Source organism: Methanobrevibacter intestini (genome assembly GCF_047402955.1).
Classification (GTDB): Archaea; Methanobacteriota; Methanobacteria; order Methanobacteriales; family Methanobacteriaceae; genus Methanocatella; species Methanocatella intestini.
The window spans coordinates 692,056-749,726 of the sequence record NZ_CP187956.1; the positions used below are offsets into that span (position 1 = coordinate 692,056).

General features: G+C 31.6%; 56 protein-coding genes (2 of these 56 only partly in view). 19 read left to right on the forward strand and 37 right to left on the reverse strand.

All coding sequences use genetic code 11. From position 1 onward, the window contains the following. Both ACMC9J_RS03220 and ACMC9J_RS03225 read right to left on the reverse strand, forming a co-directional pair. Nucleotides 1-333, reverse strand: the 5' end (the start) of a protein-coding gene (locus tag ACMC9J_RS03220) for a rod shape-determining protein (protein ID WP_019264875.1). It extends 741 nt beyond the left edge of the window; only the first 333 of its 1,074 coding nucleotides appear in the window; it begins with the start codon at nt 331-333; its stop codon lies beyond the left edge, outside the window. Between the two features lie 2 nt (nt 334-335). After that, nucleotides 336-971 (reverse strand): hypothetical protein, encoded by a 636-nt coding sequence (locus tag ACMC9J_RS03225; protein ID WP_427003539.1) that lies wholly within the window; start codon nt 969-971, stop codon nt 336-338. A 343-nt stretch (nt 972-1,314) separates the two neighbouring features. On the opposite strand from ACMC9J_RS03225, the gene ACMC9J_RS03230 reads away from it, so the two are divergent. From ACMC9J_RS03230 to ACMC9J_RS03245, 4 genes are read left to right on the forward strand one after another with little or no spacing between them, the layout of a single operon-like run. After that, entirely contained in the window at nt 1,315-2,013 is a 699-nt protein-coding gene (locus tag ACMC9J_RS03230; RefSeq protein ID WP_019264877.1) for an archaetidylserine synthase, read from the forward strand. Between the two features lie 43 nt (nt 2,014-2,056). Beyond that, nucleotides 2,057-3,229 (forward strand): hypothetical protein, encoded by a 1,173-nt coding sequence (locus ACMC9J_RS03235; RefSeq protein WP_427003540.1) that lies wholly within the window; start codon nt 2,057-2,059, stop codon nt 3,227-3,229. Between the two features lie 38 nt (nt 3,230-3,267). Beyond that, complete coding sequence (locus ACMC9J_RS03240; protein WP_019264879.1) at nt 3,268-3,990, forward strand: class E sortase; 723 nt, start codon at nt 3,268-3,270, stop codon at nt 3,988-3,990. A 3-nt stretch (nt 3,991-3,993) separates the two neighbouring features. Beyond that, nucleotides 3,994-4,362, forward strand: a complete 369-nt coding sequence (locus ACMC9J_RS03245) for a dihydroneopterin aldolase family protein (protein ID WP_427003541.1) — start codon at nt 3,994-3,996, stop codon at nt 4,360-4,362. Nucleotides 4,363-4,405: 43 nt separating this feature from the next. On the opposite strand, the gene bsh is transcribed toward ACMC9J_RS03245, so the two are convergent. The 6 genes from bsh to ACMC9J_RS03275 all read right to left on the reverse strand — a co-directional run bounded on the left by bsh (nt 4,406) and on the right by ACMC9J_RS03275 (nt 12,099). Continuing rightward, nucleotides 4,406-5,356, reverse strand: coding sequence for a choloylglycine hydrolase (bsh, locus tag ACMC9J_RS03250; protein ID WP_019264881.1), 951 nt, complete (start codon nt 5,354-5,356; stop codon nt 4,406-4,408). Between the two features lie 88 nt (nt 5,357-5,444). Beyond that, nucleotides 5,445-6,602: a tyrosine decarboxylase MfnA gene (mfnA, locus tag ACMC9J_RS03255; protein WP_019264882.1), complete on the reverse strand. Its 1,158-nt coding sequence runs from the start codon at nt 6,600-6,602 to the stop codon at nt 5,445-5,447. A 53-nt stretch (nt 6,603-6,655) separates the two neighbouring features. After that, entirely contained in the window at nt 6,656-8,935 is a 2,280-nt protein-coding gene (ppsA, locus tag ACMC9J_RS03260; RefSeq protein WP_304160052.1) for a phosphoenolpyruvate synthase, read from the reverse strand. Between the two features lie 190 nt (nt 8,936-9,125). Continuing rightward, nucleotides 9,126-9,608 (reverse strand): 50S ribosomal protein L16, encoded by a 483-nt coding sequence (gene rplJ, locus ACMC9J_RS03265; protein WP_004032946.1) that lies wholly within the window; start codon nt 9,606-9,608, stop codon nt 9,126-9,128. A gap of 187 nt (nt 9,609-9,795) precedes the next feature. Further along, nucleotides 9,796-10,545, reverse strand: coding sequence for an ABC transporter ATP-binding protein (locus ACMC9J_RS03270; protein WP_004032945.1), 750 nt, complete (start codon nt 10,543-10,545; stop codon nt 9,796-9,798). A gap of 9 nt (nt 10,546-10,554) precedes the next feature. Then, entirely contained in the window at nt 10,555-12,099 is a 1,545-nt protein-coding gene (locus tag ACMC9J_RS03275) for a glycine betaine ABC transporter substrate-binding protein (protein ID WP_427003542.1), read from the reverse strand. A gap of 246 nt (nt 12,100-12,345) precedes the next feature. Here ACMC9J_RS03275 and ACMC9J_RS03280 point away from each other — a divergent pair, with 246 nt between their 5' ends. After that, entirely contained in the window at nt 12,346-12,579 is a 234-nt protein-coding gene (locus ACMC9J_RS03280) for a KEOPS complex subunit Pcc1 (RefSeq protein WP_004032943.1), read from the forward strand. Nucleotides 12,580-12,731: 152 nt separating this feature from the next. Then, nucleotides 12,732-14,066 carry a hypothetical protein gene (locus tag ACMC9J_RS03285; RefSeq protein WP_004032942.1) on the forward strand — a complete coding sequence of 445 codons (1,335 nt, stop codon included), beginning with the start codon at nt 12,732-12,734 and terminating at the stop codon, nt 14,064-14,066. On the opposite strand, the gene ACMC9J_RS03290 is transcribed toward ACMC9J_RS03285, so the two are convergent. The 3 genes from ACMC9J_RS03290 to ACMC9J_RS03300 all read right to left on the reverse strand — a co-directional run bounded on the left by ACMC9J_RS03290 (nt 14,055) and on the right by ACMC9J_RS03300 (nt 22,797). Further along, nucleotides 14,055-15,137, reverse strand: coding sequence for a nucleotidyltransferase family protein (locus ACMC9J_RS03290; protein ID WP_427003543.1), 1,083 nt, complete (start codon nt 15,135-15,137; stop codon nt 14,055-14,057). The genes ACMC9J_RS03285 and ACMC9J_RS03290 overlap by 12 nt on opposite strands. 76 nt (nt 15,138-15,213) lie before the next feature. Further along, complete coding sequence (locus ACMC9J_RS03295; RefSeq protein ID WP_427003544.1) at nt 15,214-19,932, reverse strand: Ig-like domain repeat protein; 4,719 nt, start codon at nt 19,930-19,932, stop codon at nt 15,214-15,216. Between the two features lie 234 nt (nt 19,933-20,166). Next, a complete protein-coding gene (locus ACMC9J_RS03300; RefSeq protein ID WP_427003545.1) occupies nt 20,167-22,797 on the reverse strand; it encodes an adhesin in 2,631 nt (876 codons plus the stop codon). A gap of 166 nt (nt 22,798-22,963) precedes the next feature. On the opposite strand from ACMC9J_RS03300, the gene ACMC9J_RS03305 reads away from it, so the two are divergent. Next, on the forward strand, nt 22,964-24,208 hold the full coding sequence (locus tag ACMC9J_RS03305) for a dihydroorotase (protein WP_019266688.1): 1,245 nt from the start codon (nt 22,964-22,966) through the stop codon (nt 24,206-24,208). Between the two features lie 37 nt (nt 24,209-24,245). Here the strand turns inward: ACMC9J_RS03305 and ACMC9J_RS03310 are convergent, their stop codons facing one another. From ACMC9J_RS03310 to mcrB, 22 genes are all read right to left on the reverse strand, one after another. Continuing rightward, entirely contained in the window at nt 24,246-25,487 is a 1,242-nt protein-coding gene (locus ACMC9J_RS03310; protein WP_019264890.1) for a 4Fe-4S binding protein, read from the reverse strand. A 16-nt stretch (nt 25,488-25,503) separates the two neighbouring features. Further along, entirely contained in the window at nt 25,504-26,928 is a 1,425-nt protein-coding gene (locus ACMC9J_RS03315) for a Ni/Fe hydrogenase subunit alpha (RefSeq protein ID WP_019264891.1), read from the reverse strand. Between the two features lies 1 nt (nt 26,929). Further along, nucleotides 26,930-27,856, reverse strand: a complete 927-nt coding sequence (locus ACMC9J_RS03320; RefSeq protein ID WP_019264892.1) for a F420-non-reducing hydrogenase subunit G — start codon at nt 27,854-27,856, stop codon at nt 26,930-26,932. A 15-nt stretch (nt 27,857-27,871) separates the two neighbouring features. Then, nucleotides 27,872-28,297, reverse strand: a complete 426-nt coding sequence (locus ACMC9J_RS03325; RefSeq protein WP_004032932.1) for a hydrogenase iron-sulfur subunit — start codon at nt 28,295-28,297, stop codon at nt 27,872-27,874. A gap of 318 nt (nt 28,298-28,615) precedes the next feature. Next, on the reverse strand, nt 28,616-29,866 hold the full coding sequence (locus ACMC9J_RS03330) for a SufB/SufD family protein (protein ID WP_019264893.1): 1,251 nt from the start codon (nt 29,864-29,866) through the stop codon (nt 28,616-28,618). Beyond that, nucleotides 29,832-30,590: a Fe-S cluster assembly ATPase SufC gene (gene sufC, locus ACMC9J_RS03335; RefSeq protein ID WP_019266689.1), complete on the reverse strand. Its 759-nt coding sequence runs from the start codon at nt 30,588-30,590 to the stop codon at nt 29,832-29,834. The genes ACMC9J_RS03330 and sufC overlap by 35 nt, the downstream gene beginning before the upstream one ends. Before the next feature lie 177 nt (nt 30,591-30,767). Further along, complete coding sequence (locus tag ACMC9J_RS03340; RefSeq protein ID WP_011954228.1) at nt 30,768-31,034, reverse strand: PRC-barrel domain-containing protein; 267 nt, start codon at nt 31,032-31,034, stop codon at nt 30,768-30,770. Nucleotides 31,035-31,095: 61 nt separating this feature from the next. Beyond that, nucleotides 31,096-31,713 carry a GTP--adenosylcobinamide-phosphate guanylyltransferase CobY gene (locus ACMC9J_RS03345; RefSeq protein ID WP_019264895.1) on the reverse strand — a complete coding sequence of 206 codons (618 nt, stop codon included), beginning with the start codon at nt 31,711-31,713 and terminating at the stop codon, nt 31,096-31,098. A 21-nt stretch (nt 31,714-31,734) separates the two neighbouring features. Continuing rightward, a complete protein-coding gene (locus ACMC9J_RS03350; protein ID WP_019264896.1) occupies nt 31,735-33,204 on the reverse strand; it encodes a methanogenesis marker 14 protein in 1,470 nt (489 codons plus the stop codon). 116 nt (nt 33,205-33,320) lie between these two features. Next, the gene (mtrH, locus tag ACMC9J_RS03355; protein WP_019264897.1) at nt 33,321-34,259 is read right to left on the reverse strand and encodes a tetrahydromethanopterin S-methyltransferase subunit H; all 939 of its coding nucleotides are present in this window, start codon (nt 34,257-34,259) and stop codon (nt 33,321-33,323) included. Nucleotides 34,260-34,271: 12 nt separating this feature from the next. Further along, nucleotides 34,272-34,514, reverse strand: coding sequence for a tetrahydromethanopterin S-methyltransferase subunit MtrG (mtrG, locus tag ACMC9J_RS03360; RefSeq protein ID WP_019264898.1), 243 nt, complete (start codon nt 34,512-34,514; stop codon nt 34,272-34,274). A gap of 12 nt (nt 34,515-34,526) precedes the next feature. Next, entirely contained in the window at nt 34,527-34,733 is a 207-nt protein-coding gene (locus ACMC9J_RS03365) for a tetrahydromethanopterin S-methyltransferase subunit F (RefSeq protein WP_019264899.1), read from the reverse strand. 13 nt (nt 34,734-34,746) lie between these two features. After that, the gene (mtrA, locus tag ACMC9J_RS03370) at nt 34,747-35,466 is read right to left on the reverse strand and encodes a tetrahydromethanopterin S-methyltransferase subunit A (protein ID WP_019264900.1); all 720 of its coding nucleotides are present in this window, start codon (nt 35,464-35,466) and stop codon (nt 34,747-34,749) included. Beyond that, nucleotides 35,467-35,796 (reverse strand): tetrahydromethanopterin S-methyltransferase subunit B, encoded by a 330-nt coding sequence (locus tag ACMC9J_RS03375; RefSeq protein ID WP_019266690.1) that lies wholly within the window; start codon nt 35,794-35,796, stop codon nt 35,467-35,469. A gap of 15 nt (nt 35,797-35,811) precedes the next feature. After that, a complete protein-coding gene (gene mtrC, locus ACMC9J_RS03380; RefSeq protein ID WP_019266691.1) occupies nt 35,812-36,636 on the reverse strand; it encodes a tetrahydromethanopterin S-methyltransferase subunit MtrC in 825 nt (274 codons plus the stop codon). A gap of 1 nt (nt 36,637) precedes the next feature. Then, complete coding sequence (gene mtrD / locus ACMC9J_RS03385; protein ID WP_019264903.1) at nt 36,638-37,339, reverse strand: tetrahydromethanopterin S-methyltransferase subunit D; 702 nt, start codon at nt 37,337-37,339, stop codon at nt 36,638-36,640. 13 nt (nt 37,340-37,352) lie between these two features. Then, nucleotides 37,353-38,270 carry a tetrahydromethanopterin S-methyltransferase subunit E gene (gene mtrE, locus ACMC9J_RS03390; protein ID WP_019264904.1) on the reverse strand — a complete coding sequence of 306 codons (918 nt, stop codon included), beginning with the start codon at nt 38,268-38,270 and terminating at the stop codon, nt 37,353-37,355. 221 nt (nt 38,271-38,491) lie between these two features. After that, on the reverse strand, nt 38,492-40,147 hold the full coding sequence (gene mcrA, locus ACMC9J_RS03395) for a coenzyme-B sulfoethylthiotransferase subunit alpha (protein WP_049780206.1): 1,656 nt from the start codon (nt 40,145-40,147) through the stop codon (nt 38,492-38,494). 2 nt (nt 40,148-40,149) lie between these two features. Continuing rightward, complete coding sequence (gene mcrG, locus ACMC9J_RS03400) at nt 40,150-40,911, reverse strand: coenzyme-B sulfoethylthiotransferase subunit gamma (RefSeq protein ID WP_019264906.1); 762 nt, start codon at nt 40,909-40,911, stop codon at nt 40,150-40,152. A 2-nt stretch (nt 40,912-40,913) separates the two neighbouring features. Then, nucleotides 40,914-41,525, reverse strand: a complete 612-nt coding sequence (mcrC, locus tag ACMC9J_RS03405; RefSeq protein ID WP_004035805.1) for a methyl-coenzyme M reductase I operon protein C — start codon at nt 41,523-41,525, stop codon at nt 40,914-40,916. Further along, nucleotides 41,515-41,982, reverse strand: coding sequence for a methyl-coenzyme M reductase operon protein D (gene mcrD / locus ACMC9J_RS03410; RefSeq protein ID WP_004032915.1), 468 nt, complete (start codon nt 41,980-41,982; stop codon nt 41,515-41,517). Before mcrD ends, mcrC begins: the two co-directional genes overlap by 11 nt. Nucleotides 41,983-42,010: 28 nt before the next feature. After that, on the reverse strand, nt 42,011-43,342 hold the full coding sequence (gene mcrB, locus ACMC9J_RS03415; protein ID WP_004035807.1) for a coenzyme-B sulfoethylthiotransferase subunit beta: 1,332 nt from the start codon (nt 43,340-43,342) through the stop codon (nt 42,011-42,013). Between the two features lie 591 nt (nt 43,343-43,933). Between mcrB and mmp10 the strand changes: the two genes are divergently transcribed. Next, a complete protein-coding gene (mmp10, locus tag ACMC9J_RS03420) occupies nt 43,934-45,181 on the forward strand; it encodes a methyl coenzyme M reductase-arginine methyltransferase Mmp10 (RefSeq protein WP_019264908.1) in 1,248 nt (415 codons plus the stop codon). A 14-nt stretch (nt 45,182-45,195) separates the two neighbouring features. Here the strand turns inward: mmp10 and ACMC9J_RS03425 are convergent, their stop codons facing one another. Beyond that, on the reverse strand, nt 45,196-46,116 hold the full coding sequence (locus tag ACMC9J_RS03425; RefSeq protein ID WP_427003546.1) for a methanogenesis marker 7 protein: 921 nt from the start codon (nt 46,114-46,116) through the stop codon (nt 45,196-45,198). Between the two features lie 50 nt (nt 46,117-46,166). Further along, a complete protein-coding gene (locus tag ACMC9J_RS03430) occupies nt 46,167-46,682 on the reverse strand; it encodes a hypothetical protein (protein ID WP_019264910.1) in 516 nt (171 codons plus the stop codon). Between the two features lie 59 nt (nt 46,683-46,741). Here ACMC9J_RS03430 and comB point away from each other — a divergent pair, with 59 nt between their 5' ends. The 5 genes from comB to ACMC9J_RS03455 all read left to right on the forward strand — a co-directional run bounded on the left by comB (nt 46,742) and on the right by ACMC9J_RS03455 (nt 51,248). After that, complete coding sequence (gene comB / locus ACMC9J_RS03435; protein ID WP_427003547.1) at nt 46,742-47,434, forward strand: 2-phosphosulfolactate phosphatase; 693 nt, start codon at nt 46,742-46,744, stop codon at nt 47,432-47,434. Nucleotides 47,435-47,484: 50 nt separating this feature from the next. Next, nucleotides 47,485-48,663, forward strand: coding sequence for a TraB/GumN family protein (locus ACMC9J_RS03440; protein WP_250415745.1), 1,179 nt, complete (start codon nt 47,485-47,487; stop codon nt 48,661-48,663). Between the two features lie 70 nt (nt 48,664-48,733). After that, nucleotides 48,734-48,946 carry a DUF1922 domain-containing protein gene (locus ACMC9J_RS03445; RefSeq protein WP_019264913.1) on the forward strand — a complete coding sequence of 71 codons (213 nt, stop codon included), beginning with the start codon at nt 48,734-48,736 and terminating at the stop codon, nt 48,944-48,946. A 30-nt stretch (nt 48,947-48,976) separates the two neighbouring features. Beyond that, entirely contained in the window at nt 48,977-50,314 is a 1,338-nt protein-coding gene (locus tag ACMC9J_RS03450; protein WP_019266695.1) for a hemolysin family protein, read from the forward strand. After that, nucleotides 50,307-51,248, forward strand: a complete 942-nt coding sequence (locus ACMC9J_RS03455; RefSeq protein ID WP_019264915.1) for a calcium/sodium antiporter — start codon at nt 50,307-50,309, stop codon at nt 51,246-51,248. Before ACMC9J_RS03450 ends, ACMC9J_RS03455 begins: the two co-directional genes overlap by 8 nt. Here the strand turns inward: ACMC9J_RS03455 and ACMC9J_RS03460 are convergent. Beyond that, on the reverse strand, nt 51,216-52,082 hold the full coding sequence (locus ACMC9J_RS03460) for a TIGR00269 family protein (RefSeq protein ID WP_250415744.1): 867 nt from the start codon (nt 52,080-52,082) through the stop codon (nt 51,216-51,218). The genes ACMC9J_RS03455 and ACMC9J_RS03460 overlap by 33 nt on opposite strands. A 54-nt stretch (nt 52,083-52,136) precedes the next feature. Here ACMC9J_RS03460 and ACMC9J_RS03465 point away from each other — a divergent pair, with 54 nt between their 5' ends. Further along, entirely contained in the window at nt 52,137-52,442 is a 306-nt protein-coding gene (locus ACMC9J_RS03465; protein WP_427003548.1) for an MTH1187 family thiamine-binding protein, read from the forward strand. Between the two features lie 15 nt (nt 52,443-52,457). On the opposite strand, the gene ACMC9J_RS03470 is transcribed toward ACMC9J_RS03465, so the two are convergent. Beyond that, complete coding sequence (locus ACMC9J_RS03470) at nt 52,458-53,564, reverse strand: DegT/DnrJ/EryC1/StrS family aminotransferase (RefSeq protein WP_427003549.1); 1,107 nt, start codon at nt 53,562-53,564, stop codon at nt 52,458-52,460. A gap of 103 nt (nt 53,565-53,667) precedes the next feature. Between ACMC9J_RS03470 and ACMC9J_RS03475 the strand changes: the two genes are divergently transcribed. The 5 genes from ACMC9J_RS03475 to cofG form a co-directional block, all read left to right on the forward strand. Then, the gene (locus tag ACMC9J_RS03475; RefSeq protein ID WP_427003550.1) at nt 53,668-54,834 is read left to right on the forward strand and encodes a tRNA (guanine(10)-N(2))-dimethyltransferase; all 1,167 of its coding nucleotides are present in this window, start codon (nt 53,668-53,670) and stop codon (nt 54,832-54,834) included. Between the two features lie 446 nt (nt 54,835-55,280). After that, entirely contained in the window at nt 55,281-55,757 is a 477-nt protein-coding gene (locus ACMC9J_RS03480) for an Lrp/AsnC family transcriptional regulator (RefSeq protein WP_019264920.1), read from the forward strand. Between the two features lie 164 nt (nt 55,758-55,921). Next, complete coding sequence (gene mptA / locus ACMC9J_RS03485) at nt 55,922-56,857, forward strand: GTP cyclohydrolase MptA (RefSeq protein WP_019264921.1); 936 nt, start codon at nt 55,922-55,924, stop codon at nt 56,855-56,857. Between the two features lie 4 nt (nt 56,858-56,861). Beyond that, nucleotides 56,862-57,302, forward strand: a complete 441-nt coding sequence (locus ACMC9J_RS03490; protein WP_427003551.1) for a DUF2120 family protein — start codon at nt 56,862-56,864, stop codon at nt 57,300-57,302. Nucleotides 57,303-57,305: 3 nt separating this feature from the next. Then, on the forward strand, nt 57,306-57,671 hold the start of the coding sequence (gene cofG, locus ACMC9J_RS03495) for a 7,8-didemethyl-8-hydroxy-5-deazariboflavin synthase subunit CofG (RefSeq protein ID WP_427003552.1). The gene runs 717 nt beyond the window's last position; 366 of the gene's 1,083 nt are visible here — the first part of the coding sequence; the start codon lies at nt 57,306-57,308; its stop codon lies beyond the right edge, outside the window.

The following is a 57,671-nucleotide window of genomic DNA, read 5'->3' on the forward strand; positions in this document are numbered from 1 at the left end:
TCCTTCTTCTATACCAATTTGCATAGCTTTAATAAGTAAAGCTTGTGCTTGAGCTACGTTTTCAATAACTCCTTTTTTCAAAGGCCTTACAGCAAGAATATCTTCAGGAGTCCTACCAAGCATTTTTTTAGCTTCTTCCCCAACTGCTAAAACTTCAGACGGATCATCCTTTTTAACAGCGACAACTGATGGAATTTGATATAAATCAAATTTGTCTCCAGATGGTTTTGCAATTACCGTGTTTAAAGTTCCTAAATCTATTCCCAAACTGTTACTAATGATTCTGGTATCATTAGCTTGTGGTTCCTCTTCTTCATTTCCAAAAATATTCATGACTAATCCTCCGTTACAATATCTTTAAAATCAATGACAAATATCCTATTAGATGTAGCTATACTCTGGACTTTTTCAACATCTTCATCTTTTTCAACTGAAATCAAAACTGTTGATAATACAACATCGCTTATATTATATAATGGCTTTAAAGCAGATTTAATAAAATTTGGTAGTTTAACATTGGAATTTATATCAACATCAATGAAACCTGTAGTTTGAGATTCCTGTAAAATCGCAAATGAAACCTTTGATTTCTCAAGAACATAAACAAGATTTTTAATCATATCATCAGGAGCGACTAAAACCATCAAGTTAGGTTCTTCAGTTAAATAATGGCGAGTTACTTGTATAAAAGCCCCACCCTTCTGATTACAAAGTCTTTTAAATTGATTAATTTTGCCTGAATTACCATACAACATGATAAAATCAAATTTTTTATTTAATCTTTTATCTGTTAATATAACATGTTCTCTAAATAGAATTTTTACAGAATGCTTAGAAGCAATCGCTTTATAGGCTATGTCATCTATCAAATTAACATTTCCTGCAGCTATACACCAAACTTTTTCATCTTGGTTTTCATTATCCTGTGTTAACCGTGCAGCTTGTCTAAGTGCTTGTATATCTTCTATCATTTAACTACTCGCATTATATTAATATTTTACTTCAACTTTAAATAAATTACAACAAAGTAATTGAATTTATTAAAGTTTAACAATTAATAATTACCCATTATTATTATATATATTTTATCTTTAAAAATATAACTTTAACCACAACAATTAGCATAAAGCATAACAATAATTAAAATCAAAAATTAATTCAAGAAATAAATAAATTTTTAAAACTCATATAAATTAGTTTATTTCACTAAAAATACCATTATTCAATCATTAAATAAAGATACAAGAAAAAATAATGAGTAAAACAAGAAAAAATTAATAATAAATGAGTTAAAAAGTATCAATGGAGTTTTACATGAAATTAGAAAGTACAAAGATTCAAAGTTTTTTTGCAATATCCGATGGAATATCACTAATGAACATGATATGTGGATTTATCTCAATCCTTTTTGCGATAAATCATAATTTTGAGTCATCAGCTATTTTAATGATAATAGCCATCATGTTTGACTCTGTAGATGGCTGGGTAGCTAGGAAAATTAATAGAAATGATGCATTAAAATTTGGACAAAATATAGACTCCCTTTCAGACGCCATATCATTTGGTGCAGCACCTGCAGTATTTCTCTATACAATTAGCAGCACAATACCCCATAATCTTTCAATAATTCCAACAATCATTAGCTTATTAATTGTAGCTTGTGGTATCTTAAGATTAACCAGATACAATGCAATAGCAGACCACATTCAAACACATGACTTTATAGGATTTCCAATCCCTGGAATAGCCATTATATTAGCTACATTCTATTTAAGCGGATTATTCAATATTTATCTTGCTTTAATATTAATGATTATAGTGTCTTTATTGATGATTAGTAATGTTACATATCCCAAATTTGATAATTTAATTATTATTGGAGTTTCTGTAGTGTTAATTGTGTTAATTATACTTCCAATAAGTCTAACACTCTTTGGCATAAACATACCTGCATTAATACTATTGATATTTTCCTTATATTACCTGTTAATTAATTTAATTAAAATTAATTAAATTACCCATCTACTTTTTTAAATAAAAGTAGAGGTATAAATTAATGATTGACCAAAAACCAAGAGATCCATTATATCCCCAAGGATTTGAGGATATAGATAACCTTAAAAACCGTCAGATTCCACGACCAAAACCCAAAAAAACAGAAGACAATGATTTAAAAATATTAAAATCATTTAATCAGAAATTAGGAAAATATATTGGTCCAAAACCGGAAAATATAATTGAAAATGAAGAAAAGAAAAAAATAGGTATGATAATTACAACTTTAATTATCTTAACTTTGGTAATATCTGCTTATTATTTCTTAATTTATGAACCCTCCCAAGAAGAACTGAATTTAGCAAAAACAACAAAGCTTAATGAACTTCATAATCTGTATACTGGTGCTCTAACAAGTTCAAGTGAAGCTATGATATTGGAAAATGAAATTAACAATGCAAAAAGCAAAAATGAGGTAGAATCCATAAATATATTGTTACCTGCTACTAAAGACTGGAAAACATTTCATAAAAAGTCCATAAATGCAAATTTAGACCCATATAATAGAACTATGGTGACCTATACTGACAACAATACCAAAAATGCCATAATACCTGCCAGTGAAGCTTTAACTATTGTTGATGAGAATAATGCAGAAGTTCTCTCTAAAATTAAATTTAAAAAACCGAACACGGTATCAGTGCCTATTTTAGTTTCAAGACTTCAGGCAGGAGCCGGACTTGTAAATGTAGGAAGTATTGTTGATATTTATACTAGTTCAAACTATACAGACAATGGAACACCAAATAACCAAACCAGTCCAGATATAAAAGGATGTACTGTGGTTTCAATAATGAGATGTGAAGAAAATGGAGAGATTGACAGCGAATACTCAAAAGCAGGTACAATTGTCCAAGGAAATAACACAAATCCAAATGAAAACACACAAACTTTTAAATCAAATGTTTTGGAACTTTTAAAAGGTTCAATAATAAACGGGTACAATGAAAAACAGACTGCAGAGCTATTGCAGAATTATGGTATAAAATTATCTAATTATGAAAGACAAATTAATCTTGGAGATTTAGATGCTCAATATATGCTGCTTGTTGAAACACCACAAGACAAAGTTAATTTCTTATTAGATAATATGGATCAAATCATATTAACAATTCCAACAACAAGTGCTCCTGCATGGATGGTTAATGAAATAAATTCAACTTATAAAAAATAGGTAAAATATTTTAAACTAAAAAATAAAAAGTTGATAACATGAATAAACCAAAAATTACAACTTTAGTTGTTATAATTTGTATAATCATATTAGGATTATATGCTGCGGGAGAAGTTAACTATTTCTCATCAAAAATAGCTGTTGAGAAAAATATAGATTCACCTGTTATAAATATACCAACTATTGGAATTGAAGAGAAAATAAATAATGTATCTCTTTCACAAGGTGTTATGCACGATACAAAATCATTTACGCCAACATATGGAGATGTTATACTATCTGGGCACAGAACTCTTCAGGGATCACCATTCTTAAGACTTAATGAATTAAATAACGGAGACATAATTACTTTAGAATGGCCGGGAATAGGGGAAGTAAACTATACCGTCATAAACAAGACTATAGTTGAACCAACTGCACGCATCAATGCTCAAAGTAATGGAACTCACATATATCTGATTACCTGTGACCCAATTGGATCTACTGCCCACAGATTAATTATTGAAGGTGAGTTAAGCAAAGTCGGTCCGATAAATGATGAAATAATTCAAAACAATCCTCATGAATCATATGCATTAATAATAGCTACTGCATTTTTAGTTATAGGATTAATATTTAGTTATTTCTATCCTAAAGACAATAGAATTTATATATTAGCTGCAGTGTTAATTATATCAGCAATATTATTCTATTTCTATGTTTTCCCAATAGATTCCAATATAATTTATGAAAAAATATTATGGCTAAACGGAGGAATGTAAAAGATGGATGTTGATGAAAAATACTTTTCAAATATAACCTCAAGAGAAAGAGCAATATTTGAAGGTGCAATAAGTATGGGAGCATTATTTCACCAATTTGTTGGAACTCCTGTAAATAAAAGTTCTAAAAAAAGCTTAGAAACAAGTATGGAAGAATCATTAAAATTACAGCCAGCTATTGAAGATGTTGATGTTAAAATTAGATTTGACAAACTGGAAGAATCAATGAGCGATTTTGACTACACCTCTTTAACTGGAGATATGCTTGATGTTAAAGTATATACAAAAGTAAAGGATGTACAGGCTACAATAAGAATAGAGTTTATTGAGGAGTTGAATTATCCTTTAATGTATGTAGAGGACATCCATTAAATTATTGCAGGTGTTGTATCTACAACACCCACAAACTATTTTTTTAATCAATTAACTCAAAATTAATCAATTGATCAGTTTCCAAATTCTCATCATGCATATTAACAGATGTCTGAGGACCATCATATGTTTTATAATACAATATTCCTTTATCTGTATTATAACAATCTGAATAAATGGTATATTCAAATTTATCAGGTTCTTCCACCAATGTGCATCCTTTCTGCTGTTCTACAGATGCAAGGATATGGAAAAACTGAGACACACTTTCTTTTTCAGAGTCTCCGGAAACAGAATTCTCCTTAACAAAAGAAGCTTTTACAAAACGGGACTGTGAAGAAACATCACCCGGAAGACCAATTGAACCCATTCCCCTACTATAAATAGCCAAATCCAAATTTCCGCCAAATGTATTTTCAGGTGCCTTATTGGATAATGCCATATAATTATTTAAATTAAACAGCTGTTTATCAAAAGGAGGATTGTTTGTTAAAACCCCTACAGGATTATCATAAACATTCAATCCTTCCTTTACAACCTCTACAACAATTGAAGCATTTCTATCTGAAATAATCCAATGAAGTGGAGATGGAGGCAATTGAGTTGAAAATTTCTCATTTGAAATATTTAAATCAACCAATAATCTTTTGGCATCATTTATTGTTTTTGATTGGGATAATATATATGGAATAATTTCAAAAGAAGCTATGTTAACTTTAGACTCATTTAATGGCTTGTAGTCACAATAATCTGGAAAGTTTAATCCACCCATAGCCAATCCTTTCTCATTACATGCATCATAATACAAAGGATATTCATCAATACCTGCAGCTATGCCAATAATCCCATAATGATTTTCAATGTCTTCAGTATCCCGAAATATTAAAGGATAGTTTCTTGGAGTTATAGTTACTCTTTCATTATATGAAATTTCATAGTCAAAATTACGGCCAAAATAATGGCATTTTGTTAAATAATTTGCAGCAGTACACATAATTAACAAACCTCCGTTGTTAACTAATTATGCATAATATATATTTATAGTTAATTGAATTGTAAAAAAAGAGTGAAAATAAAATAAATTAATAAATTTCTGCCAAATCATTTAATAAATCAGTTAAATGCTGCTTAGTAATATGATTCATTAAAACCACACGAATAGCTACAGGACATTTAGCTACTGAAACTCTCCATCCTAAATTTTCCAATTTATCTGCCAAATCATGCGCTTCCATATTCGGATGGTTAAATGCTACAATATTTAATTCAGGTTCTACAACAACATCATAACCTATCTTTTCCAATCCTTCTTTAAAATAATGAGTATTATCCATCAGGTTTCCGGCCAGTTTTTCATAGCCTTCATTTCCAAGATATTTCATAATAGCATAAGTAGCTGCAGAAGCTGCTCCAGAACGAGTTCCGACAATTGTTGATTGTGTTTTAACAGTCAGATATGGGGAATCAACAGCCATTACTTCCAAATACTCTTTTTTTCTAAATAAAATTCCGCCTGCAGGAATTGGTGCTAAACCCATTTTATGAGGATCAACAGTAATAGAACAGACCCCAGGTAATGAAAAATCAAAAGGCGGAAATTCATAACCTATTTTTTTTAAAAAAGGTATTGAAAAACCTCCAAATGCAGCATCAACATGGAAATAAATATTATTTTCATAAGCTATTTTAGACAATTCCTCAATAGGATCAACCAAACCTAATTCGGTTGTTCCTGCAATAGCTACAATAGCTACAGTTTTATCAGAAATATTTTCCTTAACTGATTCAACATCTATCTTGTAGTTTTCATCTAATTTAGCTTCAATAATTTTTAAATTCATCATATCGGCAGCTTTTTTAAATGAAAAATGAGCAGAATCCGGAATTATAATTTCTCCATTTTTAATTCCTTTATATTTCCTAGCATGATTTCTTGCTGCTCTCATAGCCATTATATTAGCTTCAGTTCCACCAGTTACAATATTACCATAAGGTTTACTAATCGACAATAATTCACCAATAGAGTTTATAACTTCATCTTCAATGTATTTTGTTCCTTTGAAAAGACCCGGATCTCCCAAATTAGAGTCTAAAAATTTACAATAAACTTCTTTAGCAAATGGATGTGCTTCTGTGCACATAGAACCTAATATTCTACCGTCACTATATTTATGATCTTTTGATTGAATTTCATCCAATTCTTCAAGTATGTCTTTTTTGGATATTGGTTTATCTTCCATAGTACAACCTTATAAGGTGATATTTTAAAAAAAAATAAAAAAAGAAATAAAATTTATTCTTGAGATTTACGGGCAGCATCAAGAATAATTTTTTTCTCAGCCCTAGCTACAGTTTTTCTAACTTCAGCTACAGCATCTGCATTTGAGGATACACTGGTAATTCCATATCCTACAAGTTTTTCAACAATATGAGGTACACTGCCTGCCTGACCACAGATACTGCAAGTAACACCCGCTTCAACACATTTTTTAATTGTTCTTTCAATTAATTTCATTACAGCAGGGTGTTCTTCAGTATAATGTTTTGCAACAAATTCATTGTTTCGGTCTACTGCAAGAGTATATTGTGTTAAATCATTAGTTCCTAAACTTACGAAATCAACACCAATTTCAAGGTAATCTTCAATAGTTAAAGCTGCTGCAGGTATTTCCACCATCATACCAAAGTCAATGTCTTTATGAGGGATTAAACCTACACTAGCACAAAGTTCTTTTGCCTGTTTAAGTTCAGCAGGACTTTGTGATAATGGAATCATAATTCCTAAATTAGTATAACCTTTATCATAAAGTTTTTTAATAGCTTTGAATTCGCATTTAAGAATTTCAGGTTGGTCAAGTTCCCTTCTGATTCCCCTCCAACCTAACATCGGATTGTGTTCTTCAGGTTCGTTTTCTCCACCTTCTAAAGTGATGAATTCATCAGTTGGTGCATCTAAAGTTCTGTACCATACTGGTTTTGGATAAAATGCATCTGCTACAACCATTACATTTTCTGCAATAGTGTCAATTAATTCATTTTCCCTTCCATCAGCAATGAATTTTCCAGGATGAATACCTGCAGTTAACATTAAATGTTCAGTTCTAAGTAATCCTACACCATCTGCACCAGTAGCTGCTGCTCTTTGAGCTGCTTCAGGCATACTCACATTAGCTTTTACTTCAGTAACCGTTATAATTGGAGCTGCTTCAACATTAGCTGCTGTTGGAGCTGCTTCTTCTTTACTTTCATGGATTCCTTCATAAACTAAACCTTTTTTACCATCTAAAGTAACTCCAACATTTTCTTCTAAAGTAGTTGTAGCTGAACCGGTTCCTACAACACAAGGAATTCCAAGTTCACGGGAAATAATAGATGCATGGCAGGTTACTCCACCTTCATCAGTAATAATTCCGCTAGCTCTTCTCATAGCCGGAACCATATCAGGAGTAGTCATAGTTGTAACCATAATGTCGCCGTCTTTAATTTTATCCAGTTCATCAATGTCTAAAATGATTTTAACTTTACCGGAAGCTGTACCTGGACTTGCTCCAAGACCTTTAACAATGACATTTTTATCACCAACAGCAGAATCTTCACTAGCTGCACCATTGTCATCACCTAAAGTAGTAATTGGTCTTGCCTGTAATAAGAATAAATTACCTTTTTCAAAAGCCCATTCAGTATCCATTGGTTCACCATAATGAGCCTGAATCCTTTTACCCATTTCAGTTAACTCAACAAGCTCTTCATCAGATAAAACTCTTTCGTTTCTTTTATCCTCTGGAACATCTACCCTTACACTAGTTCCGTCTTCGTCTTTTACATACATTAATTTTTTATCACTTATAGTAACACCAATAACTTCGTCATTGCTTTTGTCTACAACATAATTATCAGGAGTTACATCGCCGGATACAACAGCTTCACCAAGACCCCATGATCCTTCAATTAAAGCTATTTCTTCACCGGTAGATGGGTTTACAGTAAACATTACGCCCGCCTTATCTGCAATAGCCATTTTTTGAACAACAACAGCAATGTACACTTTTGAGTGATCAAAACCGTTTTCTTCCCTGTAAAAAATAGCTCTTGCTTCAAATAAAGATGCCCAACATTTCCTTATGTAATCAATTACATCCTCACTACCAGAAACATGTAAAAAAGTATCTTGCTGACCTGCAAATGAAGCATCAGGTAAATCTTCTGCAGTAGCTGAAGAACGAATAGCTACATCAGTATCTTCTTCACCAACTCTCTGACAAAGTTGATTATAAGCTTCAATAATTAAAGTAGACATGTCTTCTGGAACCGGAGTTTCAATGATAATAGATTTAATCTCTTCAGCAGCAGCTTGAAGTTCTTTAGTATTGTTGATATCTGTTTTAGCAAGAATATCCAATACTTTACCGTTAATTCCAGCATCTTCCATGAATTTTCCATAAGTTTCGGCAGTTACTACAAAACCAGGTGGAACAGGAATACCTGCTTGAGTCAATTCTCCCAAGTTAGCTCCTTTTCCCCCTGCAATTCCAATATCAGATTTGCCTAAATCCTCAAATTTTACAACATACATGAATTATAACCTCTTTGGTTTTAAAATGAATTAATATCAATACATTGACAATATGTTCTCAATAAATAAAAAACATATCCAATATTATATTTAATGTATAAATTTCAACACTTAAATATTTAATCAAAAGAAACTGTAAAAAAATGATTGAAAAAAATTAAAAAAAAGAGTAAGTAAAAATTAGTTAAATTTATAAAACTAATTCTTCACCTTTGTCAACAACAATTCTGCAGGAAACTGGCAATTTCATTCCTGCTCTTTTTAATGCTAATTTAGCATCTTCAAAGTTTTTCTTGTTGGTGTCAATAGTAATAATTCTTTGACCCGCTTTAACAATAGCTTCAACACTGATTGGTTTACCAAATGCATTTCTCATACCACTTTGAACCCTATCTGCTCCTGCACCAGTAGCCATAGGATTTTCCCTTACAATTTGGTGAGGGTAAGTTCTTAATTTTAAGTGGTAACCTAATCTTCCTGCTTTTCTTTGCATAAGTCTGTTAGAAGCAATCCTTGCTGCTTCTAAAGAGTTGTGTCTAATTTGAGCAGGTTTTTTTACAGCTAAACTTACTGAAACTGGAAACTCGTCAGTTAAATTACCCATATCATATTGAACAATTCTTGAATTTGGGGTTTTTCTAATATAATCTCTTCTTGTATAAGCACGAACCATTATAATTCCTCCGAAAATAATACAAACATCTGAAAATATGTTTGATTAAAAAATAGCTATCTATAATAAAATTTATAGTGTATCTCTAAATAGCTATGTAAAAATTATATATAATAAATATATAGAATACTTAAATATTTAAACTTAGTTATTAATAAATGTTATCCTATTTGAAAAATTAGAAAAATTATTTATTTAAAATAAATTTTGTTCTTTCCAATAATTTTTCAACAAAAGGAGTTGCAGGATGATTTAACACCTCATCTGGAGTATCAAACTGATGAATAATTCCATCCTGCATAACCAACACTTTATCTGCCAAATATAATGCTTCCCGAATATCATGAGTAACAAACATTACTGTAATTTTGGTTTTTTCATGGATTTCTTTCATTTCCTTTTGTAATTGTGTTCTTGTTATCTCATCAACAGCACTAAATGGCTCATCCATCAATAAAATAGCTGGTGATGCTGCAAGTGCTCTTGCAATACCTACTCTTTGCTGCTGACCTCCAGAGAGTTCATGAGGATATCTGTTTAAAATAGATGAATCCAGTCCAACAATATCCAACCATTTATAAATAGCTTCGTCGATTTTTTCACTATCTTTTTCATGAATCAAATTAGGAACATAAGCAATGTTTTCCTTAACATTTAAATGGGGAAACAGCATTGTTCCCTGAATTGCATATCCAATTTTTCTCCTTAACTTAACACGGTCTGATTTAGAAACATCCATTCCATTTACAATTATACTACCTTCATCAGGGGTGATTAATCCATTAATCATTTTTAAAACAGTAGTCTTTCCACATCCTGAACTACCAATCATTGTAACAAAATCCCCTTTTTCAACATTTAAATTGAAATTGTCTATTGAAAAATCACTATCGCGATAATGTTTACCTATATTTTTAAATTCAATGATTGAACTCATATAATCACCTCATATCAAATGTTTACTTACTAAAAAGTCATGAGCTACATCTGAAGGGTCTTTTCCTTCAACATCAACTTCATAATTCATATGTTTCATATCCTCTGTTGAAACATTACCAGTTAAATAATCAAGTGCATCAGCTACTTCCGGATGATCTATTAAAGTTTGCTGATTTATTACTGTTCCTCCATAGTATGAAGGATAGAAATTCTTATCATCTTCCAAAACTACAATATTGGAGTTTTCCAAACGCCCGTCAGTTGTATAAATGTCAATTACATCAACCTGACCCTGTTTAACTGCATCATATTTAAGACTTACATCCAAATCCATTGTATCTTTAAAGTTCATCCCATAAGCATCACAGATTACATCATAACCGTCTTCACGTGCATAAAAATCAGATTCCGCTCCAAAAGATAATTGATTAGAAACTTTAGCCAAATCAGAGTAAGTTGTTAAGTTATATTTATCTGCAACTTCTTTTGTAACTCCTATTCCATAAGTATCTTCAAAACCGTACTTATTATACCATGTCATATTATAATTATCTTCATAATATGAATTCAACTCATTAAATTGAGTTTCATTATATGTGCTGTTTTTATGTAAAATACTTAACCAAGCTACTCCAGTATATTCCGGATATAAATCAAAATCCCCGGATTCCATACCACTATGAATTGTACCTGATCCTCCAGCTACTCCAGAAGTAAGTTCTACATTTAAATCCGTGTGTGCTTCAATAACTTGTTTTAAAAGCTCTCCAGTAATGTATTCTTCAGTATATGCCTTACTTGCAATATGAATTGTGTTTGCAGGATTTTCCTCATGTGCAATATATCCTCCAAGAAGAATGCAGATAATAACTATGCAAGCAAGCACTTTTTTATTTTTGAAATATTTGAAGAATTTAGGTCTTTTTGCACCAGGTGCAGATATTTTTTCAAAGTATCCCAATATCAAATCAATACCTATTGCTAAAACAGAAATCAGTACACTTCCTGCAACAATCAAAGGCATGTTATTTGTAGTGATACCTCTGTAAATAGCTACCCCCAAACCTCCGGCACCAATAAATGATGCAATACCTGCTAAAGCAATTGTCATAACAGACATGTTACGAATTGCAGACATAATATGTGGCAAAGCCAATGGCAATTTAATTTTTAATAAGATTTGAAGATCGGTACTGCCCATTCCTTTTGCAGCTTCAATAATCTTACTATCAATAGTTCGAATCCCAGTATATGTATTTCTAACCATAGGCAATAATCCATAAATAGTTAAAGCTATAACTGCACTGGTATTACCTACTCCTGAAACTGGAATTAAAAATCCGAATAATGCTATTGACGGAATTGTATAAATAAGATTAACAATTGCTAAAATCCATTTATTTTTCGGATACTCACTTATAAAAATACCCAAACCCAATCCAAGTATTATTGCTAAAATAACCGAAATTAAAGAAATTTCCAAATGCTGAATCATTAAATTAGTAAAAAAATCACTTTGATTAGCAATCAATGACCATGTTTCAGACAACATTTATTTCACCTGCCAATATAACCACTGTTGAATAAAAAGCAATTTATTTCGTTATATAATCCAAACTATTACAAAAGAAATATTAAACATTAAATAATATTCAACAAAAAGTATTAAAATAATACAGTAATTATAGAAATTAATAAATTAAATATAATTATTTATAATAGCAAAGTACATAAATGTTACGATTAAGTAAAAAATACTTAAAAATATTAAATAGTTTAAAAAACATAAATTTTAAAGATGAAAATAAAAGGAAAACTGCAACTTAAATACAAAAATTCAAAGATTGCTGAAACTGTTTATGAATCTTTAGAAGTTGACAATATTGGATTTTTAGATTCAAAGTTGAAAAATGACACAATTGAATACAACTTAGACAATAATTCACTTGAAAGTTTTTTATCAACAGCTGATGATTTAATAGCATCTGAAATTGTTGTAGAAAAAATTCTTGAAACAACAAAAAAAGAATAAAAAAACCAATCACTTATTTAAAAACTCAATTTATAATGGCCTATTAAACATTTTAACTATATAATAGGAACTTTTATATAAACAAAAAATATAAATATATTTTATAAATAATTTCTTGATTTATTAAATACAAAATTAGAGAGTGTATATTTATGGAATGTTACTATCATCCAAACAAAGAAGGTGTTAATACTTGTGCCATCTGTGGAAAATCTGTATGTGAAGAATGCAGTTTAGAAATTGCCGGCAAAATGTATTGTAAAGAATGTTTGGAAAAAATTGTAGGAATTGGATTAAATAATAAAACTAATGAACAAAAAGAAACACAAAATATAGCTAGCCAAAATGTTGAAAAAAAATCAGAACCTGTAAGGCTTGGTAAAAAAGAAGAACCTCCAGTTTATGATGAGTCTATTTACCAGCCTCCAAAAGAAGAAAAAGCTATTTTTGCTAGTGATTTAAGCAGTAATTTAGATCAAAGTAATGAAAATATTTATGCAGGAGATTTGCAAGAAGAATCTTCTGTTTATAATACTTCACCGCAACAAGATTCTTATCCTAAAGAAGAAGTATTTAATAAACCTATTGCAGATGATTCCCCATATAATATAAAAGGAATGAGCTATTCTAAAGAAGTTAATGAAACACCAGAATCATACTTTAGAAAAGAAAGCGCACCTTACTTAGAACCATCTAATAATATAAATCAAGATCAAAGTATGGGTCAAAACATTATTGAAAATCAACAACAAACATTAAGACAACAACCACAAAGTGCTCAAAACGAATTTGATTACTATCCGCAAGAACAAATAGCACCACAACAACAAGCACCTCAAGATTACATTTATCCGGACCATACTTACGAACCTGAAGAAACAAGCGCAAGACAAGCTTTAGAGGAAAAATACGAAAGATATTTGGATGACTTGTACTTTGATGAAACAGAAGTTCCTTTAGAAGAACAATTAGCTAAAGATGAAGAAGAATACGGTTCATTAACTAAAAAACCATATGTTCCACAAACACCACAACCAACAGAAAAAGAATATAATCAGCAAATAATTGAAGAACCTGCTTATGTTCCTCAACAAATGGAAAGACAAGCATACAATCCGCAAGCTAATGAAAACCAAATGTATGCACAACAACAAAATTACTACCAACAAGAACCTCAAATAAGACAACCACATAGAAGTTATGAAGAAGAACAAGAATTAGACAGACAAATACGTGATCAATTAAACATCCGCAGAGAACAACCTAAAAAATCCAAAAAACCTATTCATAACATCAGATATGAAGATGAAAAAGAACCCTTCGGAATTGTAGATATTATATTAACTATCATATTAATAATAGCTATTATAATTGTATTATTCTACATTGTATACTTATTCTTCTTAACTAATAGCTATCCTACATTTTTAGATGCTGTATTTGGTCTTCAAGACCCTGGAGAATTAATAGGTAATTTAATGAAATAATTCAATTTCATTATTTACTTTTTTTCTAAATTTTTCTAAAACTTCACCATTCTTATAATCCAGCACCCTAATTTTTGCAGGATAATTTTCAATATATTCTGAAATTACTTTTTTGGAAATGGGAACTTCCAGAATACTGAGTATTCTTTCACTAAAATGTGTTGAAAAACCTCTTCCAATAACTTTTTGAACCTCTTCAACATTATCAAAAGGAGAATTATTAAAAATAGTATTAGCCAATCTTTCATTAAACATGTTTAAACTAACTAAATCATCAAAATCAAAAGTATTTACAGTATTTAAAATAGCTTCTTCATCCCTAACATTATAAATCAGATTATCATTAGCTATTTCATGTTTTAAAACTTCAATGGTTTTATCAGGCATCATGTCCTTAACCTTATCAAAATTATTTTCAGCAATAGAACGCCTGATTAAAGTTCCGCTTACTCCTTCAATCCGTTTTACAAAAATAAACTTATTTTCATAATCAAAGTTGATTTTACTTAAAGAATTTGAAAATGAAGCTATGACATAATTATCTTCTTCAAGCTTATCTCTTAGGAGAACTTCGTTAACTGTTTTATCAATTATTTTATAAGGTTTTGGAGCTATCCAATGACCTTCAGATATTCTGTCCATTATTAAATCAAAATTTGGAACTTCCTTATAACCTCTTGGAATATAATCTGTGTTTAAAGCTTTAAACATTTTAGCCAATGACAGAGAATACTGGCCGGAACCCATAATTCCCATAGGCGGGCCTTCAACAACAACATCTGCACCTACTGAAATAGCTATTTTTGCTCTAATTTCACGTGGCAATATATATGGAATACCTCGTCCACTCCGCTCAAATAGTCCTGGAACAATAGCTACAAATAATGCATCTGGAACTTGTGACTTTGCAACTTTCATGCAATGAAAATGACCATTATGTAAAGGATTATACTCAGTAAAGTCAGCGATTAATTTCGTTTCAGAATTATTATCTGAACTTTTAGAAGTTATATCCAAATCACTGAAAAACAATTCCTCATCACGCATAAGAATATCTTCAGTTAATGACATGAATTATAATATGAAATTTAAACTAAATAAGGATATATGTAAAAAAAGAAAAAGTTAAGAGAATTGTGAATTCTCTTTAAGAACTGATTTTTATTGTGTTTCCTGTTTGGAAGTCATTCCAGTAGGAAGTTATGATGTATTCACCAGCCATTAATCTGATTCCTAAGCTTGCAATACCATCTTTATTAGTAACTTTGTGATAAAATACACCATTTACGTTAAATGATACATTTTGGTTAGCTAATGGCTTACCTTGACCATCTAAAGTTAAAGCAGTAAAATTGCTGCCGTCTAAGTATTTCATATCTAAATCTTTAGTTACTAAAGTTGGCATGACAGTTATGTTGTTAGCTCTTTCTTCACCGGTTGCCGGGTTGTAAGCTGTTATAACATATGATTTTGGATTTAATCTGATGCCTAAACTAGCTGTACCGTTTTCATCAGTTACGCGGGTGTAGAACACACCGTTAATGTTGAATTTAACAGTTGTGTTTGCTAATGCTTTTCCGTTGCTGTCTAAGAATTTAGCTACATATTTTGTTCCGTTACAGAAGTATAATGTAGTGTCGTTTCCTAATACAGTGTTTTTAACTGTTACTGTTGCATTAGCTGTTGCTTTATCATAATCTTTGGTTCCGTTAAATACAGCATTTACTTTGTATTCGTTAGGAACTAATCCGATACCCATGGAAGCTGTACCGTTTTTATCAGTTGTTTTAGCATAAACTTTGCCGTTTACTGTGAAGTAAACAGTTGCGTTAGCTATTGGGTTTCCAAATGCGTCAACAAGTTTAGCTGTGAGATTTTGAGCACCTTTGAAGTATTTTACAATATCGTCCATTGTTAAGGTGGTTTTAGTGTTTTTATTAACTGTTATTGTTCCGTTAACTATCATGGAGTCGTATTTAGCGTCTCCTGTGTAGAAGGTTACTACTTTGTAGGTTCCTTCATCTAAACCAGGAATAATAACTTTAGCAGTGCCGTTAGTGACTGTTCCTTTGTAATCTGTACCGTTTATTGTTACAACTACACTACCGGTTCCGTCTTTAGGAGTAGTAACAGTAATTGTAGCATTTTCACCTTTAATAATATCTGCAATATCAACAGTCATATTATAATCAGACACTTTAGAAACAGTGAAATTAGTAGAATTCTCCATAGGCATGTATATGTCATTACCATTGTAGAATACACTTACATTATAAGTACCATTAGCTAAATTAGAGATAGTTACACTAGCTACACCATATTTAGCTACAGCAGTGTAATTTTTACCATTAACGTTTACAGTTACATTTCCAGTAGCATCTTCAGGTAATGCAATACTAATTACAGCATCTTCACCAACAACAATATCTTTAACATTAACAAGAACAGAAGAAGGTAATTTAGATATGGTAAATTTAGTAGAATTACTGCTTGCTACATATTTATTATCCCCAACATAATTCACATTAACATCATAATCACCAGCAACTAAATTAGAAATAGTTAAAACACCTTTACCATCAACAATAGCAACATTATAAGACCTACCATTAACAGTAACATTAACTACACCAAAAGAAATACCAGGAACAGACACACCAATAACAGCATCCTCACCAACAACAATATCATCAACACTAACAATCACACTAGATGAAACTTTTGACACTGTGAAATTAGCAGAATTACTACTTGGTAAATATTTGTCATCTCCACCATATTTTACATTAACATTATAGTTTCCAGCAGCCAAATTAGAAATAGTTAAAACACCTTTACCATCAACAATAGCAACATTATAAGACCTACCATTAACAGTAACATTAACTACACCAGAAACAATATCCGGAACAGACACACCAATAACAGCATCCTCACCAACAACAATATCACCAACATCAATAATAATAGTCACATTATATTCAGATGCTTTTACAACATCAAAGTGAGTAGCATTTTCACTAGGTAAATATTTGCCATCACCAGAGTATTTTACAGAAACATTGTAGTTTCCTTTAGCTAAATCAGAAATAGCAATATTAGCAACACCATATTTAACATCAACTACATAATCTTTACCATTAACAGTTATAGTAACACTACCAGTAGCATCATCAGGTAAAACCACATTAACAACTGCATCTTCACCAACAACAATATCATCAACATCAACTGCAACAGAAGAAGCTAATTTAGATATACTGAATTTAGTAGAATTACTGCTTGCTACATATTTATTATCTCCCGCATAATTCACATTAACATCATAATCACCAGCAGCTAAATTAGAAATAGTTAAAATTCCTTTACCATCAACAATAGCAACATTATAAGACCTACCATTAACAGTAACATTAACTACACCAGAAACAATACCTGGAACAGACACACCAATAACAGCATCCTCACCAACAACAATATCATCAACATCAACTGCAACAGAAGAAGCTAATTTAGATATGGTAAATTTAGTAGAATTACTGCTTGATAAATATTTGTCATCTCCTAAGTAGCTTGCACTAATATTATAGTCACCAGCAACTAAATTAGAAATAGTTAAAGTTCCTTTACCATCAACAATAGCTACATCATAAGATTCATCATTAACAGTAACATTAACTACACCAGAAACAATACCTGGAACAGACACACCAATAACAGCATCCTCACCAACAACAATATCTTTAACATCAACTGCAACAGAAGAAGCTAATTTGGATACTGTGAAACGAACTGTAGTTTGTGCTCTATTATTTTTAGTGTCTTCCGGTGCAATAAATTGAACCAAATAACTTCCTGCAGGCAAATCAGATATTTTTCTTGATTCTTGACCATATATATAGAAAGAATCATATCTATAATAATTTGAATTGTCTAAACGAATAACTAATTCAACTTCTATAGAAGATACAGATGAAGACACATTAATAATAACATCTTCGCCACAGTTAATAGAACTAGCATTAATACTAAGGACTGGGTTTAATTTATTCACACTAAATGATGCTGAAGCAAATGAGTCTTTATAATAATTTTGACCTGTGAAATAAGCAGATACATCATATTTACCTGCTTTTAACCATTTTACTTCTAAAGTTCCTATACCATTTTTAATAACTACATTATAAGTTTGACCGTTTACAACAACTTTTACTGTTCCATTTATTCCAGGAGTAAGTGTTACATTAATTACTGCAGTTTCATCAACATTAACATTACCTACAACAAGTTTAATTCCAGTATTGATTTTATCAACAAAGAAAGTTTTAGTAACAGTAGTGCCATTAAAATTATTATTACCATTATAAGTTACAGTAATATTATGTTCTCCAAATTCTAATAATCCTAAATCATAAACAAGAGATCCTGAACCATTAAAATCAATAGTTTCTATTTTTCCATTGAAGCTAATAGTTATAGTACCATTAACCATAGGTGAAAGTTTAATAGTAGCTGTAGCATTTTTAGTTATGTCTGCATCTATAGCAACATTAATATCCAAAGGTCCATTGCCAGATACTTTACTTTTATCTTTAGCTTTAACAGCATTATCTCCTTTAAATGAACTAGAAACAAGATAATTACCCATAACAGTTACATTATTACTCCTACTATCAGACCATACAGCATATTGTCCTCTAGCAACAACATGATTATTTAAAATTAATAAATCAGAAGAAAATGGTTTTAAAAATATTCCCCTATTTCCAGCATTAATTACATTATCTTCAATTGTTGCAGATCCTCTTGTAATTACAATAGCATCAGTAGTTGCAGTTATATTATTACCGTAAATATATGCTTTTTCAACAACTGCTCTTTGATGAACCATTTCTATACCTGTTCTTACATTAATAAAAGTATTGTTTATTATAGTTGTACCATTTACATCATCTTGAATATAAATACCATCATATGCATTAGATATAGTATTTCCTATAAATGTATTTTGACCAATAGTTTTACCAACATTTGAATTACCTTGTAATTTAATAGCATAACACATTGCACTACTTATACCATTTCCATCAAGAATATTATTTTTAAATAAGTTACCTTCACTAACACCAGCTACAGCAAGAGATGAAAAACCTAATCCAACAAAAATAACATTTGCAGATTTAGAATACATCTTATTATCAGTTATATTATTATAGCTTGATGAAACAATATTCACAGGCACTTTACCTGAAGATTGAGAAATAGTATTATTTCTAATATTACAATAAGATGCATTTACCATATAAACAACATTATTTGGAGCTGGTACAGTACTTGCTGATGAATAAAGATTGGAATTAATAACTGTGATATTTTTAGTATGCTGAATTAAAATAGGTATTAAAAATACAGCATCATTATTACTCCATTTACCAACAGTATTATTAATAGTTACTCCATTTACAATAGAACCTTCACTTCCAGGAACAAAATTAAATCCTACATTTGTAAAAGTAGTATTAGCCCCAGCAGGCAAAATAGTTAAATTTTTACTTATTACGAAACATTTATCTGATACATTATCAATTTTTAAAACATCCCCATTATTAAAAGGAGCAGTATCTAATATATCACCAGTTTCATTATCAAAATAGTTTTCATAATTATCATTTGTTATTGTATATTCCTTAGCATTATTTGCATAAATAGGACTATCCATAATAACTGAATCAACTGATACACTATTTATTGCTGTATCTGCATCAACTGTATTATCTACAGTATTATTTACATCATCTGCAGCACTTACAGCACCAATTGAAACAATGAACATTAAACATAAGAATATTAAATATTTAAAATTCATTAATACAAATCCTCCATTTTATATATAATCAAAAATATTTGTAGAAAAATAAAATAATTTTGACATATTTCAATATAGTTATTAAATTATTTAAATATATATTTTCAAAAAAAGAGAAGTAAAATTAAACAAAAATAAGTTATTTACAATAGATATACTTAAATTGTATTATAAAAAAACAAACTATTTAAAAAAAAAAGAGGAAATAAAAACCTCATTGAAAAATTTTAAAAATTATTTTTTCTTATATCCGACAACTAACAATGCAAATATAACCACAATAACCACAATAAAAAATATCAAATAATTATTATCATTAATATTTTTAGAAACATTGGATTTTTCAATTTCATAAGCTTCTGATGAAGAAGAAGCACCAGGTGAATGTGGACTAGATTGACCTGCACCAACATTTGATTTTGCAGGTTTGGATTCGCTAGGATTTTCATTATTAGTTTTATCACTGTGACTATATGAAGGCAACATATTTAAACTATCACCAACATCAGAACCACTATCTGAGTCTGTAGCATTATTATCAAATTCAGTATTTTTACTATTATCTTCAGATGTAGAATCATCTTTTTTAGTATTATCTTCAGAAGTATTATTATCTGGAATGGTTGTGTTATTATTGACATCAGATGTGGAATTATCTGTATTTGTAGTATTATCAATAATTTCTGTGTTGTTAGATGTAGAATTACTTACATTTGTATTATTAATTTCAGTATTATTCGTAATGTTAGTTGTAGAATTATCAACATCAGTATTATTAGTAATTTCAGATGTAGAATTACTTATATTCTTATTATCATCAACTTTAGTTGGATCTTTAATAGAATCTTTACCTTTGAAAAAGTCATCCCATAAATCTTTAATAAAATCAAATATTTTATCTATAAATGAGCTACTTTCTCCTGTGTATTTTTTATTATCAGATCCGTTGAAATTTTTGGAATTATAAAGATAAATATAATCCTCAATATTTCCAGTGAAATCTTTAATTTCATTATCCGTGAAATTCATATATTGAATTTGGTAATATGTGTCATTAGCTAAAATTATTAAACCATCATTATTTTCAATAATATTTCGGACAATGTTAATTTTTGAAGCTACAGAATCAAATAACGCTCCATCATTAAGAGAATTATTTGCAAAATAATTATTATTAACTTCAACATTACCTAAAGGACCATCAACATCAGTTATACCATCAATATAATAAAATCCACCGAATAATGAATGAATAATTCCATTACCATGTGCAACAGTATTTTCAATAAAAGCATTACCAGTAATTGTAATATTATCCCTTACTTTAATAGAAATTATAGGACCTAAACTATCATTATTACCTACTTTTCTAAAGACATTTCCTGAAATAACAGTGAAATGAGAATTTATATCAACATACCCCTGATGAGAATTACCATCAGGACCTCCACCATAGAAATAGTTATTTTTAATATTAACATACCTTCCAGTGTAAGTATCAATTGCATAATTTGAATTTATAAATATATTTGAAGTTATATCCACATTATTTCCATGTTCTACAGAAATAGATTTCCTGGAATTATTAAATATATTATTACTAATAGTTAAATTCGCAGTTTTATCTTCACCAGTAGGATTAAGATAATGAATACCATTAGAATTTTCGAAATAATTAAAGGCAATTGTATTATTTACTCCATCAAGAATTAAAATCTCATAAACTTCCCAATAATTAGGATCTTCAAAATAACCTTTATCAGTAGCATTCCCATCTCTATAAAAAGTATTTCCACTAATAAGCATATTATTTCCACTAAGCCACATGGATTGTGCAAGGGAACGTGCATTATTATTAATAAAAGTATTATTTAAAATAAGACAACCTTCACCATCATCAATATCTATAGGAGCAACAGCAGCAGAGTTATTTGAAAATGTATTATTAATTATGAATACTTTATTATATGCTGAAATAGCACTAGCTATACCTTTATTACTTAAATTTATTTTTTTAGTAACATAAGAAGATAACATAGCATATATTTCATTTGAATCAAATTCATTATTTATAAAAGTTGAAACAGTTGCATTTGAGTAAACAGCACCGCCATATTTATCAGATAAATCCACATTTTTATTCATATTGTCTGTGTACCCATAAATATAGTTTTTAATAAATTTAGAATTTCTAACTAATAAATTATCTCCACAGTTATAAATAGCTCCACCATACATTTTTCCGTTTTTATACCAGTTAGTATTAAATAGATGATTTTTTACAAAAGAACAGTTGTCAACAGTTAAATTATTGGCATAATTAGCTATTGCTCCTCCCTGTAAAATACCATTTTTAATTTTTGCATAATTTCCAATGAAAGTGGAATCTTGAATAGTTAAATCATCCTGAAGATTATATATAGCCCCACCACTGACTGAAGCAACATTGGCTTTAAAAGTACAGTTATTTAAAATAATCGTTCCATTATTGTAAATAGCACCACCAAAAGTTGCTTTATTATTTATAAAACTACAATTATTTAATATTAAAGTACCTTCATTGTAAATAGCACCACCATTTACTCCTTTAGCATCAGTTAAATTCAAGTTAGATAAAGTTAACTTAGAATTACCTGAAACATTAAAAATACTATTTTCATTATTAGCTGAAATAACAGCACCATTTTCAGAACTGATTGAAACATCACCATCAATTAAAATGGTTTCATCAACAACATAATCAGAATCCTCCAAGATAACATTATCATCTAAAGTCATATTATTCAAAGAATCAACTGCAGAAACTGAATTAACACATAAAACAAATAACAATCCTAAAAGCAAAATCTTTAATTTAAAGTTCATCTTTTTTCACCTCCATTTAATTCCATGATAGTCAAATGAAAATTAAAGAAAAATTGACTATTAATTAAATTATTAAAATGTAATATATTTAAAACTTTTTAATAAAATATAAACAACTAAACAAATATTAACTTAAAACACCAAACTAAACTAAAGGAGGGATAAAATGGATACAATAATTGAAAACTGTAAATTAATAAATAAAATTGGAAATTTTTATGTTGGAATTAAAAATGGAAAAATAGCTAAAATATCCAAAATTCCATTTGAAGGTGGTAAAAAAATTGACATTAATGGAAAACTACTTCTCCCAGGATTTATTGACCCCCATGTTCATTTTAGAGATCCCGGATTAACACAAAAAGAAGATTTCAAAACAGGCAGTGAAAGTGCAGCTAATGGAGGATTTACAACAGTTATAGATATGCCAAATACTATCCCTAAAACAAACACATACAAAGCCCTAAAAGAAAAAATAGCCATTGCTGATAAAAAAAGCATTGTAAATTATGAGCTTCAGGCAGGTTGGAATACTTTAGAAGAAATGGAAAAAATGATTAGCTTAAATCCAATATCCTTTAAAATATTTATGGATTTGGAAAATGATGAAACTTTGGAAGGGATATTTGAAGATTTAGGAACTTTAAAAAAAACTACTTCATATAACGGCCTTGTAGCAGTACATTGTGAAAATAAAGCTATTATAAAAAAGGAAATCAGTAGATTAAAACAAAAAGAAGAAAATATTCCAATTGATTACAGTTATGCCAGACCTGCTAAAGCAGAAGATGAATCTGTAAAACAGGCTATTGAACTAGCTAGTGCAAATAATTTAAATTTACATATTTGTCATTTAAGCTCTAAAAAATCCTTAAATTTAGCTAAATCCAATAATGTAAGCTATGAATTTACACCACATCATTTATTATTAGACAACAGTACATACAATACTTACGGCACAATGATAAAAACAAACCCTCCATTAAGAGAGGCAAAAGATAAAATAAACATAAGTGACATTGATGAAAACACAATTATTGGAACAGACCATGCTCCACATACACTTGAAGATAAAAATCAGGGAGTTTGGAGTTCTTCACCAGGAATTCCCGGATTAGAAACCGTAGTATCTCTTTTGCTAACACAGGTAAACAAAGGAAATCTTGATTTAAAATTAATTCCAAAAATATTATCCAAAAATGCTGCTAAAGTTTACAATTTAAAAAATAAAGGATCAATATCAATCGGGAAAGATGCTGATTTTACAGTTATCGATTTGAAAAAAGAAGGCAAATTCAATATTGAAAATTTCAAAACAAAAGCCAAATATTCACCATTTGACGGTCAGGAATATACTGGCGAAGCAGTAATGACCATAAAAAACGGTAAAACAATAATGAATAAGTTATAATTAAAAAAAGAAAAATGATGAAAAGGTGTTGATACACCTATGCATCATATAATGCGTTTTTAGGACATGCTTCGATACATTGACCACATAAGGTACAGAATCCCATAATTGGGAATTTTTCATTACCTGTTGCATGGAGCATATTGTATGGACATGCTTCGATACAGTCACCACATTCGTCACATTTATATGGGTTAAATTCTATCCTGTCTCTAGTTACAGTTTCACCATCAATAACTTTTTCTATTGAACCAACAGATAAAGCATTATTGGAACAGACTGCAGCACATGCTCCACATCTAATACAACTTGCAAAAGATGGTTCAGCATCTGTTTCTTCTAATGCAGGACATAACATACCAGTTTTAGTTACTACACGAATTGCTTCAGTAGGACATTTATTAGCACATGCACCAACAAAGTCACATTTTTCAGCATCATAACCTAATCCTTCAGTATCTGCAGGAACTCCGTCAGCCCATTCAACATCCATACTTAATGCATCAGTAGGACAGAGTTTTATACATAATTGGCATGCAGCACATGCATCTGGAATTAATACAGACAAGTTTGCAGCATTAGCTTTAATAAAGTCACCAGGACATGCTTCAACACAAGTATTACATCCAATACATTTAGATAATTCTAAATCGAAAGAATTAATGGTTTTAGCACGTTTTGCAGGTTTTTTCTCAGAAATAAATACTGCATTCCAAGGACAGGTTTGTGAACATAAACCACATTTAATACAAACATCATCAGCTATTGAAATGGTTCCACCAATTTCATCAAGAGTAATTGCACTAACAGGACATGGATCTACACAAGTTCCACAACCTACACAATCATTAATGTAAATAGGTCCTTTACCTTCAAGGTCAATAACTTCGCCTTTAGGTTCTACAATACCTGGAATACCAATTACATCAACAGGACAGATGTTTACACATTTTTGACACATTACACAGAAACCTTCAACTTCCATTAAATCGTTTCCAGTAAGTTTAATAGTGTCTTGCGGACAAGCTTCGGCACATTTACCACAGGAATTACATAAAGTAGAGTTAAATACTAATCTTACTTGATCTTCAGCCCCTTCTGCAATAGAATATGTTTCTACTTTTAATGCGCCTTCAGGACAAACATCAGCACATTTTGGTTCTCCTCCACAAGTATCACAGTGAATAATGGAAGTAGGTGTTACATCAATAGCTGAGGTTGGGCAGGTACCTTCACAAGCACCACACCTAATACAGCCATCTTCATTAAATACTATCATTATTAAAACCCCTCAATTAGAATTTTTTAATGATGTTTCCTTCACTGTCTACAATATCTACTTCAGCTAATCTCATTTGGCTATCCATAGTGTGAGTTGCACAGGATAAACATGGGTCGTATGCTCTGATAACCATTTCCATTAAGTTGAATATTTTATCGTCTACTTCTACACCAGGTTTGATGTAATCTTTAGCTACTTGTTGAATACCCATTTCCATAGCTGGGTTGTTTTGGATAGTAGCTACAACAATGTTAGCTTCAGTTACTAAACCATTGTCATCACATGCATAGTTGTGTATTAAAGTACCACGAGCAGCTTCTACAATACCTGCACCTTCACCAGCAGTTCTTTCTAATTCTTCTGGGAATTTTGGACCAGATAAATCTTGATCTAATGCATCAGCAGCACATTCAGCAGATGCTAATAATTCAATAAGTCTTGCCCAGTGGAATAATAATGGTGCTTGTGCATATCCAAATTTGTCATGGAATTCTTCAAATGCAGCTTGTGCAAGAGGTGCTGCATCTGGCATTTTATCAGCAACGTTAATCCTGGATAATGGTGCTACTCTGTAAATACCTTCAGGATATCCTAATTCTTTAATGTAAGGGAATTTTAACCAAGAGTAAGGTTTTACATGTTCAGCAACAACATCTTTGTATTCTAAGTTTTTGTATTCAGTGTAGATACTACCATCAACATCTTTTATTCTTACATCACCATTGTAAACATCCCATACACCATCATTTACAAGACCACAGTGTCTGGTGTCACCAAAGTAACCTAAAGATTTGACTAAATCCATTTTTTCTTCAAAAATAGGTTTAGCTAAGTCGAGAGTAGCTTGTGCTAATTCTACGTTCCTTTGAGCTCTTTGTAATAAATCTTTTTGAGTTTCATCATCTAATTCAGTAGAAATACCTCCAGGAGTAGAGGAAGTTGGGTGAATTGGACGACCACCGATTTTTCTTACAATTTCTAAACCATTTCTCCTAAGTTCAATTGCTTGAAGTGCAATTTCAGGTTGATCTTTAATAATTTGGAAAACATTTCTGGTTTTTCTGGTTCCATCAGGGATGATTAAATCAGGAGCAGCTAAGAAGTAGAAATGAAGTGCGTGGGAGTGCATAAATGAACCCCAGTTCATAATTTCTCTCATTTTATATGCTGTTGGTAGGATTTTTTCATCTTCGAAACCGAAAATTTGGTCAACTGCTTTTGCAGCTGCTAAGTGGTGTTGAACATCACAAATACCACAGATTCTTGGTACAATCCTAGCTAATTCTTCAACTGGACGACCTTGTAAGAATTTTTCGAAACCTCTGAATTCCATAACATGTAATCTTGTATCGACTACATTTCCATCATCATCGAGCTGTACAGTAATTTTAGCGTGACCTTCAATACGTGTTACAGGCTCCATAGTAAGTTTTACCATATTATTCTCCTCCTTTCTGCATTTTCATAGGGACTAAAGCAGCAGGTAATGTGTAAGTGTAGAAAGTACCTACAATATCATCTAATTGATCTGCTACAGCTTCAGGGTCAACAGTTTTATCTTCGTCGACACCGTAATCAGATGCAATAGCACTAATCATTTTTGCTCCTTGGTCTAATACTTTAGAAGTAGGGCCGTAACATCCTCTACATTGGATTCCAATAGAAGGACATTCTGCTCCACATAAGGAAACAGTTGCAGGACCCATACAAACTAAACCTTGGGAAATTAAACATAAATCTTTTTCAGGAGCTCCAACTTCAAATTGTCTTTTAATGAAGTCCATAGCTAAACCAGCAGGTGGTTTTTCTCTAGGACATACTTCACAAAGGTTAGTTGCAGGTAATTCGATAGTTTCTCCACGTAATAATGTTAAAACAGCTTCAGCTACAACATCAGAACGAGGTGGGCAACCAGGAATAATTAAATCAATATCCATTGCTGCACTTAATGGTCTTACTCTGCTTTCAAGAGCTGGTACTTCTTCATTAGGAATAATTCCTTCCGGATTAACAGTAGAACATGAATTAATGTAAGCTTCTTCTTCTAATTCTTCTACAGTCCATAAGTTACCAAGTCCTGGAATTCCTCCATAACATGAACAAGTTCCATAAGCAATAACAAATTTTGCTTTTTCATTTAACATTTCAGCTAATTCCCTGTTTTCATCATTCCTAATTCCACCTTCTACGATGAGAACATCTAATTCTGGTACTTCATCATATTTGGTATCCATAAGTACAGGGGAGAATTCAAAATCAGCTAATTCCATAACATCTAATAAAGATTCGTGGAAATCAGCAATTGATAAGTGGCAACCGGAACATCCGCCTAACCACATAGTTCCTATTTTTACTTTATCAGCCATAATAACTCCTCCAATCTAGTTTTCAGCATCTAATTGTTCTTTTAATGGTGCAGGACCTAATTCTTTGATTCTGTTAACCATCATTTTAACAGCTTCAGAGAATTTTTCACCTTCGGATGCGGAAATCCAATCGTGGTGAACTCTTTCTTTTCCAATTCCCATATCTTCAACAAGTTTGTAGATTAATCTCATTCTACGATCTAACTTATAATTTCCAGCATCATAGTGGCAGTCACCCATGTGACATCCAGCTACAAATACACCATCTGCCCCTTCTTTAAATGCTTTTAACACAAATTGTGGGTCAATTCTTCCAGAACACATTACACGAATAACTCTAATATTCGGTGGGTATTGCATCCTTGCAGTACCTGCTGTGTCTGCTCCTCCATAGGAACACCAGTTGCAACAAAACATTACAATTTTTACATCATCAGCCATAGAGTTTATCCTCCTCTATCATATTTTTACTAATTTGAAATTATTTTCAAACCAGATTATTCAAATTTAAAAAATTTTTTAAATTCTTCTTTAAGACAAAAAATTTAGTCATACCTTAATTTTTTACCTTAATTCACAATTTTATGTACTTAATGAGCTAGCTCAGCATAACATTAACGTACTGATTAATATATTACTATAATAATTAATATAAAGGTTACTTAGAACTTAAAGCCAAAAAGTTTATATAGTATAAAACAAGATTTTAAGAAGCTAATAAAAAAAGTTAAAATTTAAAAAAAAGAAAAATAAGATGAATTACATCCCATCTACACTCATATCAATCATTTTTTGAGTATCTGCAGCTAATTCATCAGGAAGTCCTGTAATATCCATACTTAAGAAACCTCTTACAATCATGGAAGCTGCTTCTTCTTCAGTTATTCCTCTTGAAGTCAGATAATTGATTTCGTCTTCATCAATTTTTCCAACTGCTGCTTCGTGAGACATTTCAAGATTTGCAGAACTTGCCTCAAGTTCAGGAACAGCATAAATCATACTGTCATCAGACAATACCAACCCATGACATTCCAAATGACCTTTAACTTCAGGAACAGTTCCGGCTAAATGTCCTCTAGCAAATATTTGAGATTCATCCTGAGATACTGCACGAGAAATAACTTCTCCTCTTGCACCGGGAGCATTAAGATAAGCTCTTGAACCTACATCAATAACAGAATCTTTTTTACCTCCCTGAATACTTTGGAAAATTGCTCTGGAATTTGCACCATCACAATAAGCAGTAGGATAAGACTGTAAAGTATTGACCGGACTGGTTAAAATATAATTATTTAAGTATGTACCGTTTTCTTCAACCTTAATTCCTGTTCTTGGACGTACTTCCACCTGTTCTGCCCAATTATGAACCATGGTAAAAGTTATTTTAGCACCTGGTTTTACATAGAGTTCAGATACTCCAACATGCATTGCAGATGAAATATCCTCACCAGTTGCACATCCTGTAATTAAATGCAGTTCAGAGTTTTCTTCAGCGATAATGACATTATGAGCTGTTTGCATAATATCTTCATCACTAATAAACATACATGCCTGTACAGGGAAAACCTCTTTAGTTCCAGGCAATGACCTTACAAAATATCCGCTTTTAATTCCGTCTTTTTCTTCACGTAAAGCTGTTTTAGCAGTATATTTATCTGCATCAGGTTTTACAACATTCCACATGTAATCTTTAACCCAATGATATTTATCTAAAGCAACACCAATATTCATGACTTCAACTGAATCAGACATTGAATTATTTGTAAATACATTAGACTGATCAACTTGTAAAAATGAACCTGACCTTCCCTTTTCTTCTGTATCTACTCCAACTTTTAAAAGAGTATTCTTAGTCTTTTTAGATACATCATCCAAATCATCTAAAAGATCAATTCCATCTATAATTTCATCTGAAAAATTTTCAATTGTAACATCTACACCAAGTGGAGCTTTTTTATCTTTAGCTCTTTCAGCATCATTTAATACATTGCGCACATTCAACACATCCATTGAAACCTTCTTTCCTAATATCCTCAATAATCTCAGCAGGATTACCTGAACAAGCTATTTTACCATCCATTAAAACATGAGCTTTATCAGCACTTACAAAATTCAAAATATAACCTAAATGAGTAATTAAAAGACCGCTTCTTTTTCTAGAATCATGTTTTAAATCCTTATCAAGTAAAGTACCAATTTCACTAGCTATCAATTCAACATTTTCAATATCCACACCGGAATCCGGCTCATCAAACATAGTGAAATCAGGCATTTGAGCAAGTAACTGTAAAATTTCAGAACGTTTAACTTCCCCTCCGGAAAATCCGAAATTAACATCCCTGTCTAAAAATTCATCATTAAATTTAAGTTTTTGAGCCAATTCCAACATTCTGGCATTTAACGGTTCATTAATTTCTTGATGAGATTCAATTTTAAGCAAATCACGAACTGACACTCCACGAATAGATGGTGGAGATTGGAAACTTACCCCAATTCCTAATTGGACACGTTCAGCTGTAGTTAAATTAGTAATATCTTTACCTTTGAATTTAATTGTTCCATTAACTACATTATATTGTGGAAAACCAAGAATTGTTAAAAACAATGTACTTTTACCAGCACCATTCGGGCCTAAAAGAACATGAGTCTCCCCCTCATCAATTGAAAGATTAATATCCTTCAAAACTCTTTTGCCGGCCACTTCCACAGCCAAATTTTCAATTTCGAGTAACATCTTATCACCTTATTTAAAAAGACATAAATTATACAACACTATTACATTTAAATTAAGATATATAAATATGTTATAATTATAAATCTTACATACAAATGTTTTAAAAAAAAAGTTAATGCTCAACCAAAAAGAAGCAATTTAAATAAAAAAAATAGTCATGGTAACTGAAAAATAATATTATTCAGTTACAATAATGAATTCACCGACTTTTTCTACTTTAGCAAAAGGAACTAATAATATATCCCCATTTCTTTTAGCACCTTTAACATGAATATTACGGCCGCTTTCTACCCTAATAGCTATATCAACGATTTTCCCAGTTTTTTCATTGATAATTAATTCATCTAAGACACCAAGAATACGAGCATTATTAGTAGCTACCTGATAATTTTTAATTTCACTCCATAACTTTTCTTCTCTTTTAGGAATTTGTTTATTTTCCATCACATCACCTGACAAATTTTCATTAATTATATAAAATATTTTAATTTCATCATATTTAAATTTAAATAGTTTTATTAATGAAAGCCTGATAAAATTTTTCAGCAACTATACTGTCTTTAAGGGTATTGATATTTAATGCCAATTCAATTTTAGGCAAAATAAGTTGCTCCTCCTCCTGAATTTCATTAACACTTCTTAAAACATTCAAACCAGAAGGTACACTGCCATTAAATTCATAGGAATATTCCAAATCTAATTTTTTAAAAATTTCAACAGGAACCTGAGTAGACAAAGAATCTTTAGCAGATTCCAAATATTTAGTCAATACAAAATCAATAGTTTCACCACTAATAAACGGTAAATCTGCATTAATAAATAATAAGATATCATTTTTTGATTCAGACTCAAAAAGAGTTAGAATATAAGACAAATCATTTAAATAATCAATTCCACTAGTGTCTAAAATTTGAAAATTTCCATTTAATGATTCCAAATATTTGGTTGTTTCTTGAGTATGAGAACTTACAGCAATAACAACATCTTCAACTAATTTAGATGAAGAAATATTATCAAGAACATATTTAATTAAAGGTTTGCCATGTAATTTAAATAGAGGTTTTTCAACATCAACTTTCAGACGAGTTCCCCTACCTCCAGCCATAACAATAGCATAAATCATGACAAAAACCTTTAGAATCAATTATGCATATTTGCTGCCCTGTAATTTCATCCTCTTACCGAGAATACATTTTTGACCTTGGCAGCCCCCAATAGGTGATTTTTGAGTTCCCATAGAATTCATACAGCGAGCCATGATAGCTGAACCTAAAGCCAAACCGTCTTCAACAAATACGACCTTATCAAACTTATCCTGAACCGCTTCTAAAATAAGCTGTGGTTTACGTCCAGTAATACCTGCTCTTCCAGTAATACCTAATGCAGAACCTGGAGTAACAACATTTTCCTCAAATGCAACATCCAAAACACGTGTAACAATTTTAGTACTTACATAATCCATAGTAGACAATAATGTTGGAAGACCATCCCTGTCATAGAATTTAGCTCCAAGATCCATTAAATCTTCTAATTTATCACCATTAACACCTACATCACAACCAATTAAAGTTGTACCTGCATTTTCAGAAGCAACAGGATCTAATGGAACAGTACCGAATCTATCTACATCCATAGGAACTTTACGAATATCAATTAATTTATGAGCTTCTTCAGCATTAGCTTGAGCTTTTTTAGTATTGGCTTTCTTAATCAATTTATCAGAATACAAATCTAAAGCAGCTCCATTATTCTTATCAATTTCACCGGAACCTCTAGCTAAAGAATCACTAACTACACCAGCCAAACCTAAAAAATTACCTACAGTATTTGCATAAGGCTGATTATCATTAACAATACGGCCAGCTAATGTGGATCCGAAATCTAGAGAAATACATGGATTTCTATAATCAACATCAGTCCATTTAGCTCCTAATTTAATACCTGCAGTAACAAGTTCGCCTTCCATCTCATTTGCAACAGTTTCCTTACCTTTAGGCGGAACAACACTAACTACAGCACCATCAAACATTACATTATTTAAAAGAGAATGTTTTTGCAATCTTTCAGGAAGTTGGGAAACACTCATAGCAGGAGACATTTTTCTTGGTGGGATGCCTGCATCTAAACAGCCGTCAGCTAATGCAATAACTAATTGGCCTGCTTCTTCAGCAGTAGCAAAACCTGCGGTTACACCAGTAGATCTAACTACAAAATCCAAATCATTATCTTTATCAACATGAGCTTTTTTTAAAGATTCCAAAACCGTATCTTTAATTAAATCAGCAACAGCTTCTTTTGAAAGTTCAATACCCCAAACAGTTTTACCAAAAACTTCTTCATTAGGTTTAGGTGGACGAATATCTCTAGTCATTTTCACTGTTTTATTGAGCAGATAACATTCACTAGTGTTTAAATTAGTAGCCATAACAATACATTTGGTTGTAGTGTTACCTAACTCTACAGAAGCAGTTACATAAAAAACATCTGGTTTTTTAACAGCACCAGGACTTTGCGGTCCAGCCCTATTAGCTCTCAAAGAATCTAAATTTCCTTCATGAGACTTAGCTATTATAGGTTTAGGACCTTTATTAAAAATTTTACCTAAAAAAGACATTATTCAAACCTCAATAAACTGTATTAAAAGTTAGTTAATAATATCTTTTTATAATAATATAAATCTTATTAAATGAATTTGAAAAAAAGTAAGAGAATAGATTAGAATAAACTAATCTATACTAATTTGTTGATTGGGTGATCTTCAACAGCTTCAGTACCGAAGTCAGCAGCTGCTTCTGCAATGAACATATCAGTTTGTGCTACAGCAGGGAATGCTATTTTAGCGTTATCGATAGGTCCAAAGAGAACGAAGTCTCCACCAGTCATAACTTGAACAATGTTTGCACCAATATCACAAACAGTGTAAGCAGTTTTGTTTCCAGCTTTTTTGTAGTCTCTTAACCAATCCCAAGCAGAAGGTACATTGTGAATACCAGAACCTACTGGATATCCCCATTTAGCTTTTTCTGCAAAAGTAGTTTTTGCAGCAATACCTGCACCTTGTCCTAATGGAGTAACTGCAGTATCCATCATGAACTTGTCGATACCACAATCAGCAGCTACTTCAAGTAAACCTTTTTCGTAAGCTCCATCATCTCCGTTTTCCCACATTGCCATTTTACCGTCAACGGTAGCATTCATTGGGTTGAAACCTAAGATAATGGAAGCAGAGATATCAGTTTCTGCAAGAGCATCCAATTCTGATTTATCTGCAGCCATGTTGATGGAGTTGTAAATAGCTCTTTCAGTTAAACCAACTTCATCAGCATATTGTGCACCAGCAACTCTAGCATCACCGGAAGTAGAATCTATAAGGAATGGTTTATCACAGATATCACCAATGTACTCAATGTATTTTACAATAGCTTCTTCAGTTTGACCGAAAACTTGTACAATACATGGGTTACCTGTTACATCAGACATTTCAACCATGTCATTAACTAAAGATTCTGCTCTACTTTTATCAAAATCACCTGTTAATTCATCACTAATAATATTGTGTCCACCGTAGAAAATAGTACCTGCTAATACAGTAGGATATTCCCCTGGTTGACCTCCCATTTTTACACCAGCAAAGTCAAATACAACTTGCTCTTTATCAAATCTAAACATTACGCAATCCTCCTATAATATAGCAGCTATTAATGTAAGTAAATTGAATTTCATAACTACTACTAAAATTAATAAACCGATTATTAAACCGTATAAAATACCAACATCTCTACCTGTTTGTTGACCTAAACGTTGATAATATTCCCCCACAGTAAAATCCACTTTTTCTTCAGCATCATCTAATTTAGCGATGATATCTTTTAAATCATCTGATGAAACCATTACTTGAGGTATTGATTTTTCTTCATCACTCATATATAAACACCTCTACATTCCACATAATTTTACAATAGCAGGAATAAGAACTAGTAAAATAACAGCTAAAAGAATACCAATAGCGAAACCTTGAGTCCTAGTTGCTAATAACCCTGCGAAAAGTTTTCCTTCCCTTGCAATGAGTTTTGAACTGTAATCAGCATCTTCAGAAGCATTTTTAATGCCGTTTATATTAGGTTTATTAGAAATTTGTACCATATTTCATGCCTCCTTAAATTAGACCTAAGAATAAAGCTCCAATTACTAAAGAGAATGCTAAACCAATCATAATACCTTGAACTTTACCAGCATAATTACCTGCAAGGTTTCTTTGAATTGATCCTACCATATCTATTTTAGTATTGATATTTCTCATTCTTGCTTCAATGAGAGCAGTTTCAGCTGAAACAACTTTAATTTCTTCTCCTTCATCTTCATCTCCATCGTCACCTTCGACAGAAATAACCATTGCTTCTTCTTCAAAAGCACCAGGGTCTTTTTCAACACATTCATTAATTTTAGCTTGGATTGCTCCAACATCTTCAGTGTCAATTAAATCAACAATTTCTAATTGTTGTTGGAATCTTTCAACACCATCTAAAGGAACATTTTCAACAAAAGGAATTGCACCAGTTGCTCCAATAATTTTCTTTTTATCAGGGTCTGCACCATTTTCATGTAATGCTTTGAAAGATTGACCTGTAATATGACCTTGTACTTCAGCACCAGCTAAAATTAAAAAACGGATATTAGGATTAGATATAATGTTTGCAACAACTTTTTCTACACCTAAATTTTCTGTTTTACATGGACCTGCGATTGCTGCTCCGGAAAGTTCTGCTTCAATATGTGAAGCTAATGTTGTTACTGCAACAGGACTTTCAGGATCTCCTACAATGTAGTCCCCACTAATAACCGGCCAGCCAGCTGCTGGTTCTTTTTTATCAGCCATCTATAAAACCCCCCATCTCATTAAAAGTGGTAATGCAGCAAATATAATAAATGATGCTAATAAAAATCCATAAACAACATTAGTTAACATACCAGCAGTAAGATAAGAACCATCCCTTCCAGGATAAGCACCAACAGGACTAGTATGAGGATCTAAAGAGCTTACTAACTCATCAGCAGCACCTTGAATTTTTGCTACTTCTTCGTTTACTTCATCCATAGATAAAAGGATAACTCCCCCACCTAAAGATGCACCAATAACACCTGAAACTGGATCTAAAGCAAGATTCATATCAGGTACAATTTGAATCATAGGTAACATTTGAGCCATATATAAAACCTCCTATCATTCCTCTACTTTTGGCCATAAACCAGCCCATTTAACTGAAGCTGCAGCATCATATGAAGCTTTAACAAATGCTCTGAAAGAGATAATCCATCCTATTAAACCAACAATGAATACAGCTAACCAACCGAATACGTCACCTGCAACAGATGATACTAAACCAGTAATCATCATAGATAAAAATGCAGTTGAAGTAGCACATTTAAGAGTCCTGGATTGATCTTCATTTGGACCTAAACATGCATTGAAAGGATGTTGAATTGCCATAGTACACATTATAAAGAATAATGCAATGAACCCGTTAGCTACAACATGGTTGAAAATATCAGTAGCATCGTAAGATCCAGTTACAGCAGCAGATAAACCTAAAACAGCTAAAGCACCTGCACCTGCAATTTCAGCAGTACATCTTACCATAATTGGGATTTTCATTCCAACAATTTTAGTAGCAATTAAACCTACAATAGTTGCAATAATCATAGCAAATATTAAACCTATAACAGGTCCTAAAGTACTCATCATAGGGATATCTGGGAATATGAAACCTAAAGCAAGACCAGCTAAAACACCAATAATACTAATGGATAAACACATGTAACCAATAGAAGGAACACCAGTACCTAAACCATAACTTGCTACACTACGAATAGCATTTGCTCCCCATACAGTAGCACATACAGTACCAAGACCTGCAAGAACAGGGCCTATAATACCATTAATATTACATAAGTAAATACCTACTAATCCACCAATAATACCTAAAAGTAATAAATGATTACCATTAATTGAACTATGTGCACCATCAGCACTTCCACCAGCAGACATTTTAAATACCTCCAGTTAATAATACACAGAATATTCCGACTACAACTGATGCTATAGCACAAGCTAATGCTCCAGTACCAATCCTTTTAAATTTAGGATCATGCATACCTTCAATGGTACCACCAATATTATAAGAAGCAATAACAGAGTTAATAAAGAAAACACCAGTACCTAACATAGCAGCTAAACCAATACTTACAGCAGCACTAGAGAAATAAGAAGCAGATTGTACAGCATCATAAATAGCATAGTAGATTAAACCTCCACCAAAACCACCGAAAGCAGCACCTATAAGACCACTAATGAAACATACACATGGAACACCGTGTCCTTCAGTACCGGGAGTTTTATATTTCTCTTGATTACGTTTAGTAATAGGGTCAACTACGGTTTTAGATGCTGCAGGTACAATACCTACACCATATACATAAATATAATTAGCAATAAGCATGGTGATAGCTAACATAATCATAGCACCTACTGCACCACCAATACCAACTATAATCCAAGGTTGACCTGTCATAGTAGCTGCACCAATAAGACCTGTTAAACCTGCACCAGCAGCTAACATAGCAGTACCAGTACCTACACCAGTAGCTGTTGCCATAGCTGCAGGAGCTCCTCCTACAGGAATAAAGTGCACACCTGCACCAATCATAACACCGCCTATAGCGACAAATAAAATAATTGAAATTGGATCCATAATCGAAACCTCCTTATTCTTCCTCATATGGTCCGTATTGTTTTCTTGCGAATCTTTCTAATTTGTCGTTCATTAATATTAAAATAAGAACAATAATGAAACCAACAACTAATCCGCCGTATAATCCAAATACAACTGAATTCCAGAAACTAAAGAATACTACAAGACCGAAACATAAACCTGTTAAAGGTCCACCAAATTTAACACAGAAATTACCTACATCAAGGGAATTTTTTGCTCCCATTGGTGCTTTAGTAACTATATCTCCTTGAATAGCTACAGGAGTTCCTCCACCAAATTCGAATTTTTGATATTCACTTTCAGCACCGTAGTGAACATCCCCAGTTGAAGAACCGATAGCTCCAAGAGTAATACCCCAAAGCACTGCTAAAAGTGGTAATGGGAATGCGTGTAACGGAGTACCATTTAATGGAATAGTCATTAAATATGAAACTCCAACAAGACAAAATGTAGTTATAAATCCATGTCCAGCAATAGGTCCTAAAGATTGAGTCAATACATCCATAAATAATGGTTGTTCAAATTGAGATTGACCAACAATCCTACCCATGTGAGCAGTAATAGTATAAATACTGTGAACAAAAGCAGCGACACAAGAACCTGCTGCAATAGCAAATAAATCATTAGTAATTCCTAAAGTCATTAATACATATGCAATAGATCCAGCAACACCACACCAAACACCATAAGCGACTGGTTCACCAGAAGCCGCTTTGTTTATCATACGATGTAAATGTCCCATTTGAGGAGCAAGTTGAACTTGAGAGTTAGGGTTACTTTGAGAACCAATATCAGACTCAATATCCTCAGCAGCACCACCAATAGTTGCAACTGCACCCATTAATGCGACAACACCTAATGTTATAGGGTCCATAATTTTTTCCTCCATATTTTTTATTAAATTGATCATTTAATAAACGTGATATATATCCCATAATGAATATATGTAGTAAATTATGATTTTTATTCCATATAAAAATCAATTAAATGATACCAACAGAATTTTTTTTCTATTGATACTTAACTTTCTTTCAATATTAATATAAATGTTTTACTAAAAAATTTTAAGGTATACTTAAATTTAAGGAATAAATAGGTGAAAAATCACCTATTTAACCTATTTGTTTAAATTTATTTTGCTGGGGTGATGACAGTTCTTTCACCAGATGGTTCGAACTCTCTTAATGCACCTTTAGCAAATTCTTCACGAACTTTTGAGAAGTCAAATACTAAGTTTTTATCAGCAAATGCGATTTTAATTAATGGGTTGAAAGCCCATGCGTCTCCACGAGCTGCGTGAGGAGCTTGAGCGATACCAGCGTATTCACCTTGGTGACCTACGTTCATTGCGTAGTTAGGATAGTTTGGTCCTCTCATTTCGAGTGGTAAACCTTCATCATTTCTGATGGAGAATACGTTAGCTGCACCACATTGATCTTGTAAATCGTAACCGTAGAATCCTAATCTGGAATGTTGTTCTTTGTGTAAGTACATAGCTAAGTACCATGCGCTTAAACCAGTTTGAGCATTACCAGTAGCGAATGCAGTAGATGCACCAGCTGCTGCGGAAATTACGGAAGCTCTTTGAGATCCACCGAAGTGAGTTTCAAGTAATGCTGGGTATTCTTCGTATTGTTCTAATGCGTAGAATGCAACTTCAGAACCTACATCAAGAACAGTGTCCATGTTGTTAGGTGCTTCAGTTAATCCACCATATTTGTCTTCTACATAGTCTTTACCATAGTAAGTAAAGTCATCTAATACATCATCAGTATATGCTGCAGTAGCATATTGGGTGAATCCTACACCACCAGACATGTAAGAACCTAACCAGATTTGGTCGTAAAGTGCAGCACCTAATGCTACTACTTCTAAAGTGGAACGTACAGGGTCATCAGGGTAAACTCTGGAACCTTGACAGATATCTGCCATGAAACCAAATGGAACTCCACCTAACTCGTTTTCTGCTCTTGCTCTTCTTACAGGTAAGTAAGTACCCATGTGAATAACTTCTGCGTGTTTAGATGCGTATGCGAAGTCACCAGTAGCTCCTTCACCAGCACATTGGTTGTATGCAGAAATCATTGACATACCAATTTGCATTGCAGACCATCTTGAGGTAGTACCTCCGTCACAAACTCTTCCTACGATAGCAGGAATTCTTACAGCTTGCCATACACTTCCACCAACTTCTTCTTTTAAAGCTGCTGCTTGTTCATCATTGAACTCTTTGTTGATGTCTAAAACGAATGCTGAATCAATTTCATCAGCTAATTCATCGTCACCAGTAAATACTTTAACATAACTGTCTTGTACTACTAATGGGTCAGTTTCTACCATGTGTTCTTGAACTACTGCTGCACCAGGCATTGCGTGGTTTACAGTTTCCAAGTATTCAGTAATAGTTTCAGGAGTTACTTCAATACCTAACCTTTTTTCAAGAACGTTGTGAGCAGTGTTTAAACCTACAATTACAGTTCTTCTAATATCGTCCCAAGCTTGTTGGATAGCTGCGTTGTTAATGAAGTGTAAATCATCACCTTCTACATAAGTATCAGTAGTAGATAATTGGTAAGACATTAAAGCCCTTTGACCTAAAGGAGTACCAATGTCTGGGTTGTACATTGGAATTCCTCTTTTTTCAGCGATTTCTTTACCTTCTTTTACGAATGCGCTTTTTCTTTCAGATTGTTTCCAACCGCCCATGTTATAGAAAGTGGTTCTTTTATCAGTTGGATCTTCACTGAATTTGTTTTTCATTGCATCTAAGAATTTTTTATCTGCCATACTTAATCCCATCCTTCAACTGGATTGAATGCACCAAATGATCTGGATACGTGAATGTTTTTTAACACTTCAACAGCTTCAGTATCATCTTTGTATGCTTCACCATCAATTCTGTAAATTGTGGTTTTTGATTTTAAGGTTTCTTCATCTAATGGTTCACCTAATACTACTGGTTCGTCTAAGTCTACACCGATTTGGTCTCTTACCATTTCAACGTTACCAGTTTCTTTGTTGAATACTTGTCTTCTAAGCATATCAAACATTAAACCATTTTCGTCTAACCTTAAAGAGTGACCGTGTACACCTGCACCTCTAATACCAGTTCTTGCAGTATCGAAGTATTCGGTTTCTAAGAGGTATTTGGAAATACGTTCAATATCTCTTTCCCTAGCTTCGATAACTTGTCTTCCGGATAAAGTACCAGTATCAATTCCTCTGAATCTGTTTAAATAAGACCTTGCTCTTAAGTAAGGTTGAGCTGGTGCGAAGTACATTGAGTCTACAAATTGGATGTATCTAATCCTGTCCCCTGCTTTTGCACCTGCAATAGGGGTAACTAATTCTCTTACAATGTCATCAGGCTCATCCATTTCATCTAATGGTGGGTGAACACTTTTGTATTCTTCACCTGGAGCTCTGTGACCTAATATTTTTACTACGTCTTCATCAGAGATTTCTCTTAACTTTTCTAACTCGTAATCTGGATTACAAAAGTTTCTTCTGTTTTGAGCAACCTGAGAAGTACCTGGATAAATTTGTGCCATAATTATGCATCTCCTAATGCTAATTTAACTTTTCTAATAATTTCATCTAATTTTTCCTGTGAGATTGTTTCTCCACGAATAACTCCACTAACAATATCAACAATGTGTCCTTCTGTTTTAACATCCTCTTCAGATGGCATGACTTTAGAAGTTTTTACACCAATTTTGGCAAAATCTTCACAGTCAACTGGAGATTCACAAATGATAATACAAGGCTTATTTACATTCCTTAAAATCAATCTAGCCTTGTAGATTAAATGATTTTTGACTCCACCTAAATGAATAACAAGTAATTTAAAATTACTCATTTGTTCCACTTCCTTATCAGTGAGACCAAATAAGGTACCGCCAGAAGCCGGAGCATCATGAGGAACACCTGCACCTGCATTTAATACCATTGTACTAGTCAAAACATTGGATTCACGTAATCCGAAAGTGATTTCACAAACAGGTTTAGTAATATGTCTACGTCCTGGAGACATAGCAACAGCTAAAACTTCAGCTCCACATTCAGCAAATGTGCCTCTTTGTGCAAGACCTCCGCCTTTACCCATACCACCTGTTGCTCTGCAATCAACTACGTGAGTACATCTTCCAATCATTTTAAAAGTCATCCTTTCTAACAATATTTACGTGATCTTCAAAACTTGAATATTGATCAGTCATTCCAATTAATTCATCAGGTAAATCTGCATCACCATATTTAATTCTATCAGAAACTGTTCTTTCCTTTCTGATGTAATTTGTTTTGTCCTGATTGATATCAAATCCAAAAGGAATATGCTTTTTGCAGATTTCTTCAATTTTTTTAACTGTAGACTCCATTGTCAGTTCAACAAAAATTCTGCCAGTTTTAACTTTAAGAACAACATCTTCGCCATTAATGTTAATCACTCTACGTTCCCTATATTGTGGAGGTAAAGTTTCTTCAGTTTTTGGAAATCTCGGACCATGAATTACAGTCCTTTTAACATCTTCAAGTGATTCAATGTCATTTAACAACTTTTCTGTTGTGTCACTTCCAAGCACTCTATATGGGAATATTTCAATATCCATTTTTTTGCCGTCCATGAAAAATTAGATTTAAATATTAAATTAATTAGATGTCACCTTTAATATCATCAGCTGCTAAAGCAACATATTTGAGAGGTTCTCTAAATTCATCAACTTGACTGTATACTTCTTTAATTAAACCAGAAGTTGCTTCTGGTGAAAAGAGTTGTGTTCCTGCATCTAAGGACATAGCAGCAGCTACACAAGGGATACAGAATCCTTTACTGTGTCTGGTTACAACGTGGTTACCGTTAAAGAGACCAGGGCCTCCTCCACCATAGATAGAGTGACTGAAGAAAGAGAATCCTACAGCTACACCTTCTGCTCTACCGTAGTCAATACTTGGTAAACCAGTAGCAAATTCAATGTTATCATTGAAGTATAATAAAGTGGATGGAATACCTTGAGCAGCACGAGCAGCACCAATGTTTACCATAACAGCAGCAGTAGCACCAGCAGCAGCATATGCGTTCCATAAAGCTGCGTCATCAGTGTTATAAATTGAGAAATCGGTTAAGTCTTTTTGAGGAGCAATAACTCCGTCAGCTTCAGCTCTAGCGATAGTTCCGTTTACAACACTACCAACAGTACCTTCTTTTGCATTATCTTTTACTAAATCTAAAACCATATTGTCAGCATTCATACCTTGGTAAGCTAAACCTAATAAGTGTAATCTTTCGTATGCACCAATAGCATCACCCATTTCAAACATAGCAGTTTGTTCGAAAATAGATGCTAAAGCAGTAGCTTGGAAAGTGTTTTTTAAGGTAGCAGCAGCAAAATCATTTGCTTTAACACCTCTTAATGCATAACCTGCACCTTCGAGTTTTTGTGGAATGTCTAACATAGTAGCAATGTTGGATCCTTTGTAATCTACGGATTGTGGGTATCTACCTAATACTGCAGCTTTTACGAAGTTTGCATCATAGATACTTACGTCACATACATCAATAATAGCTTGTACTAATGAAGTTGCAGTAGATAATGGAGCAACAGAGTATTCTGCAGCAACATCAATTCTTTTAGATGGAACTTGTACTAATAATCTTTTACCTCCGGAAATAGGTTCAACTTTAGTATCATCATCTTCAGAAATTTGTATCATTTCTTTCATTTTTTCTGCAATTGCACCTGCATTTGCTACAATATCAATATCCAATTCCCTTCCTAATATTTTGGATTTGTCTCCACCGACTGAACCGGTTTTGACAGATTTTTCAAGTCCTTCTAAGTTTACTGCAACAGTTCTTTTTACACCTTTAACAATGTTTTGAATAGCAGTGTTCCTGAGTGGACTTAAAGCTTCGATTGGGACATCAGATACAACTAATGAGCCTCTATCGTCGTATAAATCGACTTTATCATCAAACTTTGCCATTTTTTCCCTCCTAATTAAATAGAGTATTTAATATACCACCTGCATTTGAGTGAAATTTTTCACACAAATTTGGATAAAGCTATACACAATAATTAATTGTAAGATAGCTAACCATATGGTATACAAGTCTTATTTTAATTAAGATATAATATAAACATTACCAATGGGATAATTTAGAAAACTTTATTAACAATAAGCGTTCCTAAAAACTTAGGAAAAATGAAGTCAAAAGTAATACTTTAAAAATAACATATCCCATATTTATTTCAGAGATAATAAAATTAAAAATAATATTTAGAAAAATAAGATATTAATTACTATCTAAAATTATCATATAACAATTATTAGACAATTATTATTTTAAAAAACCAGTTAAATTAATATTTACTAAAATATATCCAACAAAATTTACAATAATACAAAAATGAATAAAATTAATACAATAAATGATAAATTTTTTAAACAAAAAACTATTATTAATTAAAAATACTGTAAAATAATCAAGATTTAGGAAAAACAAAATTATTATAAAAAATAGGCAAAGTAATACTAAATTACTTTATATAATACTAAAAACATAATAAAAATATTATGCAAGTTGTAGCAGATGTTGGAGGAATTCCTGGAAAAGATTGTAATGGTTTTTGTAAATACTGTTACTTTAGAAAGGTAAAAGAAGTTAAAGCATTTGGCTGTGCTCACTGTTTACCTAATAAAATTGGCTGTGACAGATGTAGTAAAGGAATAACCGACTCACAAAGTGAATTTAAATCTCCCTTTGAAGTAATTACAGAAGTTCAAAATGCTTTGATGATGCAACCTAATTTTAGAGAAAAAACTATTAAAGCAAATATAAGCGGAGGAGGAGACGTTAGCTGCTATCCTTATCTTGAAAATTTAACTGCTAATTTAAATCAGTTTTCACTTAATTCCCACTTAGGATATACATGTGGAAAAGGCATTACTGACAGTGCCATAGCTTCCAGATTGATTAATAACGGTGTTGATGAAGTTACATTTACTGTTTTTTCAACAGACCCCAAACTCAGAAAAGAATGGGTAAAAGATCAAAAACCTGAAGAAGCTCTGAAAGCATGTAAAATTTTTTGTGAAAATGTTGATTTAACAGGAGCGGGAGTAATAATTCCCGGAGTTAATGATGGTGATGTACTTAGACAAACATGCAATACCTTAGAAGAATGGGGAGCTAAAGGATTTATCCTAATGCGATTTGCAAATACATTTAATGAAGGATTGATTTTAGGAAACGAACCTATTCTTAAAGGAATTGAATCGCAACCTGTTGAAGAATTTGGGCATTTAGTCGAAGAAATCAATAAAGAATATAACTTCAGAGTAACAGGAACACCATTATGTGATCCTGAAACAGGCGGACCATTTGCAATAGCTAAAGATGAAAATGAAATATTTTTACAGTTTATTAAAAAAGTAACTGGAGAAGCTACCATAATTACATCTAAAATAGCTGCACCATTCATAAGTAAAATATTTGATAAAATAGATGCAGAGGATGTAAATGTAATAGCTGTTCCAAAAGAGATAGCCTGTTTAATTACAAAAGAAGATTTGGAACAAATTGATTTAAGTGAAGTAAAACAGGCAGTTATCATTCCAGGACGTGCTTTTGTTCATCAATTAGATGCTGAGAGAATTTTAAGTGCTGACGGCATAGAACGTATTGTTGGGCGTGGACCAGATACTTTAACAATAGATGGAGAGCTTAGTTTTGATAAAACCGATGAAAATGTTATTGAAGAAGAATTAACTCAATTTAATGATTTGGTAGATGCTATTAACTTCTTTGGGATGAAAATATAAAAAAAGCAGATGATTTAAGAATCATCAATAATAGAACTTTCAGTATGGATTTTTACTAAAATATAATCATACATGAAAGATTTTTTAATTTCAGCCAAATCAGATAATTTTTTACCTTCTATAACTACATTTTCAATTAATTCATGATATTTATCATAATTTAATTTTACTCTAACTCCGTCAAGTTGAACAGTAATCGGTGCAGGAGATATGACCTCTTCAATAGCCGGAACCTGATTTTCAATAGCATTTTTAACTACAATAGAAGGAACAAGTGGTGGATCCAATGCCATTTCTCTTTTTTTATTATTTAAAATTATTTCAATAGTATCCACTAAATCATTAAGAGCTCTTATATCAGGACCTCTTTTAAGCCTTCTTGGAATCCTGCCAAGTCCGCCAACATATGCATCAGCACCTGGAAGTTCTTCAATTGGGATTTCAGGAGCACCAGTTACAATAACTGGAACATTAATATCATCATATAAAAAGGATTTTTCTTGAATACAATTTTTAAAACTGCCTAATGCGAAAACAGCCACATCATGTTCTTCAATTAAGCTTTTTTCTTCTTCAGTAATTCCGGAAGTTCCTTTTCCGTCTCCTCTGGCCAGACCAATCATATTGTCTTTAGCACCGAATTCACGCAAATATTCAGAAATATCACATGCTGCATGAGGCAAATGATGTCTTGCAAGTGTTGGAGATACAATAGCTATTTCAGAACCTGCCATTGGAGCTACTGTTACCTTAGCTAGCAATTCTTTAGCCTTGTTTTTAATAATATCAACATCTTCCAAAGGAATAGCTAAATTCAAAACCAATTCCATTTGCAAAATGTTTTCTTGAAGAATGAAACCACCTAAATCTTCAATAAGCTCCTTGACTTCTTCACTTTTATGAACTCCACCAGTATATGTTAATGTTTCATACATACTAAAAAATCCCTCATATAATTTTATTAAGTAAGTTTTTTACATTATTTCTATATTAACTTTTCCAAAATTTCATATCTTTTTTCAAGTCTTGCAAATGGATTTTTAGATACAAAACTGTGTGAAGAAATCTCAATTAATGGTTTAGTTTCATTTTGAACTTCATTAGCCAAATAATCGGGATATATTACATAATCATAGTTTTTATCATCAATGACAAATCCCATACTTTCAGCAGTGTCCTTTAAAAAGTTAGAATAAACTTTAACGTGAATGCTGTTTTTGATATCATTATTAAGATATTTTTTAGCTAACGGATAATCATCAAAAAATGAAAGTATTTCCTCATCAGTTAACCTGCTGTCAAAATCTATTTTTTTAATACTTTCAAAAATTTGGGCTGATGAATTGACTTTGACTGGAATAGAGTCTATTTCAACCTTACTTTCAGATAATAAAATAGCCAGATTACCATCATCCTTAGTGGGGTGTTTATTAACATTGTAATTTTTTATTCCAACCAATTTTACAAGCTCTTCACACATAGGTGTTGTGACAATTTTCATACTAATAATTATTATAAAAAGTAAAATTTAAAATTAATTAATTTTTATAAATATGAACCATGAAAATTACATTAAGCTTTGAAAAAACACAAACAAAAGATACATCAATAATGGTCGATGCACTTAGGGCAAGTACCACAATTACACTTGCTTTGAATAACTTCAATAAAATCATCCCATGTTTCACACCAGAAGAAGCATTTGAGTTAAAAAAAGAAGTTAATGGAGTGATAGCTGGTGAAAGAAGTGGAAAACGTGTTGAAGGCTTTGATATTGGAAATTCGCCAAGAGATGTTGAAAATTATAAGACTGATATTGAAACACTTATATTAACTACCAGCAATGGAACCCGAATTCTCAAGGATATGGAATCAACAGTTCTTGTAGGATCTATGGTAAATGCAAAAGCATCAGCTTATAAAAGCGTGAAAATAGCTGAAAATGAAATTGATGTTGTGATGGCAGGCTATAAAGGAAATTTTGCTCTGGAAGACTTTTTAGCAGCTGGTGAAATTCTTTACTGGATTTGTAATAAGCTAAATAATAACTGTGAAATAAGCGATTATGCAAAAGCAGCTATACTGGCCAGTAGAGATTATAATGCTCTGAAAGAAGGATTTTATACTTGCAATTCCGGGAAAAAACTAACAAGACTTAAATCTAAAAAAGATATTGATTGCTGCGTGTTAAAAAATATAAGTGAAAATGTGGCAGTCTATGAAAACAATATATTAAAATTAATTAAAGATTAGATTTATATACAAATTGTAAAATATATATTATAACATTAATATTAACAGATGTGTTTTTTTTGAAAAGAGAATGTTTAACCATAATAGGAACTGCTCATGTATCTGCAAACAGTGTAGATGAAGTTAAAAATGCAATTTATGAGCAACATCCAGAAATAGTAGCTATTGAATTAGACAAAGGAAGATATACTCGATTGAAAAATGAAATGATGGGTATTAAAGAGGATGACACTATTTCTGTTTCAAAAATTATTAAAGAAGAAAAAGTCGGACTATTTTTAGCTACAACAATTCTTTCATATTTCCAGTCAAAAATCGGAGAAGATGTTGATGTAAAACCCGGATCAGAAATGATTGGAGCTATTGAAGCTGCCCAGGATTTGGAAATTCCAATAGCATTAATTGACAGAGAAATAAATACAACATTACAAAGAGCTCTTAATAAGATGGGATTTGTAGAAAAATTCAAATTTGCATTTAGTTTACTTACTTCAATTTTTTCAGATGATGAAGAAGATGAAATTGATATTGAAGAGCTAAAAAATCCTGATAATCTTGATGAGTTAATGGAATTCTTTAAAGATGAATCTCCAAAAGTATATGAAGTTCTTGTACAGGAAAGAGATGCTTATCTTGCAGGAAATCTTTTAAGAATCCCTCAAGACCATGTGATAGCTGTTGTAGGTGCAGGACATAAACCAGGAATTAACAGATATCTGGACAATCCTGAAACAATTCCTCCTTTAAGTCAATTAGAAATTATTAAAGAAAAAAAAGGAATTCCATGGTTTAAAGTTATTTTAGCTTTAATTCCAATATTATTTATTGTGATATTTTTTCTGGCCTACATTAGCGGGATTAATATAACCTGGAACATTTATGAGTTCATAGTCATAAGTATGATAATGGGATTTGTCGGTTCCATTCTTTCCGGATCAAAAATTCAGTCTGCTGTTGTTGGTGGAATAGTGGCTCCTTTAACTATTATTCACCCATTACTTGCAGCAGGATGGTTTTCAGGACTGGTTGAAGCTAAATATAGGAAAGTTAGAAAAAGAGACATTGGCAATCTTACTAAAGTTGAAAGCTTAAAAGATTTATGGCACAATAATATAGTAAGAATTTTACTTGTTGTAGTTGGAACTAATCTGGGAGTCAGTTTAGCTACACTTGTTATATTGCCTTCACAAGTCTTTATACCATTATTTATGAAAATATTTGGCGGATAAAAAATAATAATTTTTATAAAGTATACTTACATAATTATTAAATAAAAAATTTTAATGGAATTTAATTACTATGTATTTCATATTTCGATGTGACTGTGGAAGAGTATTGTATGCAAAAGAAGGGGTAGCCACCCGCAAGTGTGTTTGTGGAAAAACCCTCAAAGTAAAACAGCGCAGAATATTTAAAAAAGTAGAAACTCGTGAAGAAGCTTCATTAGCAGTTCAGGAAATGCAGGATGAAATATATGGAAACACTGACTTTCAAAGAGCCAGTGATTTATAATCTATAATTTTAACAAAGGTCTGTTTAAAAATGGCTAACGTAATATTTGAAATAGTATTAATAATAATTTTAATTATCCTTACCGGGATTTTATCAATGGCTGAATTAGCTGTTGTTTCGACAAAGAAAGCAAAATTAGAAAAATTATTGAATGAAGGACATAAAAGTGCCCAAATAATCATTGACTTTGCAGAAGATCCAAATCAATTTTTATCTACTGTACAAATAGGAATTACACTTATTGGTATATTAACTGGTGCATACGGTGGAGCTACTTTAGCTGAACCATTATCCCAATTAATTGGACCATATATCCCCTATAGTGGAACAATAAGTATTTTAGTAGTTGTTATTGTTACAACTTATCTAACTTTAGTAATTGGAGAAATTGTACCAAAAGTTATTGCTCTAAATAACCCTGAAAAAGTTTCTTTAAAATTAGCTAAAAGTATGGCCATACTTTCAAAAGTCTGTAGACCAATTAGTGTAGTTCTTGCTAAATCAACTGATTTCGTTTTATGGACAGTAGGTATGAAAAGTACATCTGAATCAATAGTTACAGAAGAAGAAATCGAGTTATTAATTGAAGAAGGAAGAGAAGACGGAACTATTGAAAAAGAAGAAGAAGATATCATTAAAAGAGTCTTTAAATTGGATGATAAAAAAGTTGAATCCATAATGACTCCTAGAAATGAAATTATCTGGGTTAATCTGGAAGATGACAAAAGAGTAAATGAAATCAAAATCATGGAAAGTAAAAGGTCCATTTTTCCAATAGCTAGTGGAGAATTAGATGATTTCATCGGTGTTGTTCAAGCAAAAGATATTTTGGCACTTTTATTTAGTGAAGAAAAATTTGATATCAATTCAATTATTAAAAAACCTTTAGTTGTTTCTGAAAATCTTGAAACATTAGAATTGTTAAAAGAATTTAAAGAAAACAAAGAATATGTCCATATGGCTCTTGCTGTTGATGAATTTGGTAGTGTTGAAGGTTTAATAACATTAAACGATTTACTTGAAGGAATTGTTGGAGATATTCCAGGTATTGATGAAACTGATGACCCGATGGCTACTCAAAGAATAGATGGTACATGGTTAATTGACGGAAGATTCCAAATTGACAAATTTAAAGAACTTTTTGATTATGAAAAAGAGTTCCCTGATGAAAAAGAAGATCAATACACTACAATAGCAGGATTTATCTTAAGTTTAAGTGGTAAAATTCCTAATGAAAATGAAGTATACGAATGGGACAGATTCCGCTTTGAAATTATAGATATTGATGGACATCAAATTGATAAAATTCTTGTAACTGATTTAGGTCCTCAAGAAGAAGAAACAGCAGAAGATGTGGAAAATGATTGAATTATTAATACAAATCATATTGCTTGTTGTCGGATTTGCAATTTTAATAAAAGGATCTGACATTTTTGTAAGCGGATCAAGTAATATAGCTACTATTCTAAAAATTCCGACACTTGTAGTAGGATTAACTATTGTAGCTTTTGGTACAAGTGCTCCTGAAGCTGCAGTATCCATATCTGCATCCATTCAAGGAAGTAATGCACTAGCTGTAAGTAATATTGTTGGAAGTAATATCTTCAATATTTTAGGAATTATTGGTATTTGTGCCCTACTTAAAGAGTTAAAGCTTGGAGAAAATGTACTTGACAAAGACATTCCATTCCTTTTAATTGTTACTTTACTTGTTGTCGGATTTATATTGCTTAGCTGGAATATAACAAGAATTGAAGGAATTATATTACTGCTCCTTATAATTGGATACACTGCTCATTTAGTATATACCTCTAAAAAATCAAAAGGGGCAGATTTTGTTGAAAAACCAAAATTTGGCCTTCCAAAAAGTATTGTTTATGTAATTATAGGTCTTGTTGCAATTATTCTTGGTGCACAACTTGTTGTAAACTCCTCATCATATATTGCAATGGCCTGTGGAATGAGTGAAACATTAGTTGGTTTAACAATTGTAGCTATTGGTACATCTTTACCGGAACTTGTAACTTCCCTAACAGCTCTAAAAAGAGATGAAAACCAACTGGTTATAGGAAATGTGATCGGATCAAATATATTCAATATTTTATTTGTACTGGGTTTAAGCAGTGCCATAACTCCAATTTCAGTAAGTTCAAATATGATTATAGACTTAGGTTTAATGATATTTGTTACAATTTTATGTTTTATATTTGGTAAAACACATAACAAATTTGATAGAAAAGAAGGAATAATCTTATTAGGATTATTCATATTATATATGGCATTCGTGATTCTCAGAAATTAATTTCTTTAGCTCACAGGCCTTACAAATATCAGAAGATGTAGGTTCACCACATAACCTGCATTCATTTAAATTAGATGGAATATCACTTTCAAAGGTTAAAATCTTCTGGAAGGATTCCATAATATTATTTTTTATTCCAGGATATTTATCCTCATTATTATTTAAAAAATCCTTAATTTTAGCTCTTAAAGATAAATGAGAATATGGACATTCATCTAAATGAATATTAATATCATTTAAAATTGCCCAGGTTCCAACTTCTTTTTCAGGAGTGTTCCACAATGGTTTAATACGTGGAATCAACTTTGGATGAATAACATCAAGTTGAGGGCCGAATTTTGAGAATTTAATTAAATCACCACGGGCAAAACTCATTAAAAAAGACTGAATTTCATCATCAAGATTATGACCAGTAGCTATTTTATCTGCCCCAAGTTCATATGCAGTTTTATTTAAAATATTTCTTCTGAAAACTCCACAGGGAATACATGCACTTTTAAATCCTGAGTAAATATCATCCAGTGTAAATCCCTCTTCTGTTTTAAATGATTTTTGAATTAATTCAACATCTAACTTTTCTGCATTATCAATAGCTGAATCAATACCATGCTGACGGTATCCTTCAATACCTTCATCAACACTAATAGCCACTAAATCAAAATCCAAATAATTTTGATAATTTTTTAAAGCATATAAAGTTAAAACACTGTCTTTACCTCCAGACAATGCAACAGCTATCATTTCATGTTCATTTATTAAATTATAATCATGAATTAAATTATTAATTCTTGTAAATATTTTTTCATTAAATTCATTTTTGTTTAATTGAACCATTACTAAATAAATTTATAATAAGATAAATAAATAATTTTACTAGGTGAATTAAAAATGATAACTGCAGATTTCGCAATATTGCCTGTTGGAACTGAAGATACTGAATGTAAAGAATATGTAACTGCTGCTGTTCAAGCTATTAAAGATTCAGGACTTAACTATCAGTTAACAGGTATGGGAACTCAAATAGAAGCTGAAAATCTTAAAGAATTATATGAAGCAATAGCCAATGCTCAGGAAGCAGTATTTAAAACTGGAATTGGAAGAGTTTATACAGTAATCAAAGTTGATGACAGACGTGATTTGGAAAACAGAACTTTAGATGCCAAAGTTGACACAGTAAATAAAATGTTAAAATAAAAAAAAGAAAGAAAATTAGTTAAAGCTGTCACTAGCTTGTTTAACAGCATCAATAACTAAATCCAAATTTTCCTGTGTTAATGAAGGATGCACAGGTAAAGAAATTACATGATTTGCAGCAAGTTCTGCATTCTGTGCATTGCCTTCAATACCTAATTTTTTATAAATTGGCTGATTATATAATGGAATAGGATAATGAACACCTGTTCCAATACCTTTTTCAGTTAAGAAATTAACCCAATCATCTCTTTTTCCTTTTTCAACAAGAATAGTATATTGGTGGTAAACATGTTTAAAATCATCAGCAGAATAAGGAGTTACTACCCCATCAACATCTTTTAAACCTTCGTTTAAATATTCTGCATTAGCTATTCTTTTATCATTGAATTCATCAATTGAATTTAATTGTGCAAGGCCAATAGCTGCAGAAATATCAGTCATTCTAAAATTATAACCAATTTCATCATGAGTATACTTTATGCTGGAACCGTGAGCTCTGAACATACGTGCTCTTTTAGCTAATTCCTCATCATCAGTAGTTATAATTCCACCTTCACTGGTAGTCATGTTTTTAGTAGGATAAAAACTGAAACAACCTGCATCCCCAAGTGCACCTACATTTTTACCTTTGTACATTGCACCATGAGCCTGTGCTGCATCTTCAATAACTTTTAAGTCGTGTTTATCAGCAATTTCATTAATTCTATCCATATCTGCAGATTGTCCATATAATTGAACTGGTAAAATAGCTTTTGTTTTATCACTAATCAATGCTTCAATACTATCCGGATCAATAGTGTATGTTTTTAAGTCAATGTCTGCAAAAACAGGAGTTGCTCCAGTGTAAACAATTGAATTTCCAGTAGCTATAAATGTAAATGGAGTTGTTATTACTTCATCACCTTTACCTATTCCTGCGGCAAGTAGCGCTACATGTAGAGCAGATGTTCCTGAATTAGTTGCAATTGCATATTTTGTTCCAATCCAAGCAGCAAATTTTTCTTCAAATTCAGCCACCTTAGGACCTTGAGCAATCATTCCTGATTTTAAAACTTCTACAACATTTTTAATTTCTTCTTCTCCAATTATTGGTTTTGCAATTGGAACTTTAATATCCGCCATTTATATCACCAAATCTTAAAAATAGATTAATCTAAACTTACAATAATATTTAAATCTAATAATATTTAAAATATTACTTGATTATTTAAAAAAGTGATAAACTATGGACGAATATAACATTAAAACAGTTGAAGAGGGATTAACAAAAATCCAATTTCCCGAATTCGATAAAATTTCATCTGAGGCACCTGTTTTTTACAATCCACATATGGAATTAAATAGAGACATTTCTATTTTAGCTCTTCAAACTTTTCAAAAACAAGAAAATCAAGACATAAACATTTGTGATTTGTTTGGAGGTAGTGGAATACGTGGTGTTCGTTATAAAAATGAAATTAATGGGGTGGACCATGTTTTTATAAATGACATTAGTGAAACTGCAAATGAATATGAAAGACATAATGTTAAATTAAATAATTTGGAAGACATTGAAATATTTCAACATGATGCAAGTATGTTTTTAAGAATGCACAGAGGAAAATTTGATGTTATAGACATTGATCCATTTGGAACTCCTTCCCCATTTTTAGACTCTGCAGGATACTGTTCACGTAGAAATTCACTGTTATGTGTTACAGCTACTGATACTTCTGCATTATGTGGAACCTACAAAGAACCGTGTATTCGCAAATACAATGCAAAACCTTATAAAAGCGAATATTGTCATGAAACCGGAATCCGTATATTGGCAGGATTTGTAGCCCTTACACTGGCCAAATATAGTAAATCCATAGAAGTTAAATTATCCCACAGTACTGAACATTATATGAGATTATATATAGAAGTTAAGAAAGGTTCCAAAAAAAGTGATGAATGTTTAAAAAATATAGGATACATCAGTCACTGTAAACATTGCCTATATAGAGAACAGAATAAAGGATTAGCTACATCTACACCAGATATCTGTCCCGAATGTGGTGAAAAATTAATTCAGGCAGGACCTTTATGGCTTGGAGATATTCAGAATGCAGAATTTATTTCAAAAATGATTGAAGAATCTGAAAATAAAAAATTGAATACAAAAGAAGATGTTTTAAAACTACTGGAAAGTTGCCGTATAGAAGCGAAAAGCCCTGCTACATTCTATGATGTGCATAAAATCTGTAAAATCCTAAAAATCAGTGCACCAAAATTAGATCTGGTATTTGAAAACCTTGAAAAAGAAGGATTTGAAGCTGTTAAAACACATTTCAACCCTCTTGGAATAAAAACAAACGCTCCACTAAAAAAAATTAAGGAAATAATAAAAACTTTGTCATCATCAAATTAAACAAATATTCAAAATACACAAATAGTGAAAAAACTAGATATAGCCTATGAATTATTTAGGAACACTAAATAAATCCTGGCTTTATCGCCACTACTTTTTTTAATAAAATTGAAAAAAAATACATATCAAAATAAATATCTCTTTTTTTACCATACAATCATTCAAAAAATATTTGAAAAAAATAAATAAACTACAGTATAATGCTAATGGCATATTAATTTAATAAAAACAAAAAAATAGAGACCCTATTTTAATTATATTCAAAAATACATACCAAATGATTTACAATATAACTATTGATTTTTCGAATCATATTTAAAATAGTACTAAAAAAATTAAAAAATGTACGAATAATTTATATAATATAAACATAAAACATTAATATGCCTATATTATTTGTTTATTCAGATAAGCAATTAATATAGTCATTTAGAGAGGTTATGAATATGGCTAATGAAAATAAAGAATTTATCAAATTAGATGATATTGATGTTAACATTTTGAAAATAATAAATGAAGATGTCAGAACATCTTATAGACAAATATCACGTAGTTTAGATGTATCTGTTGGAACTGTTCACAATCGTATCGATAAAATGGTTAAAAGCGGAGTAATCAAAAAGTTTTCACCAGTAATTGACCATGAAATATTAGGATATGTCCTCACAACCATAATTGGAGTAAGGGTTAAAGGTGGAAAACTCAAAAACTGGGAAGAAAAAACTTACTTTAATAAAAATGTAGTTGGAATCTATGATGTAACTGGGGAGTATGATGCTTTTTTAATAGCTAAATTCAAAGATACCAATGAATTAAACACATTTATTAAAGATTTAGTTAAAGACCCTAATATAGAAAGAACATATACTCAAACTGTATTAGATGTTATAAAAGAAGATATGGGTTCTTCAAACATATTATAACTTAAATTATAATTTATTAAACCAAACCATCACAACATTCCTTTAAACAATATTACACCAAATAACTTATTTTTACTTGTAAAAAATTGCCAAAAATAAGCTTAAAATATATAAGTTTCAAAAAACATAACATTAAAAATCAATTATATAATAGAGGTTATTAAATGGCAGTTTGTTTACCTGACACCCAAGATGATACTCCCAGCATACCTATTAAATTAACAAGAGTAGGTGTAACTGGAGTTAAAAAATTATTGCAACTCGAAAGAAATAACAAAAGACCTATAATTTTAGTACCTACATTTGATGCATTTGTAGACTTACCAAACGATCAAAAAGGAGTGCATATGTCTAGAAACCCTGAAGCAATTAGTGAAGTATTAGATGAAGTAGCTAATGACAGTTCAGTGGAAGTAGAAACATTATGCGCAAAAATCGTGAGTAAAATGATGTCAAAACACGAATATGCAAAACGTGTTGAAATATCAATGACTACTGATTATATGTTTATGAGAGAATCACCAGTAACTAAAAATAAAACACAAGAAATGGCTAAACTTAAAGCTAAAGCTATTGGTTACAGAGAAGATGGTGAAATTAAAATTAGAAAAAGCATTGGAGCTGAAGTTATTGGAATGACTGTTTGCCCATGTGCTCAGGAATCTGTAAAAGAATCAGACAAAAATAAATTATTGGAATTTTTAGATGAAGAAACTACACAAAAAGTATTAGATACTGTGACTTTTGCTTCCCACAATCAAAGAGGTGTTGGAACTTTATTAATTGAAGTTCCAGAAGGCAAAGAAGTTAAAGGTGAAGACATAATAGAAATAATAGAAGAATCCATGAGCTCCCCAGTCTGCGAATTATTAAAAAGACCAGATGAAAATGCTACAGTTTTAAATGCTCATAAAAAACCTGTTTTTGTCGAAGACTGTGTAAGAAATATGATGGAAAAAATAGCTAAAAAATATGCTGATTTTCCGAAAGACACTCTAATCACATCACGTCAGGAAAATCATGAAAGTATCCACAGACACAATGCTTTTGCAGAAAAAGTAACGACAATGGGTGAATTAAAAGAAGAATTAAGGATCTGATTAAATGCAAAAGTTTTATGAAGTAGCAGGAGAAGTAATGGGGTTTTTTGATGCATTTAAAGGATCAAGACCTGCAATTGACAATGACAAAATCCTAATCGTTAGAGGAAGATCAAGAAAAACATTAGATGTTAATGACTTTAACTCAAAGCTTAATGAAATTGGAAGCATAATAAACGGTGAAGAAATTGAATCCGATTCTAAAAAAATCACCAAACTTTTAGAAAGCGGTGATAAAAGCATACAGGAAAGCGAAGGTCAAACAACAAATATAGACAAACATGGTCTAGAAAGAATGCAGGAAGAACTTGAAGCTATGGGTCTTATAGTTGAGTACAAAGCTTTCGAATTACCATGCTGTTATGCTGTAATTGCAATATGGCAGGATAAACATGGATACCCCCCATTATATGTTGAAGTAACAGTTTCAGAAAAAGAAGAATAAAACATGCAAAGAAAAGAAAAAATTCTCCAGATATTGGAATCAACTGACAGTCAGATTATTGATTTCATGAACAAAGCTTCAGAATATCGGGAGAATAACCTTATTACATACTCTAAAAATATTTTCATTCCTTTAACTGAAATCTGTAAAAATGATTGCGGTTACTGTAATTTTAAAAAAACTCCTGATGATCCTACTGCAATTATTCTAAAAACAAAAGATGAAGTATTGGCTAGTTTAAAAGAAGCTGAAAAATATGGGTGCAGTGAAGCTTTATTTACATTTGGGGAAGATGCTGATGAAGAAGAATCGGTAAAACAGAAATTAGCTGAATTTGGGTATGAAAATATTGTAGATTATGTTTTTGAT

What these genes read in the sequence shown, in the direction of transcription:
- ACMC9J_RS03225 (WP_427003539.1), bottom strand. Translation starts at nt 971, where the DNA reads ATGATAGAAGATATACAAGCACTTAGACAAGCTGCACGGTTAACACAG.
- ACMC9J_RS03230 (WP_019264877.1), top strand. Translation starts at nt 1,315, where the DNA reads ATGAAATTAGAAAGTACAAAGATTCAAAGTTTTTTTGCAATATCCGAT.
- ACMC9J_RS03235 (WP_427003540.1), top strand. Translation starts at nt 2,057, where the DNA reads ATGATTGACCAAAAACCAAGAGATCCATTATATCCCCAAGGATTTGAG.
- ACMC9J_RS03240 (WP_019264879.1), top strand. Translation starts at nt 3,268, where the DNA reads ATGAATAAACCAAAAATTACAACTTTAGTTGTTATAATTTGTATAATC.
- ACMC9J_RS03245 (WP_427003541.1), top strand. Translation starts at nt 3,994, where the DNA reads ATGGATGTTGATGAAAAATACTTTTCAAATATAACCTCAAGAGAAAGA.
- bsh (WP_019264881.1), bottom strand. Translation starts at nt 5,356, where the DNA reads ATGTGTACTGCTGCAAATTATTTAACAAAATGCCATTATTTTGGCCGT.
- mfnA (WP_019264882.1), bottom strand. Translation starts at nt 6,602, where the DNA reads ATGGAAGATAAACCAATATCCAAAAAAGACATACTTGAAGAATTGGAT.
- ppsA (WP_304160052.1), bottom strand. Translation starts at nt 8,935, where the DNA reads ATGTATGTTGTAAAATTTGAGGATTTAGGCAAATCTGATATTGGAATT.
- rplJ (WP_004032946.1), bottom strand. Translation starts at nt 9,608, where the DNA reads ATGGTTCGTGCTTATACAAGAAGAGATTATATTAGAAAAACCCCAAAT.
- ACMC9J_RS03270 (WP_004032945.1), bottom strand. Translation starts at nt 10,545, where the DNA reads ATGAGTTCAATCATTGAATTTAAAAATATAGGTAAACATTATCGCGAT.
- ACMC9J_RS03275 (WP_427003542.1), bottom strand. Translation starts at nt 12,099, where the DNA reads ATGTTGTCTGAAACATGGTCATTGATTGCTAATCAAAGTGATTTTTTT.
- ACMC9J_RS03280 (WP_004032943.1), top strand. Translation starts at nt 12,346, where the DNA reads ATGAAAATAAAAGGAAAACTGCAACTTAAATACAAAAATTCAAAGATT.
- ACMC9J_RS03285 (WP_004032942.1), top strand. Translation starts at nt 12,732, where the DNA reads ATGGAATGTTACTATCATCCAAACAAAGAAGGTGTTAATACTTGTGCC.
- ACMC9J_RS03290 (WP_427003543.1), bottom strand. Translation starts at nt 15,137, where the DNA reads ATGTCATTAACTGAAGATATTCTTATGCGTGATGAGGAATTGTTTTTC.
- ACMC9J_RS03295 (WP_427003544.1), bottom strand. Translation starts at nt 19,932, where the DNA reads ATGAATTTTAAATATTTAATATTCTTATGTTTAATGTTCATTGTTTCA.
- ACMC9J_RS03300 (WP_427003545.1), bottom strand. Translation starts at nt 22,797, where the DNA reads ATGAACTTTAAATTAAAGATTTTGCTTTTAGGATTGTTATTTGTTTTA.
- ACMC9J_RS03305 (WP_019266688.1), top strand. Translation starts at nt 22,964, where the DNA reads ATGGATACAATAATTGAAAACTGTAAATTAATAAATAAAATTGGAAAT.
- ACMC9J_RS03310 (WP_019264890.1), bottom strand. Translation starts at nt 25,487, where the DNA reads ATGATAGTATTTAATGAAGATGGCTGTATTAGGTGTGGTGCTTGTGAA.
- ACMC9J_RS03315 (WP_019264891.1), bottom strand. Translation starts at nt 26,928, where the DNA reads ATGGTAAAACTTACTATGGAGCCTGTAACACGTATTGAAGGTCACGCT.
- ACMC9J_RS03320 (WP_019264892.1), bottom strand. Translation starts at nt 27,856, where the DNA reads ATGGCTGATAAAGTAAAAATAGGAACTATGTGGTTAGGCGGATGTTCC.
- ACMC9J_RS03325 (WP_004032932.1), bottom strand. Translation starts at nt 28,297, where the DNA reads ATGGCTGATGATGTAAAAATTGTAATGTTTTGTTGCAACTGGTGTTCC.
- ACMC9J_RS03330 (WP_019264893.1), bottom strand. Translation starts at nt 29,866, where the DNA reads ATGGATGTGTTGAATGTGCGCAATGTATTAAATGATGCTGAAAGAGCT.
- sufC (WP_019266689.1), bottom strand. Translation starts at nt 30,590, where the DNA reads ATGTTACTCGAAATTGAAAATTTGGCTGTGGAAGTGGCCGGCAAAAGA.
- ACMC9J_RS03340 (WP_011954228.1), bottom strand. Translation starts at nt 31,034, where the DNA reads ATGGAAAATAAACAAATTCCTAAAAGAGAAGAAAAGTTATGGAGTGAA.
- ACMC9J_RS03345 (WP_019264895.1), bottom strand. Translation starts at nt 31,713, where the DNA reads ATGATTTATGCTATTGTTATGGCTGGAGGTAGGGGAACTCGTCTGAAA.
- ACMC9J_RS03350 (WP_019264896.1), bottom strand. Translation starts at nt 33,204, where the DNA reads ATGTCTTTTTTAGGTAAAATTTTTAATAAAGGTCCTAAACCTATAATA.
- mtrH (WP_019264897.1), bottom strand. Translation starts at nt 34,259, where the DNA reads ATGTTTAGATTTGATAAAGAGCAAGTTGTATTTGACTTTGCTGGTGTA.
- mtrG (WP_019264898.1), bottom strand. Translation starts at nt 34,514, where the DNA reads ATGAGTGATGAAGAAAAATCAATACCTCAAGTAATGGTTTCATCAGAT.
- ACMC9J_RS03365 (WP_019264899.1), bottom strand. Translation starts at nt 34,733, where the DNA reads ATGGTACAAATTTCTAATAAACCTAATATAAACGGCATTAAAAATGCT.
- mtrA (WP_019264900.1), bottom strand. Translation starts at nt 35,466, where the DNA reads ATGGCTGATAAAAAAGAACCAGCAGCTGGCTGGCCGGTTATTAGTGGG.
- ACMC9J_RS03375 (WP_019266690.1), bottom strand. Translation starts at nt 35,796, where the DNA reads ATGGCTCAAATGTTACCTATGATTCAAATTGTACCTGATATGAATCTT.
- mtrC (WP_019266691.1), bottom strand. Translation starts at nt 36,636, where the DNA reads ATGTCTGCTGGTGGAAGTGCTGATGGTGCACATAGTTCAATTAATGGT.
- mtrD (WP_019264903.1), bottom strand. Translation starts at nt 37,339, where the DNA reads ATGGATCCAATTTCAATTATTTTATTTGTCGCTATAGGCGGTGTTATG.
- mtrE (WP_019264904.1), bottom strand. Translation starts at nt 38,270, where the DNA reads ATGATCAATTTAATAAAAAATATGGAGGAAAAAATTATGGACCCTATA.
- mcrA (WP_049780206.1), bottom strand. Translation starts at nt 40,147, where the DNA reads ATGGCAGATAAAAAATTCTTAGATGCAATGAAAAACAAATTCAGTGAA.
- mcrG (WP_019264906.1), bottom strand. Translation starts at nt 40,911, where the DNA reads ATGGCACAAATTTATCCAGGTACTTCTCAGGTTGCTCAAAACAGAAGA.
- mcrC (WP_004035805.1), bottom strand. Translation starts at nt 41,525, where the DNA reads ATGACTTTTAAAATGATTGGAAGATGTACTCACGTAGTTGATTGCAGA.
- mcrD (WP_004032915.1), bottom strand. Translation starts at nt 41,982, where the DNA reads ATGGACGGCAAAAAAATGGATATTGAAATATTCCCATATAGAGTGCTT.
- mcrB (WP_004035807.1), bottom strand. Translation starts at nt 43,342, where the DNA reads ATGGCAAAGTTTGATGATAAAGTCGATTTATACGACGATAGAGGCTCA.
- mmp10 (WP_019264908.1), top strand. Translation starts at nt 43,934, where the DNA reads ATGCAAGTTGTAGCAGATGTTGGAGGAATTCCTGGAAAAGATTGTAAT.
- ACMC9J_RS03425 (WP_427003546.1), bottom strand. Translation starts at nt 46,116, where the DNA reads ATGTATGAAACATTAACATATACTGGTGGAGTTCATAAAAGTGAAGAA.
- ACMC9J_RS03430 (WP_019264910.1), bottom strand. Translation starts at nt 46,682, where the DNA reads ATGAAAATTGTCACAACACCTATGTGTGAAGAGCTTGTAAAATTGGTT.
- comB (WP_427003547.1), top strand. Translation starts at nt 46,742, where the DNA reads ATGAAAATTACATTAAGCTTTGAAAAAACACAAACAAAAGATACATCA.
- ACMC9J_RS03445 (WP_019264913.1), top strand. Translation starts at nt 48,734, where the DNA reads ATGTATTTCATATTTCGATGTGACTGTGGAAGAGTATTGTATGCAAAA.
- ACMC9J_RS03450 (WP_019266695.1), top strand. Translation starts at nt 48,977, where the DNA reads ATGGCTAACGTAATATTTGAAATAGTATTAATAATAATTTTAATTATC.
- ACMC9J_RS03455 (WP_019264915.1), top strand. Translation starts at nt 50,307, where the DNA reads ATGATTGAATTATTAATACAAATCATATTGCTTGTTGTCGGATTTGCA.
- ACMC9J_RS03460 (WP_250415744.1), bottom strand. Translation starts at nt 52,082, where the DNA reads ATGGTTCAATTAAACAAAAATGAATTTAATGAAAAAATATTTACAAGA.
- ACMC9J_RS03465 (WP_427003548.1), top strand. Translation starts at nt 52,137, where the DNA reads ATGATAACTGCAGATTTCGCAATATTGCCTGTTGGAACTGAAGATACT.
- ACMC9J_RS03470 (WP_427003549.1), bottom strand. Translation starts at nt 53,564, where the DNA reads ATGGCGGATATTAAAGTTCCAATTGCAAAACCAATAATTGGAGAAGAA.
- ACMC9J_RS03475 (WP_427003550.1), top strand. Translation starts at nt 53,668, where the DNA reads ATGGACGAATATAACATTAAAACAGTTGAAGAGGGATTAACAAAAATC.
- ACMC9J_RS03480 (WP_019264920.1), top strand. Translation starts at nt 55,281, where the DNA reads ATGGCTAATGAAAATAAAGAATTTATCAAATTAGATGATATTGATGTT.
- mptA (WP_019264921.1), top strand. Translation starts at nt 55,922, where the DNA reads ATGGCAGTTTGTTTACCTGACACCCAAGATGATACTCCCAGCATACCT.
- ACMC9J_RS03490 (WP_427003551.1), top strand. Translation starts at nt 56,862, where the DNA reads ATGCAAAAGTTTTATGAAGTAGCAGGAGAAGTAATGGGGTTTTTTGAT.